This is a genomic window from Mycoplasma procyoni, assembly GCF_017052595.1.
GTDB classification, from domain to species: Bacteria; Bacillota_I; Bacilli_A; order Mycoplasmatales; family Metamycoplasmataceae; genus Mesomycoplasma_A; species Mesomycoplasma_A procyoni.
In genome coordinates this window covers 1-57,671 of record NZ_JAFIDB010000006.1, presented here as the reverse complement: position 1 = coordinate 57,671, position 57,671 = coordinate 1, and the positions used below count along the sequence as shown (strand labels likewise).

The 57,671-nt window shown below is 29.1% G+C and carries 39 protein-coding genes; 31 read left to right on the top strand and 8 right to left on the bottom strand.

The window, feature by feature from the left end; translation table 4 throughout:
* The first annotated feature begins 115 nt into the window (after window positions 1-115).
* The 7 genes from JV122_RS02925 (at window position 116) to JV122_RS02895 (ending at window position 20,062) form a co-directional block, all read left to right on the top strand.
* Window positions 116-4,990: an MGA_1079 family surface serine endopeptidase gene (locus JV122_RS02925; protein ID WP_205843022.1), complete on the top strand. Its 4,875-nt coding sequence runs from the start codon at window positions 116-118 to the stop codon at window positions 4,988-4,990.
* Window positions 4,991-4,997: 7 nt separating this feature from the next.
* Window positions 4,998-9,890 (top strand): MGA_1079 family surface serine endopeptidase, encoded by a 4,893-nt coding sequence (locus JV122_RS02920; protein WP_205843021.1) that lies wholly within the window; start codon window positions 4,998-5,000, stop codon window positions 9,888-9,890.
* Between the two features lie 8 nt (window positions 9,891-9,898).
* On the top strand, window positions 9,899-11,158 hold the full coding sequence (locus JV122_RS02915) for a discoidin domain-containing protein (protein ID WP_205843020.1): 1,260 nt from the start codon (window positions 9,899-9,901) through the stop codon (window positions 11,156-11,158).
* Window positions 11,159-11,160: 2 nt separating this feature from the next.
* The gene (locus JV122_RS05060; protein WP_205843019.1) at window positions 11,161-17,091 is read left to right on the top strand and encodes a beta-N-acetylglucosaminidase domain-containing protein; all 5,931 of its coding nucleotides are present in this window, start codon (window positions 11,161-11,163) and stop codon (window positions 17,089-17,091) included.
* Between the two features lie 280 nt (window positions 17,092-17,371).
* The gene (locus tag JV122_RS02905) at window positions 17,372-17,812 is read left to right on the top strand and encodes a hypothetical protein (protein ID WP_205843018.1); all 441 of its coding nucleotides are present in this window, start codon (window positions 17,372-17,374) and stop codon (window positions 17,810-17,812) included.
* Between the two features lie 66 nt (window positions 17,813-17,878).
* Window positions 17,879-18,343, top strand: a complete 465-nt coding sequence (locus JV122_RS02900; RefSeq protein ID WP_205843017.1) for a hypothetical protein — start codon at window positions 17,879-17,881, stop codon at window positions 18,341-18,343.
* A 105-nt stretch (window positions 18,344-18,448) separates the two neighbouring features.
* The gene (locus JV122_RS02895) at window positions 18,449-20,062 is read left to right on the top strand and encodes an LppA-related lipoprotein (protein ID WP_205843016.1); all 1,614 of its coding nucleotides are present in this window, start codon (window positions 18,449-18,451) and stop codon (window positions 20,060-20,062) included.
* Window positions 20,063-20,095: 33 nt separating this feature from the next.
* On the opposite strand, the gene JV122_RS02890 is transcribed toward JV122_RS02895, so the two are convergent.
* Entirely contained in the window at window positions 20,096-20,437 is a 342-nt protein-coding gene (locus JV122_RS02890) for an HNH endonuclease domain-containing protein (RefSeq protein ID WP_205843015.1), read from the bottom strand.
* Window positions 20,438-20,710: 273 nt separating this feature from the next.
* Between JV122_RS02890 and JV122_RS02885 the strand changes: the two genes are divergently transcribed.
* The 4 genes from JV122_RS02885 to JV122_RS02870 all read left to right on the top strand — a co-directional run bounded on the left by JV122_RS02885 (window position 20,711) and on the right by JV122_RS02870 (window position 24,970).
* Window positions 20,711-21,811, top strand: coding sequence for an AEC family transporter (locus JV122_RS02885; protein WP_205843014.1), 1,101 nt, complete (start codon window positions 20,711-20,713; stop codon window positions 21,809-21,811).
* A 3-nt stretch (window positions 21,812-21,814) separates the two neighbouring features.
* On the top strand, window positions 21,815-22,810 hold the full coding sequence (locus JV122_RS02880) for an NAD(P)-dependent oxidoreductase (protein ID WP_240463492.1): 996 nt from the start codon (window positions 21,815-21,817) through the stop codon (window positions 22,808-22,810).
* Between the two features lie 43 nt (window positions 22,811-22,853).
* Window positions 22,854-23,933, top strand: a complete 1,080-nt coding sequence (locus JV122_RS02875) for an AEC family transporter (RefSeq protein ID WP_205843013.1) — start codon at window positions 22,854-22,856, stop codon at window positions 23,931-23,933.
* Window positions 23,934-24,136: 203 nt separating this feature from the next.
* The gene (locus JV122_RS02870) at window positions 24,137-24,970 is read left to right on the top strand and encodes a hypothetical protein (RefSeq protein WP_205843012.1); all 834 of its coding nucleotides are present in this window, start codon (window positions 24,137-24,139) and stop codon (window positions 24,968-24,970) included.
* Window positions 24,971-25,017: 47 nt separating this feature from the next.
* Here JV122_RS02870 and JV122_RS02865 read toward each other — a convergent pair whose 3' ends face one another.
* The 3 genes from JV122_RS02865 to nrnA (JV122_RS02855) are packed head-to-tail and all read right to left on the bottom strand — an operon-like array spanning window position 25,018 to window position 27,786.
* Window positions 25,018-25,845, bottom strand: a complete 828-nt coding sequence (locus JV122_RS02865; RefSeq protein ID WP_205843011.1) for a DNA adenine methylase — start codon at window positions 25,843-25,845, stop codon at window positions 25,018-25,020.
* Window positions 25,846-25,853: 8 nt separating this feature from the next.
* A complete protein-coding gene (gene nrnA, locus JV122_RS02860; protein WP_205843010.1) occupies window positions 25,854-26,825 on the bottom strand; it encodes a bifunctional oligoribonuclease/PAP phosphatase NrnA in 972 nt (323 codons plus the stop codon).
* The gene (gene nrnA, locus JV122_RS02855) at window positions 26,812-27,786 is read right to left on the bottom strand and encodes a bifunctional oligoribonuclease/PAP phosphatase NrnA (protein WP_205843009.1); all 975 of its coding nucleotides are present in this window, start codon (window positions 27,784-27,786) and stop codon (window positions 26,812-26,814) included. Before nrnA (JV122_RS02855) ends, nrnA (JV122_RS02860) begins: the two co-directional genes overlap by 14 nt.
* 366 nt (window positions 27,787-28,152) lie before the next feature.
* On the opposite strand from nrnA (JV122_RS02855), the gene JV122_RS02850 reads away from it, so the two are divergent.
* The 13 genes from JV122_RS02850 (at window position 28,153) to JV122_RS02790 (ending at window position 46,209) form a co-directional block, all read left to right on the top strand.
* The gene (locus tag JV122_RS02850) at window positions 28,153-28,548 is read left to right on the top strand and encodes a hypothetical protein (RefSeq protein ID WP_205843008.1); all 396 of its coding nucleotides are present in this window, start codon (window positions 28,153-28,155) and stop codon (window positions 28,546-28,548) included.
* A gap of 7 nt (window positions 28,549-28,555) precedes the next feature.
* Window positions 28,556-30,895 carry a hypothetical protein gene (locus tag JV122_RS02845; protein ID WP_205843007.1) on the top strand — a complete coding sequence of 780 codons (2,340 nt, stop codon included), beginning with the start codon at window positions 28,556-28,558 and terminating at the stop codon, window positions 30,893-30,895.
* Window positions 30,896-30,902: 7 nt separating this feature from the next.
* On the top strand, window positions 30,903-31,406 hold the full coding sequence (locus tag JV122_RS02840) for a hypothetical protein (protein ID WP_205843006.1): 504 nt from the start codon (window positions 30,903-30,905) through the stop codon (window positions 31,404-31,406).
* Window positions 31,399-34,527 (top strand): ABC transporter permease subunit, encoded by a 3,129-nt coding sequence (locus tag JV122_RS05055; protein ID WP_205843005.1) that lies wholly within the window; start codon window positions 31,399-31,401, stop codon window positions 34,525-34,527. The genes JV122_RS02840 and JV122_RS05055 overlap by 8 nt, the downstream gene beginning before the upstream one ends.
* Window positions 34,527-35,480 carry a sugar ABC transporter permease gene (locus JV122_RS02830; protein WP_205843004.1) on the top strand — a complete coding sequence of 318 codons (954 nt, stop codon included), beginning with the start codon at window positions 34,527-34,529 and terminating at the stop codon, window positions 35,478-35,480. The genes JV122_RS05055 and JV122_RS02830 overlap by 1 nt, the downstream gene beginning before the upstream one ends.
* Window position 35,481: 1 nt before the next feature.
* On the top strand, window positions 35,482-36,678 hold the full coding sequence (locus JV122_RS04775) for an ABC transporter ATP-binding protein (protein WP_205843003.1): 1,197 nt from the start codon (window positions 35,482-35,484) through the stop codon (window positions 36,676-36,678).
* Window positions 36,678-37,301 carry a hypothetical protein gene (locus JV122_RS02820; protein WP_205843002.1) on the top strand — a complete coding sequence of 208 codons (624 nt, stop codon included), beginning with the start codon at window positions 36,678-36,680 and terminating at the stop codon, window positions 37,299-37,301. Before JV122_RS04775 ends, JV122_RS02820 begins: the two co-directional genes overlap by 1 nt.
* Entirely contained in the window at window positions 37,219-39,072 is a 1,854-nt protein-coding gene (locus JV122_RS05050) for an alpha-amylase family glycosyl hydrolase (RefSeq protein WP_205843001.1), read from the top strand. Before JV122_RS02820 ends, JV122_RS05050 begins: the two co-directional genes overlap by 83 nt.
* A 199-nt stretch (window positions 39,073-39,271) precedes the next feature.
* On the top strand, window positions 39,272-41,587 hold the full coding sequence (locus tag JV122_RS05045; RefSeq protein ID WP_205843000.1) for a P68 family surface lipoprotein: 2,316 nt from the start codon (window positions 39,272-39,274) through the stop codon (window positions 41,585-41,587).
* A 1-nt stretch (window position 41,588) separates the two neighbouring features.
* Complete coding sequence (locus JV122_RS02805) at window positions 41,589-42,359, top strand: thermonuclease family protein (protein WP_205842999.1); 771 nt, start codon at window positions 41,589-41,591, stop codon at window positions 42,357-42,359.
* Window positions 42,360-42,390: 31 nt separating this feature from the next.
* Window positions 42,391-44,166: an ABC transporter ATP-binding protein gene (locus JV122_RS02800; RefSeq protein ID WP_205842998.1), complete on the top strand. Its 1,776-nt coding sequence runs from the start codon at window positions 42,391-42,393 to the stop codon at window positions 44,164-44,166.
* 32 nt (window positions 44,167-44,198) lie between these two features.
* On the top strand, window positions 44,199-45,224 hold the full coding sequence (locus JV122_RS02795) for a carbohydrate ABC transporter permease (protein ID WP_240463491.1): 1,026 nt from the start codon (window positions 44,199-44,201) through the stop codon (window positions 45,222-45,224).
* Window positions 45,181-46,209: a carbohydrate ABC transporter permease gene (locus JV122_RS02790; protein WP_240463490.1), complete on the top strand. Its 1,029-nt coding sequence runs from the start codon at window positions 45,181-45,183 to the stop codon at window positions 46,207-46,209. The genes JV122_RS02795 and JV122_RS02790 overlap by 44 nt, the downstream gene beginning before the upstream one ends.
* 213 nt (window positions 46,210-46,422) lie before the next feature.
* Here JV122_RS02790 and JV122_RS02785 read toward each other — a convergent pair whose 3' ends face one another.
* The gene (locus JV122_RS02785; protein ID WP_205842997.1) at window positions 46,423-47,250 is read right to left on the bottom strand and encodes a hypothetical protein; all 828 of its coding nucleotides are present in this window, start codon (window positions 47,248-47,250) and stop codon (window positions 46,423-46,425) included.
* 331 nt (window positions 47,251-47,581) lie between these two features.
* On the opposite strand from JV122_RS02785, the gene JV122_RS02780 reads away from it, so the two are divergent.
* The 3 genes from JV122_RS02780 to JV122_RS02770 all read left to right on the top strand — a co-directional run bounded on the left by JV122_RS02780 (window position 47,582) and on the right by JV122_RS02770 (window position 50,037).
* Window positions 47,582-49,066, top strand: a complete 1,485-nt coding sequence (locus JV122_RS02780; protein ID WP_205842996.1) for a leucine-rich repeat domain-containing protein — start codon at window positions 47,582-47,584, stop codon at window positions 49,064-49,066.
* Between the two features lie 165 nt (window positions 49,067-49,231).
* Window positions 49,232-49,549, top strand: a complete 318-nt coding sequence (locus tag JV122_RS02775; protein WP_205842995.1) for a hypothetical protein — start codon at window positions 49,232-49,234, stop codon at window positions 49,547-49,549.
* A 173-nt stretch (window positions 49,550-49,722) separates the two neighbouring features.
* Window positions 49,723-50,037, top strand: coding sequence for a hypothetical protein (locus JV122_RS02770; RefSeq protein WP_205842994.1), 315 nt, complete (start codon window positions 49,723-49,725; stop codon window positions 50,035-50,037).
* Window positions 50,038-50,111: 74 nt separating this feature from the next.
* Here the strand turns inward: JV122_RS02770 and JV122_RS02765 are convergent, their stop codons facing one another.
* Window positions 50,112-51,638 (bottom strand): APC family permease, encoded by a 1,527-nt coding sequence (locus tag JV122_RS02765; protein ID WP_205842993.1) that lies wholly within the window; start codon window positions 51,636-51,638, stop codon window positions 50,112-50,114.
* Window positions 51,639-52,035: 397 nt separating this feature from the next.
* On the opposite strand from JV122_RS02765, the gene JV122_RS05040 reads away from it, so the two are divergent.
* From JV122_RS05040 to JV122_RS02745, 4 genes are all read left to right on the top strand, one after another.
* Entirely contained in the window at window positions 52,036-53,583 is a 1,548-nt protein-coding gene (locus tag JV122_RS05040) for an RNA-binding domain-containing protein (protein ID WP_205842992.1), read from the top strand.
* 277 nt (window positions 53,584-53,860) lie between these two features.
* A complete protein-coding gene (locus JV122_RS02755) occupies window positions 53,861-54,616 on the top strand; it encodes a nucleotidyl transferase AbiEii/AbiGii toxin family protein (RefSeq protein WP_205842991.1) in 756 nt (251 codons plus the stop codon).
* Window positions 54,617-54,630: 14 nt separating this feature from the next.
* On the top strand, window positions 54,631-55,179 hold the full coding sequence (locus JV122_RS02750; RefSeq protein WP_205842990.1) for a hypothetical protein: 549 nt from the start codon (window positions 54,631-54,633) through the stop codon (window positions 55,177-55,179).
* 162 nt (window positions 55,180-55,341) lie between these two features.
* On the top strand, window positions 55,342-55,551 hold the full coding sequence (locus tag JV122_RS02745; RefSeq protein ID WP_205842989.1) for a hypothetical protein: 210 nt from the start codon (window positions 55,342-55,344) through the stop codon (window positions 55,549-55,551).
* Window positions 55,552-55,766: 215 nt separating this feature from the next.
* Here JV122_RS02745 and JV122_RS02740 read toward each other — a convergent pair whose 3' ends face one another.
* Both JV122_RS02740 and rpmE read right to left on the bottom strand, forming a co-directional pair.
* On the bottom strand, window positions 55,767-57,038 hold the full coding sequence (locus JV122_RS02740; protein ID WP_205842988.1) for a hypothetical protein: 1,272 nt from the start codon (window positions 57,036-57,038) through the stop codon (window positions 55,767-55,769).
* A 174-nt stretch (window positions 57,039-57,212) separates the two neighbouring features.
* Window positions 57,213-57,431 carry a 50S ribosomal protein L31 gene (rpmE, locus tag JV122_RS02735; RefSeq protein ID WP_205842987.1) on the bottom strand — a complete coding sequence of 73 codons (219 nt, stop codon included), beginning with the start codon at window positions 57,429-57,431 and terminating at the stop codon, window positions 57,213-57,215.
* Between the last annotated feature and the right edge of the window lie 240 nt (window positions 57,432-57,671).

Sequence of the window (57,671 nt, the reverse complement as noted above, 5' to 3'; positions counted from 1 at the left end):
ACGCATAATATACACAAAAAACAGACCTTTTTTCATTTTTTAGATTTTATTTGTACCAAAACAGAACCAAAATGGAAAAAATTAGTATAATTTTTAAACTTAAAAGAGGGAAGAAATGAAAAAGAAAATTATAAAACAATTAAGTCCTGTTCTATTTGCTTCTGCAACAGCATTTTTAGCAGCTTCTTGTACAATAAACAAAAATACAAACACAAACACAGAAAAACAATACACAATGTCTGATGAGCAAAAACAAAACTATCAATCAGTTCAACAATTTTTTGACTCAAAGAAAGAAACATACTTTTCAGCACTTGAAAAAAATGTTTTAAACACTTACAAAAAACAAGAAATCAAAGCAAGTTTCAACAATGACTTGTTTAGTTTTGTTAATTCTTATGAAAAAATTCTTAAAACAGATATTGCAAAACCTTATTCAGGTGTTGTTTTGCCTGCGAACGAACTTAAAGATAACTTAATCAACAAAAATCTTAAAAAGTTTGATGATCTAGTGAGAGGTGAAACTTTCTCAGTAGATGCTTTTGATTCTAAACTTGTAGAAGAAATTCAGCAAACAGAAAAAACAATAGAAAACAGAAACAAATTAATTAATGATAAAAACAGAGAACTGGACAATTTCATAGCTTCCTTATCTGAACTTGAATTAAAAAATCCAAACATTTTAGTTGTTGCAAACAGAGATGTTATTAACTTATGACAAGCAAACGGAATTTTCAGTGTTGTTGAAACAGATAAAGCCTTAAGTGAATTAAACAACTTAATCACTTTATACGAAACAAAACAAAATGCAGAGGTTTCTAAAGTTGTTTCTAAAGCACATCAATTCCTTGATAACTACACAAATTACAAAACCATTTCTTCACTAAAACAAAAAATAGATGAATTAAATAAAGAATTCAATTCTGTGCTTGAAACACAGGATTTAGTTTCAGATTATCTAAAAAACAAAATAAATATTTTTAAAGAAGAACTTAAAAAAGACAAAGAACTAACTGAAGAACAAATCAACTCAATTCTAGCAAAAGTTGAAAGCGTTTCTTCTGAACTTCAGTTACAAAATTTACAAAACGAAGTTGACAATATCAAATCTGATTTTGAAAATCTTAAAAAAGAATTAGTTGCTGAAATCGAAGGTTTAGCAATTGTTTCAAAATTCAAAGATCGTCTAGTTTTTAAAACAATGTCTTTTGAGGATTTAACAAAGTTTAATGAGTTCAAACAGAGTTTTAGCGAACTCAAAAACTCCTTAATTTCTCTTATCAAACTTGACAAAAAACTAGACAAAAAAAGAGAAGATAAAGAACTGAAAGCTGCTGCAGAGTATGATTTATACAAAAAGAGAACAAGCTTTGCACCTATTTACAAAGCCTTTGAATTAGCTGAAGTTGATTTAATTAATTTAGCACAAACAAAAGCAAAATTAGAAGAATACAAAGCAGAATTACAAAAAGTTTTAGAACTAAATTCACAAAATATAGACAACCAAAAAACAGTTGTTGATCTCTTTAAAGAAGATACAGAAAAGCTTTGAAATGTTGATTTTTCTGAAAATGCTCAAGCATATGAAATTGATAAAACCAGTTATTCTGCATCTTATAATTTTAAAAATGCTAAATTAGTGTTTGATACTCATGATACAGATCTAGTTGATTTTGAAATTGTTGATCTTCAACTTCTTCCTGAAGATAGAAATACACTAAAAATTGTTACAAAAACAACTCTAAAAAACAATCCTGAAATTTTTTACACAATCGAAAAAACCAAAACATTTACAAAAGATGTTTCTGAATATCTTAAAAATCTAAGTTTCAATAATTTAGACCAAGTTTTTGTTGTTGATTATGAAGCTTTATCAGAAAACAAAATTTCAGAATTTTTAGCTCTTCCTCTTGATAAAAAACTTGAGTTTTTCAAAGCTAAAAACAGAGTTCTTAATAACTTCTTTACATTTAGATTAAATGATGATTTTGAAATAAAAAACAAAAGAGTTTATGCTACTTTTGATGTTTTATTCAACAAACAAGTGATTTCAAGTTCTAAAATCCCAGCAATAAAACAAATTAACTTTTTATCTGAAGATGCTGATAAAGAGAAATTTATGGACAGAATAAATGAAAACAAAGTTCTTGAAATAATTAACGGACCTGCTTCTTTATTCTTTTCGCATCTTAAATTTAAACCCGATGCTCCAGAAAGTCACATCGAGTATCTTCCTTCAGATGCAATCGAAGTAATTAATAAACTTTACGATTTACCAAAATTTGGTAAATATGAAATTTTCATAAAAGAAATTAAAGACAAAGAAGACTACAATGGGTGAGCTGATTTAGTTCTTTGATACAAAAAAGATGGAAAAGAAGCTGAAATTAAAGACTTAAATGACTTGAGAAATAAAGCAAAAAGAATGCATTCATTTAAGTTATTAAACTTTGATGATGTTAAACCTAAAAATGGTGAAAAATTTAGTGCAGAAGACTTTGTTGGTACAGAAGCAATTAACTCAAAATGATCAAATATTTTAGATCATATTAATGAATCTAATATCGCTTTAAGAAAAGTGATGGCTGATGGAGATCCTAATGTTAAAGTTCTAAGAGTTCACGATGTAAATGACATCATTGAGCAAAAAGCATACTTAAAAATGAACTATCTGTTTGATGTTATAAACGGTGTTGAAAACGGTAGAACTGACACAAATTATGATAACGAAACTTTTGTTCCTTTAGATGCTAAAACTTATTCTAAAAATGTAGAAAGATATACACTTCCAGATGGCGATTTAAGAGAATTTAAAAGCAACGTTTTCCTTTATTATTATGATGTTAAAAAAGTCGGAAAAAGGGGAATTTCCTTTAAATTAGGAATCATGAACAAGCGTAATTTAAACCAAAGATACACATCTGGAAAAGAAATTACACTGATCAATCTTGTAAATGATTACAAACAAATTCACTACCCAAACGTGCTTGTAAATAAATTAAGTTTAAGTAATTTAACAATAAATAAAACTGAGCTTGCAAAACACACTGCAGACTATTTTGTTTCACATTTAGATGAATTAAACAGACTAATCACAATTAATATTAACGGCTCAAATCCAAATCTTGAATACAAGCATTTTGAGATTCCAAAAACTGACTTTAAAATCAGTTCAATAAAGAGAATTTCAGGAAGTCAAGCTTATGTTCGTTATTCAGTAAGAAACAGTGAAAATCAAGAAATTTTTGCTGATAAATGAATCAAAATTGAGGGATTTGCCAAGTCAGAAACAATCAATCCAAATCAAACTTTAGATTTTAGAAACCAAGAATTAATCACAGTTCAAAACTCACAAACAGAAATAATTAGAGAAAGAGTTATTGAGCCATTCTGAAAAGATCTTTTCTGAAAATTAGACAAAGAAACAAATGTCGCTTCATGAACTCTTGACAAAAAATATTTACAAAAAACACTATTGCAACCTAATGCAAGAAATAGATCACTAAAGCTAAATATTCTTGCTAACATGCTTAAAAATGATGCTGATAAATCAAACAGAATCAGACACTTTGATAAAGCAATAAGTCTTGTTGTTAATTTTGAAGATCTGTTATTGACAAAAGAACAAGTCTTTAAAAAGACAATTGAAGATGGCGACATTAACTTTAATTACTTTATAAAGCTTGCTTGAAACGAGCAAAAAGGTCTTGAATTTGAGATTTCAATGGAAGATGATTCTTATAAAATTGTTGTTGATGAGCCTGAAGTTATGACTTACACTGAAGGTCAAACTTTTGACAAAAATAAAGCATTTATGGTACTTCCAGCAGCTGTAAAAACAGTTATTTCATACACAAATGATGTTGAAGAAGAAGATTTTGGACTTAAAAATCCAACAAACAGATTCCAATATGATGAAATGCAATATAACGAGTTTGGACAACCTTTATTATTCTCAAGTGATCTTGATTATTTAAGAGATAAAACACAATATAATCCAAACCAAAATGTTGTTTATAAGCTTCATGATGGATACAAAATGAACGTTGAGCAACTCAGAACAAAACTTCACAGAGGTTGAGAAGTTGTTGACACAGCATTATTAAGAAATGCTCTTTTAGATGGTGGTAGATACTTTGGAACCATTACTTTCTTAGGAAAAGTTAATGACGATCCAAATGATGCGACTTTCTATATTTCTACAAACAGACATGCTGAAAACTCTTGAGGAGTTACAGATGCATCTGATTATAAAGGTGAAAAATTCCTTTCTTCTGTTTATGGTAAGAAATATGCATTTGCTCCAAGTATGGTAGAAAACAATGTTGACAGAACTTACAGCTTAAGAACTCACTATGTTCACACGCTGCACAACACAGAAATTAAGTTAATGTGAAGTGGTGTTGATCAGATTTCAAACGATGGAAAAGATAGAGTTAAAAATAGAGACTGAACAGTTGTTGTCGCTGATTTAAATAAAGCTCTTGAAAAATACAGAGCAGATGGAAATATGCAAGTTGTTTGAAAACTAGAAAATCTAATGAAAAGACCAAATGTTAAGTTTGATCAGCCTTATTGAGTAGGTCAAATTGATGTTCCTAATACACGTGAAGCATCAACAGTAGGATGACCATTTACACAATATGCAGGAAATATTAACAGACGTCCAAGAAGTTCATCTCACTTAGATATTGTTAAAGGAGCTCAGCACAATCTTTCTTCTCCTTTTATAGGAGGAGGAGCTTCAGGAAGTGGAGTTTTTGTTGATGGTGATTCATACTATGGAATTTGAACTTCTGGAGTTGGTAAGGTTTGAGCAAACGACTTTAGATACGACATCAGAAACTTTAACTACTTTGGAGTTAACTGAAATGGAGAAAATCCACTTGAATTAAAAAATACAGAATCAACAGCAGCACACATAATTAAAGCTAACTTACTACACCCTGGTAAATATGACTTACCATGATTCTGAAAAGAAATTAAATAAGGAAAATATGAAAAAGAAAAAAATATTTAAAACCTTGAGTCCTGTATTATTTGGCTCTACAGTAGCTTTTTTAGCCGCTTCCTGTTCAACAAATGATAATACAAACACTCAAAAACAATACACAATGTCTGAAGAACAAAAACAAAGCTATCAAGCAGCACAACAGTTCTTTGATTCTAAAAAAGAAAACTACTTTTCAGCACTTGAAAAAAATGTTTTAAACAGCTACAAAACACAAGAATTACAAGCAAGTTTTAACAATGACTTGTTTAGTTTTGTTGATACTTATGAAAAGATTTTAAAAACAGATATTGCAAAACCTTACTCAGGAGTTGAAGTTTCATCAAGCGAGCTTAAAGATGATTTAATCAACAAAAATCTAAAGAAATTTGACGATTTAGTTAGAGGAGAAACCTTCTCTGTTGATGCCTTTAATTCATCTTTAGTTCAAGAAATTAAAGAAACAGAAAAAACAATCGAAAACAGAAATAAACTTGTAGAAAACAAAAATAGAGAACTTGACAACTTTATTGATTCTCTGTCTAAACTTGAACTAAAAAATCCTAATATTTTAGTTGTTGCAAACAATGATGTTATTAATCTTTGAAAAGCAAACGCTATTTTTAGTGTTGTAGAAGCAGATAAATCCTTAAGTGAATTAGTTAATTTAGTGGACTTATACGAACCAAAACAAAACGAAGAAATTTCAAAAGTAGTTTCTAAAGTAAAAGTCTTTTTAGCTAACTATACTACAGAAAAAAACGTTTCATCTTTAAAACAAAAAATAGATCAATTAATTCAAGAATTCAATTCTGTTATTAAAGCACAGGATTTAGTTTCTGATTATTTAAAAAACAAGATTAGTGCTTTTAAAGAACAAATACAAGCTGACAAAGAATTGACAGAAGAACAAATACAATCAATTCTTGCTGAAACTGAAAATGTTTCTTCTGAACTTCAGTTACAAAATCTGCAATCAAAAGTTGAAAACATTAAATCAGGTTTTGAAAATCTTAAAAAAGAACTTGTTGCTGAAATCGAAAACACAGCAATTATTTCAAAATTCAAAGATCGTTTAGTATTTAAAACAATGTCTTTTGATGATTTAACTAAATTCAATGAATTTAAACAAACTTTTAGCGACCTCAAAAACACACTAAATTCCCTTATTGAAGCCGATAAAGAGCTAGAACAAAAAAGAGAAGCTAAAGAACTAAAAGCGGCTGCAGAATATGATTTATATAAAAAGAGAATCGGTTTTAAGCCTATTTATAAAAACTTCGAATTAACAGAACTAGATTTAACTAATTTTGATTTTACAAAGGGAAAAATACAGGAATTCAAACAAAAACTTCAAGAAGTTTCTGACTTAAATTCTCAAAGTTCAAGTGATCAAAAAACAGTGGTTGATCTTTTTAAAGAAGAAACACAAGGACTTTGAAATGTTGACTTTTCTCAAAATGCACTTGCATATGATATTGACAAATTCAGTTATTCAGCATCATTTAATTTCAAAAATGCTAAAGTTATTTTTGATGTTCATGACACGGCAATTGTTGATTTTGAAATCATTGATCTGCAATTAGACAAAGAAAATTGAAATAAATTAAACATCACAACAAAAGCAACTCTCAAAAATAACCCTGAAGTTTTTTATATTATTAACAGCTCAAAAATCTTTACAAAAGATGTTTCTGAATACACAAAAAATCTAAATTTCAACAATTTAGACCAAATTTTTGATGTAGATTATAAAACTCTTGCAGAATACAAAGAAGAGGAATTTAATGCCCTTTCATATAAAGAAAAATTAAAATTCTTTAAAGCAAGAAATAAGGCTGTTAATAACTTCTTTAAATTTAAACTAGAAGATGATTTTGAAATAAGAACAAACAGGGTTTATGCTACTTTTAGTGTCTTTTTCAACAATCAAATGCTTTCAAGCGCAAAGATTCCGACAATTAGAAAAGTTGAGTTTGTGGAGGCAGGTGTTGACAAAGAAAAATTCATGGATCGCCTAAATGAAAACAAGGTTCTAGAAATCATTAACGGCGATTCTTCTAAATTCTTCTCTTTATTAAAATTTAAAGAAGGAGTTAAAGAAAGTCATGCGCAATATTTATCTTCTGATGCAATAGAGGTTGTTAATAAATTATACGAATGACCAAAATTTGGAAAATATGAAATCTTTATCAAAGAAATAACAAATAAAGATGTTTACAATGGTTGAGCTGATTTAGTTCTTTGATACAAAAAAGACGGAAAAGAAGCAGAAATTAAGGACTTAGCAGATTTAAGATCTAAAGCCAAAAGACTGCACTCATTTAAACTAACAAGCTTAGATGACATCAAACCAAAAAACGGAGAATTCTTTACAGCAGAAGATTTCCAAACTGCAACTCCAATCGATGCAAGATGATCAGGTATTTTAAACACAATTAATGAATCAAATATTATCTTAAGAAAAACAATGCCAGAAGGAAACGTTGATCAAAGAACTATTAGAGTTCATGATGTAGATGATATCATCGAGCAAAAAGCGTTTATCAAAATGAATTACCTTTTCCAAATTGTTAATGGAGTTGAAGACGGAAGAACTGATACAAATTATGACGATCAAGTTTATGTGCCTTCAGATGCCAAAATCTACTCAAAAAATGTAAACAGAAACGTTATTGCAAGCAATAATTTCAATGACATAATGAATAACTTTTTCTTCTATTTCTACGATGTTAAAAAAATCGGAAAAAGGGGAATTTCCTTTAAATTAGGAATTATTAACAAAAGAGATACAAGCATCAGATATGCTTCATCAAACGAAATTACTCTTATTAATTTAGTAAATGATTACAAACAAATTCACTACCCAAGAATCATGGTTAATAAGCTAAGTTTAAGCAATTTAACAATCAACAAAACAGAACTTGCTAAACATGATGCAAACTACTTCGCAACACATTTAGATGAACTTAATTCTCTAATTAACATCAATATAAATGGTGCTGATGCAAATTGAGAATATAAACATTTTAGTCTTCCAAAATCTTACTTCAAAGTTGCTTCAGTTAAAAGAGTTTCAGGAACTCAAGCCTTTGTGCGTTTCTCTGTTCAAAATAAAGATGGACAACAAACATTAGCTGATAAATGAATTAAAATTAATGGGTTTGCACCTGCTGAATCTGACTTCCCAAGACAGAGTCTAGATTTCGACACAAAAGAATTAATGGTAGTTCAAGAGTCTGAAACAGAAATCACAAGAGAAAGAGTTATTGAGCCTTACTGAAGAGATTTATTCTGAAGTCTTGACAAACAAACTAATGTTGCTTCATGAACCTTAGATAAAAAATACCTTGCAAGCACGCTCTTAAAACCTAATGCTAAAAACAGAACTTTAAAACTAAATATTCTAGCTAACGTTCTTAAAAACGATTCTCAAAAGAGTTCAAGAGTAAGAAATATAAACAATTCTATTTCTTTAGAAGTAAACTTTGAAGAACTAATATCTAAAAAAGAAAAAGTCTTTAAAAGAGAAATGGAAAATGGAGAAAACAGCTTTAATTACTTTATAAAACTTACGTGAAACGAGCAAAAAGGTCTTGAATTCGAGATTTCAATGGAAGATGATTCATACAAAATTGTTGTTGGAGAACCTGAAGTTCAAAAATATGAATCAAACCAAGAATTCGACAAACAAAGAGCATTTTTAGTTCTTCCAGCTGCTGTAAAAACCACTGTTGTTTACACAAACGATGAAGAACAAGAAGACTTTGGACTCAAAAATCCAACAAACAGATTCCAGTATAATGAAATGCTTTATAACGAATTTGAAATGCCTCTTTTATTCTCAAGTGACACAGAATATTTAGCGGATAAAGAACACTATAACCCGAACCAAAATGTTATATATAAATTGCATGATGGATACAAAATGAATATTGATCACATTAGAATAAAACAACAAAGAGACTGAGATATAGTTGACACAGCCTTTTCAAGAAATGTTTTAATAACAGGATATGGAACAACAGCAACAGCAACCTTTTTAGGAAAAGTTAATGATGATCCTGAAGATGCAACCTTCTATATTTCAACAAACTGACATACTCACGGAAGAGAAGATTTCTTTATTCTTAATAAACCTGAAGATTGAAAATTTAGTCAGTTTTTAAGTTCTGTATATGGAAGAAAATACGGATTTTCTCCTGAAACAGTAAGTAACAGTGTTGACAGAGGATACTTCAGTAGACAACACAGACAATATATGCTAGAAGGTGTTGAAATAAAACTAATTTGAAGTGGGGTTGACAGACGTCCTAATGCCCAAGGTCAAGTAGCTCGTACTGAACGTGATAGAGACTGATCAATCTTTAGTGCTGATGTAACTAAAATTATTCAACAATACAGATCAGAAGGAAATATGGAAGTAGTTTTAAGAATGGAAAATCTACTTAAAAAATCAAACATTAAGTTTGATCAACCTTACTGAGTAGGTCAAATTGATGTTCCTAACACACGTGAAGCATCAACTTTAGGATGAGCTTTAGCGAAATACACAGGACACATTAATAGACGTCCACAAACATCAGGACACGTTGCAATCGAGCAATGAAGACAACAAAACTTTTTATCTTCACCATTCCTTGGCCCTGGTTCATCGGGTAGTGGAGTGTTTGTTGACAATGATACATACTACGGAATCTGAACTTCAGGAGCTAAATACATTTTTGCAACTGATTACAGATATGACAACAGAGACTTTAACTACTTTGGAATTAACTGAAATGGTGAAAATCCACTTGAGCTTAAAAATACTGAATCTGCAGGAGCTTACATTACAAAAGCAAACTTATTACACCCTGAAAAATACGACTTACCATGATTCTGAAAGGAAATTAAATAAGGAGAGATATGAAAAAAAGATACTTAACAATACCACTATTATTGAGCCCACTAGCTGTACTTTCTTGCTCTAATAATACAGCAACTACAGAGCAAAAAGTAGAAATTGAAAAGAGTGATCCAAACACAAATTTTGTTAATAAAATTTCTTCAAATACAGGTTATAAACAGCTAGAAACATCATTTAGCCCTGTAAAAACAGAAAACGGACTCTTTTTAACTATTTCACCTGTTTTAAAAGTTCTTGCATCAACAAAAATAATGCCAAATGACTTACCTTCAGAAGTAACTATTCTTGAAATTTTAGATAACAAACAAAACTTTAAGTCAGCTTCTGTAACTTGAGAAGTTCCAGAAGAAGGAGTTGTAGCGATTGCAGATACAGAAATAAGTGGTACAGCAACTTTTAAAAACCAAAAAACTCCTGTAAAAGCAATTATTAAAACACAACTTTTAAGATTTGAGAAAAAGGGAGAATTTGTTGTAAAAGAAGAAGGATTGAGTGTTGATGAAGCTAAAAGTACAACTAACAGATCAACAAACCAACCTTTAAGAAACTTAATAGATAGAACAGGGGATTATGGGGCAACTGCTTCTCGGTGAGATAACTGAGGTACAGACACAAAAGAGCCTGATACAAAAATTGTTTTCCATTGAGACAAACCAACAGATCTAGCTTATGTTGAAACTCTATTTTGATCAGCTGCTACACTGAATAATTCTCAAGGAAAAATGCCAAAAGAAATCAGATGATGATACTCAAATGATGGTGATAACTGAATTCCTGTTAAAAACCAAGACAAAATTACAGATATCGATTTTGGAGCAATGGGGAGTCATCCGAGATGAGGAAACGTATCAGCACCTAAAGTTGTAACTTTTGACACAGTAAAAACACAGTGATTAAAAATGACTTGAACACCTGCTAAAGCTCCAAACAACACCAACTACATCATAGGAATCACTAACATGAGTTTTGGTGACATCATTCTAGAAAAAGAACCAATCCTTTACTCAAAAGCTAATGAAATCACTGAATTCAAAGTCGGTTCAACAACCCTTGAAACAACAAAAGACAACCTTGATTATGAAATGATGGTTGATGATCTAGACACTCCTTTATCAATAAAAACGAACGCAACACAAACAAAGAGATATTTAATTGATAAAGACGACAAAAAGACATTCAAAACATACAAAATTATTTCTTACAATGATTTAGGACAATTTAAAGTTTATAACTTAGTTTTAAGAAAGAAAGGTAACTAAATATGAAACACAAGAAAAAACTTAAAACTCTGCTAGCTTTATCACCAGTAGCACTAAGTGCTGTTGGTGTTTATGCTTTTATTTCGGCAGGCACAAATGCGGCGGACACTCAAAATACACAAAAATACAATCTTTCTTATGATCTTAAGTCAATAACTTATTCAAACAACCTAATCAATCTAAGTTCAGAAATTAATTTTGTATCTCAAAGCGATGTTGCTTCTTCTTTAGTTCAAAAAGCTAAAAATGTTCTTTCTAACAAAGGTGTTTCTGTAGCTGATTCAAAAAGAGTTTCAAGTGACAAAACAAACCTTTTAATCGGAATTAAATCAGACAACGATTCTCTAATAAAAAGCGAGCTTCAAAAAGCTCAAATCACTGTAGAAGAGGACTTTTTCACAAAAGATGATGCTTATTTAATAGCTATTAAAAATAACACAATTTATGCATATGCAAAAGATAATAGAGCATTAAGTTATGCTCTTAATGTGCTTGAAGAAATCTCAAAAGAAACATCATCAAAACTTGTTTATGAACTTGAAATTAAAGACTATGCTTCTTTATCAAATAGAGTTATTTTTGATAACACTATTTGATCACAAGAAAAAAGAAAAGACTTTATAACTTGAAGTGCTAAAAACAGAATCAACAACTACATTTACTATGCAAAAGACGATTCTTTCACAAGACAAGAATGACAAGAAAAATACAGCGATTCCGCTTTAAGTAAGATTCAAGAATTAGCAACTGTCTCAAAAGAAAATTTCATTAATTTTGTTTACACAATTAACCCATTACAGATAAACGGAATTGTAAATAATGACTTTTATGATGCTAATTTTAGTTCATTAAAAGAAAAATTAGAGCAACTAATTTCTGTAGGTGTTCACCACTTTGCTCTTTCTTCAATTGAATCACAAACAGATGCAGATTTACAAACAAAATTATTAGGTGATCTAAAAACCTGATTAGAAACTAAAAAAGCAGAAAATCCAGAAATTAGTGATACTATTTTCTATTTTGTAAATGAAAAAGCACCAACAACAATTCCACAATACTTCAATGATTTAGCTTCTAAAGTTAAAGTAGTTGCAATCAGCGGAAAAGAGTTTGGAGCTATTTCAAATGAATTTGTAAACAACTTTAACACAGCAACTTCTCAAAAAGCAAACATCCTTGTTAATTGACCAAATACTTCTGAAAACTTTGACACTCTTGTTTTAAGAGGATTTGATTCAATTTTAGTTTCTGATTTAGATGTTTCTAAAGTTGAAAGTTTAGTATTTGCTCCTTCAAACAACGAAGAAGTTTCTAAACTAAATCTTTCTGTAGGAGCTAACTATTCTTGAAATGTTTGAACTTCAACAACACAAAAAGATCAATTACTAAAAAGTGCCTTCAGAAAGCTATTTTCAGCAACAAATACAGCTTCAGAAGAATCAGAAGCACTTGATTTAATCTCATTCCACATTACAAATTATGGAATGACTGAAGCAAAATCAACAACTCTAAACGAATCAGAAAACATCAAAGATTCACTAAACGCTCTATTACCTAAAATTCAAAATAGAAGTTATACAAATGAAGAAATTAACTCCTTAAAAGATACCTTTAGTGCACTAAAAGATGCGTCAAACAGTCTTTTAAGCTCAACAAAGAACACAAACTTAATTAATGAATTAAGACCTTGACTATCAGCTTTTAAAGATTTAAGTGAGTCTTTAGCAGAAATAATGGATTCTTTAATTTATCTAAAAGCAGACAGTTTCAGTACTTTTAATACAAAATTTGCAAACGCAGAACAGTTATTTAAGAACTCACAATCAAATCACTCATTTAAAGTTAGTGAGCAAAGTTTAAGCTACAACCCACAAGTTGGAATTCAGCAACTCGTTCCTTTTACAAGAAAAATAATTACTTCTCTAAAAAATAGATGAGTAGAAAATGTTGTGTTTACAATTCAAGATGTTAAACAAAAATTCTTCAGTAGTAGAGGAGATACAGCGCACGATCCTTCTTTAGCTGCACCACATGAAGTTTTAAACAAAAACAACACAAACGAAGTTATTTATAAAAACCCTAACAGAGTTGATGCTAATGAGTTCTTTGGAGTTAGTCTTTCAAAACCTATTACTCTAAACAAAATTTACATCAAGCAAGGAGGGGGAAATGACCACTTCTTCCACTCACAACTTGAGTATAAATTAGATGGAGAAGATGAGTGAATTTCTTTAGGTACATACACAAGAAATTCTGGAGCAACAGATCCAATAACATACACAGGATTAAACATCAAAAATGTTGTAGCAGTAAGACTTAAAGCAACTCAATCAAACGGAAGAGATGCATGAATTAGAGTATCCAGTTTTGCACTTAATGACTATGTTCCACCAGTTTCAGAAAAGCAATGATACAGGGATTTACAGTATTCTGCAGCAGACTCAACAAACACAATAACAAATAAAAGTAACACCACGCCTGACAGGGTTTTAGATGATGCAACAAATACAGAATGATGACTTACATCAGATAGTAGAGATAACTTCCAAGCAAATTCTTATATAGGATTTAAATTACCTGCAAGAAGAGCTATTACAAGATTTTATATTGAGCAAGGTCACTCCAATTCAGGAGACGTTTTAGATAATTTTAAAGTTGAATACTTTGATTACACCGCAAATGCATGAAAACAATTTGGTTCAAAAAATTTAAATCGTTCTCAACACCAGTTACTTTCTGGATACGCAATGACTGATAAAATAAGAATTTACAACAATTCAAATAGACCTATTTGATGAAGACTTGCAACAGTAAAAGTTGGTGGACCACAACTTAACAACGATCCTCAATACGAAGCAACAAGTACTAACATAATGATTGCTAACAACTCAAGTGTTAATGACGCAAGTAAAAACAATAAATTCGAGTATGTAGTTGACAAAAACGACACTACAATGGGAACTTTCACACATTCTCCTTCAGGAACAATCACTACAAATGACCACCTAGACATCCTTTTTGACGACTATAAAGCAATTAAATCGTTTAGAATTCTACAAGATGGACACAATGGTGATTTCTTAAGAAAATTCAAACTTCAAAAAATAGTTAATGATACTTACACTGACATTTTCCCAGAAGTTGTTGTTGGAGATGAATTAGAAAAACTAATTGAAATTCCTAAAACAACAGGAAAAATGAATGGTATTAGACTTATTGCATTAGAAGATACTCAAAAATGATGAAGACTTAGAGGAATTGATGTTAATGAAGCTGCACAAGAAACAAGAGAGTACTTAATTGCTCCTTCTGGAGGTGGAGAAACTCTTGTTACAAAATTCGAAAATAACACATTTAGCCTTTATAACAGAGATAATCCAGACCAAAATCACGACTACACTTTAAACGCTAATTCAGAAATTGGATTCGATTTTAAAACTCTTTATAAACTAAAAAGAATTTCAGCAGATTACCAAACACAAGCTCACTTCAAAGTGTTTAGTTCAGAAAATGGATACATTTGACACGAGATTAGTGATCTAAATAATCTTTCTGATGTTGCAGCAGCTCAATATTTAGTTATAAGAAATACTTCAGATGCTCAACAAACAATTTCTCTAAAAAATCTTATTGTTGATGTTGATGAAAACACAGGTTTTGGTTCTTTAGACAGCAAAACAACACTTGAAACAGAAAACAAAGAAAACTTAATTACAAAACCTGAATTTGATGGTGATTTTGAAACAAGCAATGTTTACAGTGCACCTATTGAAGCTTCAAAAAGAATTGTTTATAACTTAGGTGAAGCTGTTGATCTTAATTCTTTAAGAATCTATACAAAAGATCAAAGTTCAGACTATCCAAGAGCTATTACAGTATCAGTTTCCACAAACAAAGAAACCTGAAATGATGTTTTTGAAATTAATGATCAAGGTGCATTAAATGACACAAAAGTTTTAAGTGACACAATTTATGGATTCTTTGATGAAAAACACGAGAACTTTAGATATTGAGGTGCTGATGATCTAAATCTTCAAGGAATCAAATATATTAGACTTTCAGTTAAAAGCAACTATCCTTCAGCTAAAAGACTTGAAATTAATGAAATAGTTATTAATGGTGGTTACAGAGGAAAAGAAAACACAGATCTAAGATTTTCAGGTGAAAATCTGGAATCTAACAACAAACTTTCAAGACCTGAAAACATTGCAGACAACGATTATTCAACAGTATTTGCACCTTCTTCAGCTTCAGGAACTCTTGTTTATAAAGTAACTGATGCTGATTTCAGAAACAAAGATTTAAGAATTATTTCAAAAGAAAATCCTGAAAACACAACACTAAAAATAACTGTTTATAACACAACAACAAATCAAGCAGAAGAAATAGTTTTAGGGAAACTTTCTCTAAATACTATTGACTTTAAATTACCAATTACAGAAGACACTAAAAAACTTCTTAACATTAGTTTAGTTTGAGAAAATAAAGCGCCTGTGATTGCTGAAGTTGCAAAAATTGATAAACCACAAAATGCTTCTGAAGTTAATAAAACAGAATTTAATAATTTATTAGATACAGAGCCAGCTAACTATGCAAACTGAACTCAAGAATCAAAAGATGAATTCGCAAAACTAAAAGAAAAATTAAGTCCAATTAAGACTTCAGAATATGTAAGACAAGAAAGTGTAAATGATGCTAAAACTCTGTTAGATGTCTTTATTCAAAATGCTAAATTAAAGGGAAATACAGAGACTTTAGAACAAAAATTAGCTAATAAAATTGTTAATAATGATCAAGGAATTTACACAAAAGATTCCTTTGATAACTATAAAAAACAAATAGAAGAAATTGAGAAAAAACTTCAAGATAAAGATAATTTAAGCCAAGTTCAAATCAATCAACTTGAAAGACAACTTGAAGCAGCTACAAACTCTCTTGTGATTTCTCAAGAACAAAAAGCACAAGCTAACGCTAATAAAAATAAATTTGATTCTCTAAATACTCAAGACTGAACACAAGAAAGTTACGCACCACTTCAGGCATCTGCTGAAAAACTAAAAACAGCACTTGAAGAACAAACAACAACAGAAGACAAATTTAAAGAATTAAATACAGAATTTAGTAATTTATTTAGTCAACTTAAAGCAACTGAAAAAGGTCAAAAAGTAAAAGAATACAACGCTTATAAAGACACTGTTATTTATGATTTAATTGACAACCAAGAAAACTCATGACCAAAACACATTTCTGATATTGCTACAGAATTAGAAAAACAAGATAAAGTTGTTGAAAATGCTGATGCAACAGAACAAGAAGTAGAAGCAGCTTTAGCTACTCTAAAAGAGCAAGTTGCTAAATTAGAAGCTTACAAACAATCTAAAATTAAAGAACTAGAAGAAGCTTCAAAATCAGAACTAAATAACATCGCAGCTTATTTAGATGACAACAGCTACAACAACTACAAAAAAGCTGTTGCTGAAGCTAAAAGCGCACTTGAAAATCCTTCAGTATTAAGTGAATCAAAAATTAATTCTTTAATTGAGCAAATTAAATTAACAAAAGAACAACTCAAGTTTAATAGACTAAAAATTGTTGATCAAATCAATAGAAGAGTTGCAAATAAAACAGAAAAAGATGCTTTATTAAACAAACTAGAAACTCTTCTAAGTTTAGAAGATTTCGATAAGTTTATTAAAGAATTTGAAGATAAATACAAAGACGTTATTGCTCCTGTTGAACCTGAAACACCAGCAGAAAAACCAGAAACAAAACCTGCTGAAGTAGATAATAAAGATACTAACTCATTAGCAGACTCAAGGTACAAAAATAAAGGTTCTCAAGGTGGAATAATTGCATCTGCAATTCTATTTACATTAACAGCACTTTCTTTAGTAGGATTTGCTTTATTAAAATTCTTTAAAAAGAAAAAATAATCAAAATTCAAATTAACTAAACAGAATTTCTGTTTAGTTTTTTTGTCAAAACTTTTAGCTTGCAAAAAGAAAATTAAAAATCAAGAAACTAACACGAAGATATCTTTCTTAATGAGAATATATTTACTAAATACCACCTTTAAAATAAGCGAAAAAGATACTAAAAACACTGTTTTTTGTGTGTTTTTGGTCTTTTTAAACTTTTTTGTAGTTAGTTAAGCAAATGCTTTTATACCAGTAGTATAATTTTAGTATATATATTAAGGCTAAAGGAGAAAATATGATTGAAAAATATAGTTACAAATACATCAGAAGTCTTACAACTTATAAAATAATATTTTTTGCAATGCAATTTACATTTTCCTTTTTAATTGCGTTTGTTGGTACAACGCTAAAATTAAATGCTATAGCACCTGAAATAGATGATTTTATAAGTTATAATGGTAGATTATGAATATTTGGAGTCCTGATTGCAGTTTTTGTTTTCACTTGAATAATCCATTTTATAAATTTTAAAAAGTTTAAAAAAATACAGCTAGTAATAGTAAATGACGAAGTGTCAGATATAACACAAACAGACCTAAAAGAAGATTTTAAGGGTTTTATTTTATTCAAAGCAACAAGTGATAAAAAACTTGAAAAACTTTCTGAACTTAGTGAACAACAAAAAAACCAAATAATACAAAAAGCCAAAAACTCTTCAATATTTTCTTTTAAATAAGTTATAACTAAAATGTTTTTTTAATTGATCACAAATTAATTTAGTAAAGACATATAAAGGAGAAGCATGATTGAAAAATATAGTTTTAAATACATAAGAAGTCTTAAAATTTATAGATTAAGTCTTATTTGGATTCATTCACTTTTGGCTATTCTTATTTTACTTCAAGGTTTATTTATAGGATGACGTTCAACATATAATTTTTTTGGTTGAAAAGTACCTTTTACAATTTGATTAATAGTATCAATAACAACATTTGTAATTGTTGCTTTACTTTTTATTGTACATGTAATAAACAATAGAAAATTTGCTAAAATCGCTCTTATGATTATAAACGATCAGGTATCATCTAAAACAGAACAAGACTTCAAAAAAGATTTCAAGGGATTTATTTTATTTAAAGCAGTAAGTGATGAAAAGATTAAAAAGTGAAAATCAACACTAAGTGAAGAACAAAAAGCCAAAGTACTTGAAGACGCAAAAGATCCATCTAAAGTTCCGGTTGTAAAGAAAATATGATGATTTAAATAAACCAAAAATACACAAATTCGTGTATTTTTCTTTTGCAAATCTAACTTTTGAACTATTTTTTGCATATGTTTGTTATAAAAAAGAAAAGGTATATAATTTAACGATATGAAAAGTAAAACAAACAAATTTAAATTAATGTTAAGTATGATAACCACAGCGGCTCTAGCAACAACTTTAGGGTTTTCTTGTACTCAAACTACAACAGAAAAAGAAGAACCTAAAAATAATCAAGACAACAATAATGATAATCAAAACAAAGATAAAAATCCACCCTCAACAACTGATGATTCTTCAAAACAAGATCCTAATACTCAATTAAAACCAACAGATCCAGCAGATGACGAAAATAAAGATAAAAATTCACCAAGCGAGCAAAACGATCAAAGTTCAAATACAGGAAATACGGAGAAAAAAGAGCCTGAAGTTAATCATTTTGAAGTTTTAGAAACACTTCCAAAAGATTTTGCAATTAAACACACATACACAGATCATGATGCAGCTGCAGCACTTGAAAAAATCAAAAATATTCCTCAAGAAAACATAGTAAGTTTAATAGGAATTGAACAAAAATACAGAGAAAACCTTTTATTAAGATTTAAAATTAATCCAAACACAAATGCACTCCAAGAACAAGGAATAATCGAAAATATTGAATTAATCTTCTCTAAAGATAACAAAACAGTTTCTAAGTTAGTCAATGTTTTTGGATTTGTTAAAAGAGTTACAGAAACCACAAGAGATGAAGAAGCATATAATTTTGTAAACCAAAAAGAAATGCGAGAAGATTTTAAAAAACTTTACCCTTCTTTATTAGCAATGACTATTCTAAATGCTTTTAATCCAGATGACTTCATCAACAGAAAAAGATATTCAGACGATTTAATCCCGGAAAGCGAAGATGCTAATAAAAACGAAGAAATAAAAGAAAAAAATAAAAATAGAAAGGTTTATATTGATCTAGATTCAATATCAACTAAAACAGCAAACACTGATTATTTCAAAAAAGGACTCCCTTTAAGTGCTGGACTTAAATCTGCTTTATTTGAATACAGCAACGAAAAGAATCCAAAATATGACTTTAAAATAGCAGGTGCAGCACCTGATGATCTTAATGGTAATTTAATTCTTAAACTCGAAATTTTTGAGGACACAGATACAAGCGACAGAGGACCAGTAACAAATAAAACAGTTACTTTTAGTGGAATGAAGTCGCTAAAAGATAACCTCAAAAATGAAAATGAGTTTATTAAGTTCACACTAAAAGATGAAGAAGCAAATTCAGTAATCAATAGACCACTTAAAACACAAATTAATAGTTCTATTGAACACCTAGAAGAAAATCAAGAAACAGAAATTAGCAATTCCATTACAATTGATGAAAGACTCAAAGAAACCTTATTTAAAAAACTTTTTGTTTCAATTAAAGATAGCGAAGAAGGAGTTTATAAAACAACTTCTAATGAAATAAGATTATATAGTTTAGCTTCATTAGATGACAGATACAGTGTTTTTCCTTTTGTAACCTTTTTAACTAACAGTGTAGTTGAAAATGTGAGAGTTTTTGCAACAAAGAAAAATAATCAAACAGAATTAAAATTAAAAATTGATTTTTCAATGTCAATCACTCAATCACAACATCCTTCTTTAATGAAAGATATTGATTTTGGATCAAAAAAACTTGAATGAACACAGGATATTGTGTTTAGTTATACAAAATAGTAAAAGAAAACTTAGCAATGATGCTAAGTTATTTTATTTCTCGAAAATGTCATAAACTACATTTCCGTCTTCACTTATACCTGATTTTCTTACTTCTCAATGTTTGCCATTAGCCTTAAAAACAGTTTTATCAGCCTTTTCATCGTTTGTGTTAACGTTTACCAAAATTAAGTTTTCAGGATAGTTAGCTTGAGAACCTTTAGCGAATTTTGATTGAGGATAAATGTGATCAAGATTGAAAGAATAAGGTCCTGGATTTTGATTTGAATTAGAATCTCAATAGTTAGCTCTATTCATTAGTCTTCCTGCAAAATCTTCACATCACTCTTCATCACCGCATTGTTCTAATCAAAGAGTTTTTATAAATTTTTTCATGCTGTTTATACCTCCTTTCATTTCTATTGTAAAAAAAAAAAAAAAAGTGAAGCCTTTGGCCAAAAATAAAGGAAAAATAGGCAAAAACGACAAAAAAGCACTCTAAAAAAACAGAAAAATCACTTTTTCACTTTTTGTGTGCTTATTTGTTATAAAACCAAAATAAAAATTATCATTTTTCTTGTAATATAGACAACTATAATTACACAAAAACAGGTGTAAAAGTGGTAAAATTATGCCGAGTTATTTGCTCGTTTAAATTTTAGGAGAAAAATGGATAATTTAATCAAAACACTACAAAACCAATCTCTTTGAGGTGCTATTATCACATCTCTTGGTGTTATCTTAATTGGTTATTTACTTGCTAAATTCAAAGTCCTAAAACAAGAAGGAAAAGGAGTTATTAACCAAATAGTTCTTTTAATTTCTCTTCCTGCGCTTGCTTTTAAAGGATTTATGAAAGACATCACAGTCGAAAGTCTTAAACAAGAAGGAATTATATTAGGAGTATCCCTAGCTTTCTATATAGTTCTTTCAGTTATCGCTATGGTTTGAGTTAAATTCTTTTCAAATGGATTTAACTTTAAAAAATCAAAAGTATCAAACGCCGTTCTCGGCCAATCTGCTACACAATCAAGAGCATTAGTAATGTGAATGTTACTAATCTTTGGTTCAACAACATTCTTTGGATTACCTATCATTAACTCAGTATATAAAGAAGCTGTTTTATCTGCTAACATCTGAAATATTTCATACAGAATTTTCTTATATTCATTCTGTTTTATGGTTATGGCAGGTCTTAAATTTAATAAACAAAACATTCTAAAATCAATGAAAACTGCTTTATTAAATCCAATCGTTATTGCAACTTTTTTAGGTTTAGTTCTATGACTATTACAACTAATTCCTGGAACAAGGGTTACAGTTACAACAACAAATGGTAAACAAGAAGTAGTAGGGTGATTCGAACTTGCTAAAACTTTACCAGCAATCGAAAAAATCTTCGCAACACTTTCAGCTACAGCTTCACCGCTAATCTGAATTACAATCGGAATGACACTTGCTTCAGTTTCATTAATGAATGCAGTTAAAGATAAATGAGTGTGAATTTTCACAGCTCTAAAACTTATTGCTATTCCTTTATTAGTGTTCTTTGTAATGTGACCACTATATGCAAACGGATTAGTGACTAAACAAACAGCAAGTGCAATGGTTGTTTTTGCAGCTGTTCCACCTGCAACTGTTGCTGTTGCTTATTCAATGAAGTATAAACTACATGAAACATTCTCTGCACAATGTTCTGCATTATCTACAGTAGCTGCTGTAATTATGATGCCTATTTGAATTATTATTTTAGGAGCTGTATTTGTTTAGAATATGAAAAAAATAAAAGTTATTTGCTTTGGTGTAAGAAAGGTTGAAGAACCTATCTTCCACAAATTTAATAAATACAACTACGAATTAGAATTAAGAAGCGATTCTTTAAATGAAGATACAATAGATTCACTTAAAGGATTTGATGCAGTTATCACTAGAGCTAGTGATAAAGTTAATGCTGCAGTATTAGAAAAAATTAAGTCATTTGGAATTAAATATGTTCTTGCAAGAATCGTAGGAACAGACCATATGGATCTTAACAAAATGAAGGAGCTAGGAATTAGTTCTGCTAGAGTTCCTTCATACTCTCCAACAGCTATTGCTGAGCTTGCTTTTTCAATGGGAGTAATGCTAAACAGAAAAGCTTTACACTTTGCAAATAAAGGGAAAAACAATGATTTTGTTGTCGATCCTTTTGGTTTTGCAAGAGAATTCAAAAACACAAAAGTTGGTATTATTGGTACAGGAAAAATCGGTTATTGAACAGCTCATTTCTTTAAATCAATGGGTGCTAAAGTTTATGGATATGACTTGTTCCAAAACGATAAAGCTAAAGAGGTTTTAGAATATGTTTCTTTAGATGAATTATTAAGCTTATCAGATATTATTTCATTCCACATTCCTTACATTAAAGGACAAAATGACAAAATGATTAATAAAGATTTCATTTCAAAAATGAAAGATGGAGCTATTTTAATTAATACAGCTAGAGGACAAATTCAAGACGAAGAAGCTCTTTTATGAGCTTTAGAAACAAATAAATTAAGTGCTGTTGCAACAGACGTTTTCAACAATGAAGGAGAAATCTTCTTCAAAAAACACGAAAAACTACCAAATGCTACAGTAGAAAAATTAATGAGTTTCTACCCAAGATTTATTGCAACACCTCACGTGGGTTCATATACAGATGAAGCGGTTGCTAACATGGTTGAAACATCATTTGACAACCTAAATGAATTCCTAACAACAGGAGATTGCAAAAACAAAGTTTGCTAATTTTAAAACAGCACATTTTTGTGCTGTTTTTTAGAAAGAAAACATGGAAAAATTAATAAAAGTTTTACAAAACCAAAGCATGTGAGGAGCAATAATTGCTTCTATTGGAATTATTGCCCTTGGTTATTTATTAACAAAATTTAAAGTCTTAAAACAAGAATCTAAAGGCTTTTTAAACAAAATAGTTTTAATAGTTTCTTTACCTGCGTTAGCTTTTTCAGGATTTATGAAAAGTGCTACATTTAATGATGTAAAAGAACAGATGTTTATATTGGGTTCTGGTTTCTTCTTTTACATTTTTTTAAGTGTAAGTGCTTTAGTTTGAATTAAGGTTACTGGAAAGGTTTATAACAAATCTAAAACCATTCAAGCAATTGCTGGAGAAAATGTTTCTAACTCAAGAGCGTTAGTTATTTGAATGTTGTTAATCTTTGGATCAACAACATTCTTTGGATTGCCAATCATAACTGCTGTGTATTCTAAAGCTGCTGTATTAGCTGCAAACATCTGAAACATTCCTTACAGAATTTTCATTTATTCACTGTGTTTTATGTTGATGTCTGGATTGAAGTTTAATAAAGCTAACTTCAAACAATCAATGAAAACAGCTCTTTTAAATCCAATTGTTATCGCAACTTTTTTAGGTTTAGTTTTATGACTAACACAACTAATTCCTGGAACTAAAGTTACAATATCACAAAAAGAGTATGGATGATTTGAGTTATCAGTAACACTTCCACTTCTTCACAAAATATTTAGCACGCTTTCATCTTTAGCATCACCATTAATCTGAATTACAATTGGAATGACACTTGCAACAGTTCCTTTATTAAGTGCACTCAAAAACCTTTGAGTTTGACTATTTGTTGCTCTTAAATTAGTTGCAATTCCAACATTTGTTTTATTAATAATGTTAATTTTAACAAAAACAAATAATGTTAGTGCAGATGTTGCTAGTGCGATGGTTATTTTTGCAGCTGTTCCGCCTTCAACAGTTGCTGTTGCTTATGCAATTCAGTTTAAAAAACATGATGTGTATGCAGCTCAATGTTCTGCGCTTTCAACATTGTGCGCAATTATAATGATGCCTATTTGAATAGTGGTTTTAAACTTCGTGTTTTAAAAGTGGTTTATGATATAATATTATAGATAGCAAAGGAGTTTTATGAACGAAAATAAAAACATTATCAAAATGAATAAACGTATCATTTCTAAAAATGTTTTTATTTGTCATAAAATTTCTTAGAGAAAATGTAATATTAGAATCGATAATCTAAACACCTTTTTTCTTTGAAAGAAGGTGTTTTTGCTATCTAGAAAGGAAATATGAAAAAAGCAAGATATATAAAATCTTTTGGAATTATTACGGCCGCAGTTATTTCATCTGTTCCTGTTATTTTTAGTTCTTGTTCTGCTCAACAACAAACAGGTAAAATAACAACTTCTCCTTCAACTCCTGTTGAACAAACGCATTATTTAAACGCAAAAATGTCTTTTGATAATTTAGAAAAAGACTGAAAAGAAGTTAATTTTAATCATAAAGATCTAACTAAATTTAGTTATATAAAGTGAAAAGTTGATTTTAAAAACGATGTTGATAATAATAGTGTTTTTTATGATACATTTGAAAACAACGAAGCCAGAGAATTAAAATATCAAAAAGAAAATGTGTTTCAGTTATTGAAAAATGACACACAAACAACATTTGTTCCTGTAGTTAATTGACATCAATTAAGATATTTTTATAGGGGATTGTGAGAAAATAACAAAAGTTTTATAAGAGAAAAATTTGATTGATCTAATTTTTCAAAAGAAGAAATAAAAAGAGAAAATACAACAATTGAAACAACCCTTAAAAAAGGAGATATTGATTATTGAACTAAAGAAATAATGTTTAAAGCTGAAAAAACACCAGATCAAGTAGGATGACACGAAGATAAAAATACAACTCCAAATCAGCAAGAAGCAGATGAATGAAATGCCTTCTTTTCAAAATATTTTATTCTATATACAATCAAAAGAAGTGATCAAAACATAACTATTCCTAATACAGAAATGGTCAATGTTGCAGACTTGGTGTTGAATAAAAAGACAGTAGTAGATAATGCTCTGGCAGATACAAAATTTGATGTTGAATTTCATATAGTTCCACGCAAATAAAAAGAAAAATCCCTTTATTGGGATTTTTTGTTTGTAAATTTAGTGTGCTAATAGTTTGTTATCAGAACCTCTTCTCCTGTTCTTTTGGAAGCATCTGAATTGATTAATCTTTTTACTGATACAACTTCTTTTTTGAAATCAGAATAAAGTTCGTTGATGAAGTCTGTGTTGTGATTTGTGAGCATTAAATAACAACCTCTGTTGTGTAATTCCTTAAATAAATTAGCTAATCTAATGTGATCTTCTTTTCCAAAACCATCTTTTGTATAAGACTCAAAAGAGGAGTTGTTTAAGGGAGCATAAGGGCTGTCTAAAAACACAAAATCCCCTTTTGACGCAGTTTTTAGAAAAGATTCAAAGTCATCATTTTGAATAGAAATATTTTTAATATAGGAACTAATATTTAAAATATTTTCTTCTGAAAAAGACTTAACAAAGTTTTTATTGTTAAAAGGTACATTAAACAACCCTTTGGAATTTACTCTATATAAACCATTAAAAGAACGTTTGTTTAAATAGATAAACAGACAAGCAGATTCTAAATCAAGTTCGTTATTTAGAATCTTTTGATTGTATCTGTTTCTCATTTCAAAATATTTTTCTTTAGTTGTTTCAATAGAGTCTCATTCATTAAGTGTTTTTATTAGTTCTTGCGGTTGGGTTTGGATTATTTTATAAACATTAACTAAATGAGGGTTGATATCGTTTATAAAGGCTTTTTGGGGCTGAAAAGCAAAAAGTACAGCTCCACCACCAGCAAAAGGTTCAAAGTAATTATTAAAGTTTTTAGGAAGTCTTTTCTCAATTTCTTTAAGTAATTGAGTTTTTCCTCCTACTCATTTTACAAATGGACTTATTGTTAGCTTATTGTTCATTTATTTATCTATTTCCCTTCTTTCTGTCATCTTAAGTATTCTTCTTGACAATCCTTAACTACATTTTCAATGTCTTTTTGATCAAAAATGATAGCACCTGAAGCTCTTTCATGTCCTCCACCATTTCATTTTAGAGCTACATTTCTAACAATAGGACCGTTTGAACGGAATTCAACTCTTCATTTGTTTGGTTCTTCTTGAGTGAATGAAAGTCAAATTCTGTAGTCATCAATATTAGCTAAAATGTTAGGTCTTGTAGCTGCGTTAGAATCTTTTTGAAGTTGTTGTTGTTCTTGAAGATCTAAAGAATAATAAATAACGTTTTCATATGTTTTTACTTTAGAAATTACATATGATTGAAACTTCATATCTTTTTCTGAGTTTCTTGTTAGGTTTTGGTGTACATTATCAACATCGAGTCCTGTTGATCAAAGTTTAGCAGATAATTCAAGAGTTCTCGGAGTTGTGTTTGAGTATAAAAATCTTCCAGAATCTGTGTAAATTCCTGTATAAATGTATTTTGCAGCTTTAGGAGATATTTTTCAATTTGAACTTACAGCAATGTCTGCAACCATTTCAGCAGCCGCTATATAACTAGAATCAACTCATCTGCAAGTTGCGTTTAGATCATCTTCATTTGGGTGGTGATCAATTCTAATTACTGACTTAAAAATGTTTTTGTCTAATAGTTCTCTGTTTTCAATTCTTTCTTTGAAGTTTGCATCAACAATGATGGCAAGTGAGTTTTTAAGAAAATCATCACTTAAGTCATTTTGAAAATCAAAATCCAGAAATTTTAGAATTCCTTTTGAGTCTCCAACGGCTTTAACTGTTTTGTTTGGAAAGTTTTCTTCGATTAGAGTTTTTAGTCCGAATTGAGAACCTAAACAGTCTCCATCTGGTCTAATGTGGTGAAAAATAACGATTTGATCGTGATTTTTAATTTCTTTTACTATAGATTCAATATTACCGATTTCCATTTTCATATTCCTTAACTAATTCAATAGCTTTTTCTACAATTTCTGAAATTTGAGCTTTGTCTTTAATAATAGCTCCTGAAGCATTATCGTGTCCACCACCTGAATATTGTCTTGCAATTGTATTAACTTTAGGTCCATTTGATCTAAGTCTTACTCTAATTTCATCTCCTTGGTCAATAAAGAAGATTCAAATTCTATTGTCTTCAATGTTTGAAAGAACATTAACTTGTGAAGCATCTTCGTAACTTAATTCAAGTCTGTCTTGAACTTCTTTTGTAACATGGAATCAAATCACTTTGTCTTTTGCTTCGAATTTTGAAAGAACTTCTCCTTGGAATTTAATTTCTTTCATAGTTCTACCAGCAAGTGCTTCGTGAATTCTGTGGATGTATAGTCCTTTTTTAATTAAGTGTGCTACAACTTCAAAAGTTCTTTTTGAAGTGTTTGAATAGAAGAATCTTCCTGAATCTGTGTAGATTCCTGTATAAATGTATTCAGCTGTTCTTGGTGAAAAGTCCATTTTTGATTTTCAAGCTAAATAACCAACCATTTCAGCTGCAGCTGCAAATGATGAATCGATTCAGTTGTATTTGTATTTAATATCTGCATCATTTGGGTGGTGATCAATTCTTGCCATAGCTGTAATTTTTCCAGAAAGAATTAATTCTGCGTTTTGCAGTCTATCTGAACTTGAAGCATCTACAACGATTCCTAATGAGTTTTCAAAATCAGAATCCCTTAGTCTGTCTATGTCGTAGTGTTTAAATTCTAAGAAAGAAAGAATTCCTGTTGAGTCTCCAATAAAGAAAACTTTTTTGTCTGGAAAGTTTTCTTTAATTAAGTATCCTAATCCAAATTGAGAACCTAAACAGTCTCCATCTGGTCTAATGTGGTGAAAAATAAAGATGTTATCATATTTTTCAATTGCGCTTAGTATTATTTTGTGTGTACCTTTTTTCATTTTTGCTCCTTAAATAATGAATAATATATTATTTAAATTATATACCTTTTGGAGCGATAAATTTTTAAAAAATAGTAATAATAAAATAATTGCAAAATATTCTTGTAATACTATTGATATAACCTTAATAAGAACAAAAATACCACTTTTTATTCTAAAACTTTTAAAAAAGTGCAAAAAAAGATGAAAAAAAGTGCAAATTTTTTTGGTCTGTTTTGTACACTAAAAACCCTACATTTAGGGAGTTTTTCACATTAATAATTGTTCATATATCAAAAATGTGGCATTTTAGTCGAAATTTATAAATTATAATATTAATGTGAGTAATCACTTTTAAATTTATATAAAAAAACAATTAAATTAAAAATGAAAAAATTATTATTAGGAAAACCTCCGTTAGAGCGTAAATATTTACCAAAAATAGAAGAACATTTATACGCATTTTTTAGTTCTATATTTTATACAATAGCACTAGTGATGTTTATTCTCTTGTTTGTATTTAATCAAGAGAAGACCTTTAGTGATAAGTTCTTTTCTTTATTGAATACAACCGAATTCAGAATAGTTATTTCTATGTTTGTATTCGTTTTATTAGTAAATATTATTTATACAATAAGACTTGTTAGAATTTTACCCAAGACTGAAGAGGGGATAATTCTTGTTTATTTAGAAATCTTTCTATTAACAACAGTCGTTCTTTCGTTTCTTAATTTAATTGTTTCATTAACATGTTTGAAATATAACGAAATAGTTTTCGAATAGGAGAAAAATGAAACACTGAAAAAAACTAGCAGGACTTTCAGTTCTTGCAACACCAATGTTAGGATTTATTTCTTGTGCTAAACAAGAAAATGAATTTAAAAACAGCAAAGAAATCGTTCTTTCAATCGAAGGAATTCAAAAAGAATTCTTTAATAAAGTTGAAGAAGCTTTTAGTAAAACAGAATATGCTAAAAAAGGATTCAAATTAAGAACTGTAGAAAAAGGAGTTTTTGACTCAATCGACTTTGCTACAACAACAGGTTTTACAGATAGAAATGCAGCTGATTTACTTTATTCACCAGCAGATAGAATTAACAACCTACTAGCAAACAACACAATTATGCCTTACCCAGAAGGACTAAAAGATGAGTTATTAACAATGCTAAATGCTTCTGATGCTGAGAAAAAACAAGTTGAAACATTTGGTAGCTTCAAGTTTGCAGGAAAAGGAGAAGTAAACAACTTCTATACATTCATGCACAACAAAGAAGGTATCGTTATGATGTCTTCACAAAGTTTAGATGAAGTTAAAGCTGAACTTGCAAAAGCAGAATCAGATTCAATGATCGAACTTGTAAAAGAAGGTAAAGCATTCTTCAGAATTCAAGATGCATGATACGGAAACGGAGTTCTAGCTTCAGCATTAAATGAAGAGGAAATGGGTAAATTACTTTACAGAAATAAAGACACAAATACATGATCATCAGGATTCTTATCATCAGATCCAAACTATGCAAACTTTAAGAAAGCTTTAGGATTTGCTGCAGAATTAATGTACCCAGTTTGACAAGCAGCATATGATATGGATGCTACAGAATTTGCTAAAACAGGATGACACACAAACGGAATTAAACAAGATGATTTAAGAACTCTACTTTCAAGTGATATGAATGCTGTTCAAAATAAAGTAACACAACTATTATCAGAGAAAAAACTAAAATATGGAATGGTTGGAACATGAGACATCCAAAACTCAATTAAACAAGGAATTCCTACATTCTTAAACTTCCCTAAAGTTCACGATGAAGAAGGAGATAAAAAATACCAATTCAAACAAGCTCCTGGAACATGATCATGAGCAATTAACGCAAGAAACAGAGGGGTTAGTGAAGACAGACTTAAAGCTATTGAAGCTGTTTTAAAAGCAATTTTCTCTGTAGAAGCATACTATGGATACTTTACACAAGATTCTAAAGTTTCATTCTTCCAAGATATGCAAACTAAAGTAAAAGATAAACAACAAGAAGCTAACAAATCAGCTAACGATGCATTTACAAAAGTAGCAAAAGAACTTGGATACGAAAACATAGATGAAACTGTTAAAGCTTACGAAGAGTTATTAAGCAAAACAAATACAGCTCTAAACAAAAGCTTTATGGGAGATAGCTGAAGCATAATGCAAAATGGTCAAAAAGATCCATTAGCAGAAGATAACAAAAAAGAACACAAATTACCAGAAGCAACAGAATTCTTTGGAATTACAGAAGAACTTAAAACAGAATTACAAACAAAATTAGCTAAAACAACAGGATTAAGAAATGCAGTTGCAACATTCTTAGGATTAACAGATCTAACAACTCTAAAAGGTGACAACGCTGAATGACAAGTAGGTTCTGATTTAATTAAAGCAGGTGTTGAATGACCAGCAGACTTAATTCAAGATAAAGATAAGAAAACAGCACACGTAAGAAAAATTGAAAAATTAGTCTTCGGAGTAAATGGTGATGATGAAGGGGAAAGAAACGCTCTATATGCTGAATTATCAACTCCAGAAAAAGTTGCAGCTAAAAAAGCAGAAGCTCTAGCTAAAGCAAAATCATTCTCTGAAACATACTCAAAAAACAAAGTAGAAGATGCAAAAATTAAAGAAGCTGTTGATTTATATGTAGACAACTATGCAAATGAAGCTGTTTGAATAAGATTTAAAGACAAATACAACAAAGTATTAGAAGCAGCTAAATTCAACAAAAAAGATGGCAAAGCTTCAACATACAGTGTAAGCGACATTAAAGCTAAAGTTGAAGAATACAGAAAAGGAAACGCTTCAGAAATTATTCTTGATGTTCTAACTTCAACAAAATCTCTAGCAGATGGTGGAAGAAACGTTCTTGAAACACAAGCAAACAGATTAGACAGAAACAACCCACAATTTACATCATTCTGACCAGAATGAAATGACTTAACATTTGGAAACCAAGCAAAATACAGTGAAGCCGCATTCATTAATGCTGTAAGTTCATTAGAAACTTTCAAAGCAGAAATGGAAAAACAAATTCAAGCAAGACTACAACACACTGTTAACACTCTAAATAGCTCAAGTGCTCCAGATTACATTAAACGTAAATAATAATTAAATGCATTACAAATCAAGATACCAAATAGAAAGAAGAACTTTTTATACAATAATAGTTCTTCTTTCTATTTCTTGTATTATCTTTTTATTATGATTCCTAGAAGGTATTTTTATAGGAACTAATGAATTTGATCACTTACAAGAAACAGAAAAAGAACAGCAGATTAATTTCTTCATTGCTTCAAAATATGTGGGTTATATAACCAACTCGTTAATTCTAATAGGATATATTGTTAATCTAGTACTTTCAAAAAGAAACGGAATAGGTTATCTATTCCCTATCATTTGAGGAATCTTCTTTTTAGCAATACTAATTTCTCCCTTTTTCATCAGCGGAAAAATAAACGAAAACGGAATAAGAACTACCCTTGTAGTTCTTTGGGTAATAACTTTTAGTTTAGTGCTATTAGTTAATATATACTTTATATATAAAATTAAACAAAAAAGACACATGGATTACTTAGAAAAAATTAAAATACACAAAGGAGGGTCAAGACGTGGATAAGATCAAGATGTGAAACTGATATGGCGAGTCTTTTGAAAAAAAAGTCAACGATTCAAAAATCTCATACAAAAACTTTGTTGATCAAGCACAAAATGTTTTTGATCGTAAAAAACGTGATCTTGATCTTAAGAAAAAGGTTGATAAAGACCTTTTCTTAAGAGCTAAAACAAAGCTGCAAGATGAACAAAAAAGAGCACTCAAAACTCTAAAGATTTCACACACTAACGAGACTCTTGTTATTAAAGAAACAATTAAACAACTAAAAATTGCACAAAGTCTTTCTAATTTAATTATTTTTGAAATCAAAAAGATTGATAAAAAATTAAAAGAGAGTGCAATTTATGTAGCTAATTACTACAAAATGATTCAAACAACAGCTGATGATGTAGAAGTAAAAGAAGCAAACATGACTTCTATTATTGACAAAGCAAAAGCTGAAGAAAAAATAGAATTATTCAAAAAATCTCTACTTACAATTATTTATAAATACAACAAACAATTTAAAAGTGAAGAACTAAACTTAGAGAACTTAACTTCAGACGGGTTCTCTTCAAAACTTGTTGCTCAAGAAAAAGAAGTTCTTAATTCACAAGAAAACATTTCTTTAGTTAAAGAACTATTTAGATCTTTAGTTGACAAGAAAAACAGATTATTAATTCAAAGAGAAAAGAGCAAAGAAAAATTTGCTTTGACCAAAAAAGAATCAAAAATTGCTTACAAACAAAGCAAAAAACAGCTTAAAAAAGATTATGCTCAAAGAATTTTAGATGCTGAATATTCTTATAATAAAGAATATGCTCAAAATTTAGATCTTCTTAAAGCAGAACTAAAAGAAAGAAAAGCTAAAATTGTTGAAAAGAAAGCCGATTTAGTTTCAGCTGCTAAAAATAAACAAGAAGCACTAAAAGACTATAACAAACAAAATAAAGCAATTGAAAAATCAATTAAAAAAGCATATAAACAAGAAAAAATTCTTGCCAAAAAACTTTTTAAATTACACACACAATACACAAAGTTATTAGCAACTGTAAACTTCTTAGGATTATCAGAAAAACACATCCAAAGAATTTATTTTGCTATCAAAAATCTTTTAATTGATAAATACCAAAACGGCGCAAAAAACGACCAACAAATCAAAGAAGAATACAAACACTTCTCACTTGTTGCTCAAAAATATGAAGCAGCTGCTAAAAACCTAAAACCAGAGCAAAAAGAAAAATTAGCAATCCACAAAAACGCTAATTTACCTTTATTGCTTCAACTAAAATACAGAAAAAACGCTGTAGATTATGCAAAAGTTAACTACTACAGAAAACTTTCAGCAGCTAAAAAAGAATACAGCTATGACAGTGAATTCTTAGCTAAAAAAGCAGATGCTCTTGAAGAGTACATTAATGACACAAACAAAATCTTTAATGCTTCAAAAAGAGAAATCAAAAAATCAAAATTAGAGCTTAACTTCCTTAAACACCACGCAGATCCTAAAAAAGAACAAGCATCTGCTCAAAAAAGAGAACTTCTCAAAAAAGAGTTAGAAGACAAAAAAGCTGCTCTTGCTCAAAAGCTTAAAGCAAAAGAAATTACCAAAAAAGCTTATGAGTTTAAAATCAGAGAAGCAAAAATCATTTATAAAGAAAAAATCAATGAATTCAAACTTCATGATGACAAACTAAAAAACAAAATTTTAGTTAAAACACAATTTTCAAGAACAAATGCTAAAGTTAAAATTACAAAGAAAATTTATGAATCTAAAGTAGTTGAAGCGATTAAGCAAGTTCCAACAGAAAACAAAAAACTTGCAAGATGAAAAGGGTTTTTACTAAACCTTCTTTTCCCAGGACTTGCTCAAATATTCTTGTTTAAAGAATATAAAAAAGGAGCTATTTTATTAGCATTTTCAGCACTAATTTACTTCCTTTTCATTCCTTTCTCATTCGGTCTAGTGTGAACTAAAATGGGAGGGATTCAAGGTCTTGTTGATCTTGGGGCATCACAACACGACTCTTCATTAGGAATTCTTCCTGATGCAAGATTCTGAATGTTCGGTGGAGCTGCATCGATTGTACTTCTTGCAATTTCAGCAGGATTTATAATAGCCAGTGCAATTTCAGCTTACAGAAGAGGGAAATTCCTTGAAGAAGGAATGAGACCTCAAAACTGAACACAGACTAAAAACTGATTAAGCAACCAAGGTTTCCCTTGATTAATCTCTATTCCAGGGTGATTCTTAATTGCTTTTATCATTATCATTCCTTTAATGACATCTCTGTTTATTTCTTTATCAAACATCGGATTCCAACATACACCTCCAGGTCAAACAGTTGATTGAGTAGGATTTGGACAATTTGGTAAATGATGAATCTTCAGAAATAACGGACTAATTAGTTCATTATTTAAAGTATTTACATGAACTATTATCTGAACCTTTGGTGCAGGATTTTCAGTTATTGTAGTCGGAACACTGTTTGCGATTTTAGTTAACAGTGAAAAAGTTAAATTTAAAAAATTCTTTAGATTAGTTTACATCATTCCTTGAGCTATTCCAGCTTTCGTTACAATCATCTTCTTAAAATCTATTTTCCAAGCAGATGGTGAATCATTAGTAAACTACATCTTAATTAAAATCGGATTGATTGACCAGGGTATTAACTACTTTGCAAGTGCAAACACAATTAGATTCCTATTAATTGTGATCCAAACTTGATTAGGTCACTCATACATTTTCCTATTAATTACAGGAAACCTACAATCTATTCCAAAAGATATTTATGAAGCTGGAGAGATTGATGGAGCTAAAAAAGTAAGTTTATTTAGACACTTAACATTACCAATTTTAGTAAGCTCACTAGCACCTCTATTAATTGGTCAATTTACATTTATGTTTAATAACTTTACAATTATTTCTCTGTTCTCTGGAGGAGGTCCTCAATACCTTGATGCCTCTGTGTTCAAAGAAGGAGCAACAGATATCTTAATTTCATGAATCTATAAGCTAACTGGAAGTATAGCATTAGAAGGAAACGTAGCGTTTGCGTCTGCTCTTGTTATTGTTTCTTCATTAATGTCAGTTTCAATAGCAGCTTATGGATTTGCTAAAAACGCAGCAAGAAGGGAGCAATAATGAGTGTATTTTCTTTAAAAAGTAAGCTTAATTTAAATAAAATTAAAGTTAATTCTTTTAAGCAAAAAAGAATTAAAATACACGAAACAGATGCTAAACCTTTAACTGTTTCAGAAGGAATTTTCCTGTTCTTTAATTACATTCTGTTAATTATTTGAACATTCATAATTCTTTTCCCTGTTGTTACAATGATACTTTCATCATTTAACACATTCAACCCAAGATATATTTCACTATCACCATCTACATTTAAGTTTGGTTTTGATAACTTCTTATATTTATTCCAAAGCGAACGTAGTTTATATGGTTGATGATACCTTAATACACTGATAATTGCTTTAGCAACAATGCTAATTACAGTTGTCTTTGTAGCATTCAATGGATATGCATATTCAAGATTTAAATTTGCAGGTTCAAAACACTCACTATCACTAATCATGCTTCTACAAATGATTCCTTCAACAGCTTCCTTAATTTCTCTGTATATTATTGTTAAATTAGGGCAAGACGGTTTAGGAATTGACCCAAGAATCATGCTGGTGATTATTTATGCAGGAGGAGCAGTTGCTGGAAATACCTTTGTTTTCAAAAGTTATTTAGACTCTGTTTCGAGAGAGCTAGATGACTCAGCGAAAATCGATGGTTGTGGTAACTGAACACTCTTTACAAAAATTCTTGTGCCAATTGCAAGACCGATGATTGCAATTATCGCTCTATGATCATTCTTAATTCCTTTTGGAGATGTTATTCTACCAAAATTCGTTATTATCGATAGAGCACAAACAACTTTAGCTGTTGGACTCGATTCCTTTATTACAGCAGAACCAAAACATATAAACGCGGGAGCATATTCAGCGGGTGCGCTATTAGCATCAATCCCTCCATTTGTTTTATTCATGTTCTCACAAAGACACATTGTCGGTGGACTATCTGATGGAGCGGTGAAAGGATAAAATGAAAGACACATTACAAAACAAACAAATCGAATTAGATGATATTAACAGCTACGATTTAGAATTTGATAAATTCTTAAGCGAAATCGGAGAAGTTTCTCAAGCATCAGCTGGAGGAAAAATCGAACTTGTTAATCTTTCTAAAAAATATGAAGGAAACGACAAGTGAACACTAAAAGACATTAATTTAACAATTGAAGCCGGAAAATTCTGTATTTTCCTTGGTCCATCAGGTTGTGGTAAAACTACTTTATTAAGAATGATTGCAGGTCTTAACTCAATCACAAAAGGAGATTTACTATTCAACGGAAAAAGATTCAACAACCTTTCTCCTTCAGAAAGAAACATTGCAATGGTTTTCCAATCTTATGCTCTTTATCCGCACATGAATGTTTATGACAACATGAGTTTCGGACTTAAAATAGCTAAAGAAAGAAAAGACGTTATCGACAGACGTGTTAAAGACGTAGCAAAAATGCTAAAAATCGATAACTATCTATACAACAAACCTCGTGATCTATCTGGAGGTCAAAGACAAAGGGTTGCTATTGGTCGTGCTATTGTTAGAAAACCATCTATTTTCTTAATGGACGAACCTTTATCAAACCTAGATGCTAAACTTCGTGAAACAATGAGACGTGAAATTGTTGCAATCCACAGACTCCTAAACACAACATCAATCTATGTAACACATGATCAACTAGAAGCAATGACAATGGGAGATCAAATCGTTGTTTTAAACGAAGGAAAAATTCAACAAAACGGTACATCAAAAGAGTTATATTTCAAACCAGCAAACATCTTTGTTGCTAAATTTATCGGTTCACCTACAATTAACCTTCTTGAAGGTAAAAATGAAAACAACACCTTTGTTTCAAGCGACTTTAAATGAAGCTTACCTTTTGCCAAAGAGTTAGAAACAAAAACTAAAGGACACAAAGATGTTGTAATCGGTTTCAGAACTGAAGATGTTTTAGTTCATGAAAGCCCAGTTGAAAATGCTATAAAAGGGAAAATCTTCAACATTGAGTCTCTTGGAAAAGAGTTATCAATTGTTATTAAAATCTCTGACAAAGTCGAAATTGTTTCAACAGTCCTAAACAACAGAGACTTCCAACTTTACCAAGAAGTTTGAGTGTCTTTCAACGAAGAAAGAATTCACATCTTTGATAAAGAAACAGAAGAAAGAATTAACTAATGTTTTCTAAATTAAGTAATTTCTTTAGTGTATATAAATACAGAAAACTCTTTTATATTTTTTCAATTATTATAGCAATTATTGGTTTCGGTTTATTCTTTGCCTTTTATGACAAAATAGCCAACTACATTGTAGACGAAAAAGTTTTTTATAAATTTGACACATTAAGCATTGAAAAGCAAGCAGAGTTTTATTCTAAAACTTCTGAAAGCTACATTCAGTCAAAAATCTTTATCGGTTTTTGAGTTATTTGCTCTTTAATTTGAGTCACAATCATCACTTTATCTATTTATTCTTTAATACTGTTAGCGCAACAAAAAAGCAACGGCTACAAAATCCAAAAAATTACAACTCTTTTATGAATTGTAATCGTTATTCTGATCTCAATTCTGTTATCCTTTATACCTCCATACAAAGAAGAATATAATACAAAAACACAAGAATTTAATGAACTAAATCCACCTAACTACGTTTCTGGATGATTCATTTTTGGACTATCTGTTTTTGTTGGTTTATGAGGATTAATTTCTCGTAAAAACTATGGATTTTTGGACAGCACTAAAGCTAAACAACAAAAAGAAACAAAAGATGCTAAAAAACAAAATAAAAAAGTTGCAGCTTAAAAACTTTCTTAAATTTAGTCCAGTAGTTTTAAGTCCTTTAGCCCTCTTCTCTTGCAATCAAAAAGACAGCTCACAATGAGGAGATACTAAATTTCAAAAAATCTACACTAAATTATCATACAAAGAAGATGATCAAGGAGCAACGTTTGTTGCTCCTTTTTCAAACAATGACTCAAAACAAAAATCCTCTGTAATTTATCAATTATTAGTCTATGCATTCGCTGATGGAAATAACGATGGAATTGGTGATTTTATTGGTCTAAAAAACAACCTAGATTACTTTGTTAATCTTGGAATCGATCAATTATATCTTTCTCCAATTCATCCAGCGAGCTCATATCACGGATACGATGTGATCGATTATACAGATGTAGCAGCTGAATTAGGTGGTAAAGAAGCCTTTATTGATTTTCTCAAAGAAGCTCACAAAAAAGGAATAAAGGTCTATTTAGACATGGTTTTCAACCATACTTCATATGAACACCCTTGATTCCAAAAAGCTCTTGAAGGTGATGCTAAATACAAAAACTTCTACCATTTTTATGATAAAGAAAAACAAGACACTCACCAAGATGATCAAAATTTAAGAAACATCTTCTTAAATATTGATCAAAATAAAGGTGCAACAAATCAATACTATACCTCTAAGTTTTGAGCAGGTATGCCAGATCTAAACTTAGACAATCCAGAAGTTATCGAAGAACTAAAACACATCCAAAGTTATTGAACAAAACTTGGAGTCGATGGTTTTAGATATGATGCTATAGTAGAGTTTTTTTCAAGCTATGGTGAAACCAAAAACAACTATAATGAATCTAAAATTCTTTATGAACTCAGACAAGCATCACTTGATGCTCTTAAATCAACAAACAGAGAGCAAGATTTATTTACAATGGGAGAGTGATGAGAAGCAACTCCAAACGCTCGCTCTTGATTTAGTTACAATAATGAGCAAGCACTCAAAACAGTTTATGATGGTGCTCACTGAAAGCTAAAACCATCAGTTTCACAAAGCTTTTCAGAAACAATTGATTACCTAAAATCACTTAACATTGATAACAGAGAAATTCCTTGAGTTCCCTTTTTAACAAACCATGATGTCACACGTTGAATCAATATTTTCAGAAGCGGTGTTTACATTGATGATCTTCAACTAACTGCCGAAGAACTCAAAAAAGATCCTTTAAGAAAAGAAGATAAGCTTGCAGTTGCTAATGCTCATTTCTTTTTATTATCAATGCCAGCAACTCCAATTATTTACCATGGAGATGAATTGTATCTCCATGGTGTCAAAGCAGGTGGTGATGCTGCTATGAGAGAACCATTTAATTGACAAAACAAAAATAATGTTGTTGATTTCTATGAAAAGCGTTCTAGAGACCACATTTCACTAAATATTTCTAAAGATACAAATTATGTTGAAAAAGAAATTAGCAATCCTAACTCAACTTATAGTATAATTAAGCAAATTAATAATTTCAGAAAACAACATCCATTTATGTTTTCTCAAAACATAAATACAATCGAAGACCCAAGTCTTTATTTAGAACAAGAGCAAGAAAATGCTGTGATTCGAACTTCTGAAGATAAAAAAGAAAAATATCTATTTATTAGTTCTTCCGGAGTATCGCACCAAAGAACTATAAAACTTAAAGATGGTGTTGACTATGAAATTATTTATTCCTTTAGATCAAAACCAAAAAACTCACATGAAATAGATGTTGAGCCATATGGAATGTTTATAGCAAAAATTGCACAAAAAACCAAGTAAATTTTAAAAAATATGAATTTTTGCAAGAAATTTAATAAAAAATTGGATTATTCATAATATAACATCCAAATATTTTAAAAAATGTATTATAATTATTTTATGAAAAACAAAAAACCATTGAAGAATTGTTAACAGCAATGAAAGAACATTCTTTCTGTGGTTTTTTATTATTAAAAAATAGAAAAGGAACTTATTTTAAATGACTAAGAATAAAAAATTATTATGAAGTTTAGCAGGTGCTACTACATCAGTAGCAGGATTAGCTACATTTGTATCTTGTGGTCAAACAAAATTTGATCAAAAAGAAGATGGAAAACTAAAGATTGCTAACACATTCGGTGCAACAGGGCCACAAACTAAAGCTCTTAACTCTATAGTAAGTACTTGAAACTCACTAGCTGATGATAAAAAACCAGCAAACTGAATGCCAATTGAATTAGTTTCAATTAACGGTGGATACTCTGGACTAACAGATGATCTTAACCAAAAACTAAAAGCTAAAGCTGCAGATAACCTATACAACCTAGCATTCAACTACCCAACAATCGTAGGGGTTATTGCTAAATACAACATGCAACTAGACTTTAATGGTACAACAGAAGAAGAAAAAGCTGTAGGACTAAGAGATATTGTTACAAAAACATTCTCAGAAAAATTCCTACAAGCAGGTAAAAACATTGCTGGACTTGGAGATAAAGATAAAACAGATTCTCTATGAACAGTTCCATATGCAAAATCTTCTCAATTATTAACAATTGACAAACCAGTTATGGGGTATGTAATTAAAAAAGCTAAAGCAGATGGAATGACAATTAAAGCTGAAGATGCTGAATTCTTTAAACAATTTGAAAAACAAGTTGTAGAAACAAAAGATAAAGATACACAGGCTGTAACAAAAACAGAAAAAGAATGAGATGATGAAGAATTTGTAGCAAAAGTATGAAAAGACTACGCAAGTTTTTCTAAAGAAGATGGCGGATTAAAAGGATATGAACTTTCAAAAGATATCTTTGATTCATATGAAAAACTATTCGACTTTGCAAAAAGAGTTAAAAAATCATTCCCTAAAGCTCCTGAAGGTGAATTAAGTACAAGTGCTAAAAACGTTATTGGTATTGACTCAATAGCAGGTGCACTATATAACATAGCATTCTCTAAAGTAAATGGTGATTATGCAAAATTCTTATTTGGACCAAATGAAAAAAGAACAGCTATTGACTTTAAAACAGCTCTAACAAAAGGAACTGACAAAAACAAACTATTTGAAGAAGTATTCAATGTTATTGCAGATCTAATTAACACAGATACACTATTTATTAAATCAGCATCAGATTACTCTTCAAACAGACTAAAAACACACAGATTACTGTTTGCTATTGCTTCAACATCAGGATACACACACAACTTCTCTAAAAAAGGAACTTCTACTTTCTACTTCCACACAAACGGAAAAGATGAAACAGCAAACGCTCAATACTCAAAAGATATTTATAAAGCATCAGAAGAAGATAAAGCTAAAGGTTTAGAATACGTAATTGTAGATAGAGGGGAAAACATAGAAACAGCAAAATACAAAAATTATCTATACGATATTACTTCAGATAAAGTAGAAGATAAAATTAAAAAAAGCGGTTTCAATTACCCACTTTGACCAGAAATGAAAGCAGCATTAGAAGCTTCTTTTAAATTTGCTACAGCAGATACAAAAACAAAATTAGGAACAATGGCTACAGATTCATCAGTTGGTCAACTATATGAAAAAGATGGAAAACTTCTACCATCATCAAAATTTATTAAAAAAACAGGAAAAACCGGAAGATTTGATGCTACAGTTCACCCTTCACAATATGATTCATACTTTATAGATGCTAAATGAGATACAACAGAAAAAAATAAAGAAGGGGTTTATGTTTTAGTTCAAACAACTAAAGAAACACTTCAAGCAAATGAACTTGGAGCAGTTCCAACACCATTCCATTTAGAAGCACCAAAAACAAATGATGCTAAAAACATTGTTATTGCTCAAGGACCTTCAATTATTGGATTACATGCTAATGCAAAAGAAAACGTAGCTACATTAAGTTTCCTAAAATGATTCGTTGAAAATAAACAAGATTGAGCAATTCCTCAAGATGCAAACGATCCAGATTCTAAAAAAGATGAATACAAAAACATGTCAGCTCTAGAAGTGTTTGGATTAACAAGTGGATACATTGTTGCTACAAATTCAGTTCTTTCAGGAGAACCTTCAACAAAATATGATGCATTTAACAAAATTGCGTTTGATTTATTTAAAAAATCAACACAAAGTGCAGATAAAGATAAATATGCAATTTATGAAGATCCATCAGATTCTAGATCATCAGCCTTTAGAGACGGAATTGATACAGCTCTAATTGACTACAAATCAAGAGCAGAAAAAGATAAAGTTGCTCAAGGTGGAAGACAACCAGAATCATTTGAAAAATTCTTAAAAGAACTTAATATTACACTTGGAGTATCTTTCAAAAGATAATATGAAATTTAAATTAAAAACAACCTTATTACCTTTGGTTGTTTTTCCAATTGCGACAGTATCTCTTTATTCTTGCAATAAATATGAAAAAGCAGAGGAAACAGCCTACGAAATACCTACAGCAGATGGTGTAATTAAATCTAAAGATGCAACAATTGTTAGATGAGTTGATGGCGATACTCCTGTAATACAATTTGATGATCAATCATTCTTTAAAGGAAATAAAAATATAAGAATAGAACTTATTGATACCCCTGAAAAGGGAGTTCCAAAAGATGGTACATATGAAAAAACTGAAGGTTTAGAACATGAATGAGCTGAAAAAGCAACAAAATTCGGAGAAACAACTTTACCTGCAGGTTCTAAAGTTAAATATGTTTATTCAGGTTCAGAACCATCACAAAGTTATGACAGAATTGTCGGTTCTTTATATTATCAAAAACCAAACGATAGTAAATGATACAACTATGGAATAGAAATGATTAGAGCGGGATTAACTCTGCCAAATGTCATTGATAAAGCCTACTTCAAATCAAGCTCTAGAATAGAATTCTATGAAGGCGGAAAAATTTGAAATGCCTTTCATTATGCATGAGCAAATGGTGTAGGATTTTATAAAGGTGTCCCATATGACGAAAAAAGATTAAGCGAAGAAATGGATAAAATTTACGGAAAACGTGGAACTCCAAAATTCCAAGCTTTCTTAAGTTCTACAGAAGAAAACGTACTAGAAATTATTAAATATACAAAAGAATTATTAGCAGAAAAATAGTCATTTAAACAAATTAGAAAGATTTAAAATTATGAATACAAACTCAAAAATGCAAAAAGAAGACTTAAAACGTCTTATTCAAGAAATTAAAAGCAAATCAGATGAAAGACATCGTATAAAGGATACTCTTCCAGCCATTGAAATTAAAGATTTAGTAATTGATTATAGAGAAACTTTAGCTGTTGATAACGCAAACTTTACAATTAAAAAAGGAGAATTAGTTACTTTACTAGGGCCTTCTGGTTGTGGTAAAACTACAACACTAAATGCAATAGCTGGTCTGTTAACACCTACAAGTGGACAAATTATTTTTGGTGGTTTAGATGTTACTAAAGCTACACCACAAGACAGAAAAATCGGTTTAGTTTTCCAAAACTACGCTCTTTATCCACACTTAAATGTTTATGACAACATTGCATTCCCTTTAACTAACGACAAAGCATGAAAAACTAAAGTAACAGAAAAATCAATTCACGCAAATCACATGGCAAATTCAGTTGTATTCAAAGCAAATGGTGCGTCTGATGAAGAACTCAAAGAATACGATCAACATCTATACAACTTCTTTGATGTTTACAAAGAAATCCAATTAAATATTTCTAACCTAAAATCAAATCTATATAAAAATCTTAATGATTTAGTCGCTAAGTACAACTTAGTTCCTTTACATAAACAAAGCGAAATCAAAAAAGAAAGTGTTGCTTCTTTAAAAGCAATTAATGAAGAAAAGAAACAACTAAAAGATACAGCTCAAAAAAGTGAATACCAAGAAAACTTAAGAGCTACTTACAAAGATTACAAACAAAGAATTTCAGAAATCAAAGCTAAATTCAAAAAAGAAAAAGAAGATCTTAAAAAACAAATTCAAGACGAAAAAGCAAGAATTAAAAGCTCAGAAGAACTTAAAGAATTACAAAATTCAGAAAAACAACTAAAAGTTCTTTCTAAATACACAAAACAAGAATACTATGCTTTCCAAAAAAGTTTAGTTGCTAAATACACATTAGATCTTTCTAAACTAACAGACGAGCAAAAAGAACAATACGAAAACTACAAAGCTCAAAACTTAAAACTAAAAGAACACATTGAAAAAAGAGTTCTTGAAGTTGCTGAAAAAGTGGATATTGTTAAAAACCTACACAAAAGACCAACTAAATTATCAGGAGGTCAACAACAAAGGGTTGCCATTGCTCGTGGTATTTCCAGAGAACCAAAAATTATTCTAATGGACGAACCATTATCAAACCTTGATGCTAAATTAAGAGTACAAACAAGACAATGAATTAGAAAAATTCAAAGTGAATTAGGAATTACAACTGTGTTTGTTACTCACGATCAAGAAGAAGCGATGTCAATTTCTGACAAAGTTGTATGTATGTCAGTTGGTAAAATCCAACAAGTTGGTTCACCAACAGAACTATACAACAAACCAGCAAACGAATTCGTTGCTAAATTCCTAGGAATTCCTGAAATGACAATTGTTGATGCTGAAGTTAGAGAACACAGTTTATATTTAAACAATGTGTTATTATCATCATTACACTACAACAAAGAAACAATCAGATTAGGAATTAGACCTGAACATCTAAAAGAAGATGAACACGGAAAATTCAGTGGAAAAATCATTTCTGTAGAATATTTAGGAAAAGAAATCTTCGCTAAATTAGATGTTGAAAATATTGGAGTATTCAATATTTTCCTAAAAAGAAAAGATAAATACGAAATGGGTGAAGAAGTTAAATTTAACATTCCTGTTACAAAAGCACACTTCTTTGACTCAGAAACAAAAGTGAGAGTGGAATTCTAATGAACTTTATCAAAGACAAATTTTGTAGAACAATGAAGTCTATTAAAAGAGGAGTCTTTCAGTTCTTTTTAAAAAAGAAAACTAAGGTACAAAGAAATGAAATTGGTATTTTAGAAAAACCAGAACCTTACTGAAAACCATTTCTATTATTAATTCCTTCAATATTAATAATTATTCTTTTCACACTCTTCCCTTTTATTTATTCTTCAATTCAAGCTGTTTCATATACACCAGATCCTAATGACGTAACCATCAGAGAATTCTCTTTCCAATTCTTTGCTGAAGTATTATCAGATCAGATTTTTGCAGTTGGTGTTAGAAACTCATTAATTTATTCTCTGTTATCATTACCTTTAACATTAGTAATTGCAATAATTGTTTCAAGTGCAATTTCATCACTTTACAGAAAGTGAGCTAAAGGATTTTGACAAACAGTATTCTTTTTACCATATATCACAAGTGCTATTGCTGTTTCTTTAGCATTTGCTTATATGTTTGATCACGAAATCGGTATTATTAACAAAGTATTTGGAATTGACACAAGATGACTAGATTCTGGAGAATATGGATCATACAACGCCATATTCGTTATTACTTCATACGGGGTTTGAAAAAACCTTGCATTCCAAATCTTAATTATTACAACAGCTATGTTAGGAGTTGACAAAACTCTTTACAAAGCAGCTTCAATTGATGGAGCTTCAGGAATTAAACAATTTTTCAGAATTACTCTTCCATCAATTACTAAAACACTAAACTTCCTTGTAACAATTGGTATTTTAGGAGGAATCAAAGTATTCCCAATTGCTCTATTTGACAACCAATTAGCAAAAGCACAATCAAACGGTGGTTCAACAATTATGCTCTACATCTATAAACAAGTAAAAGATGGAGAATATGGACTTGCCGGAGTTGCAACTATTTATCTATTCTTAATTGGTATTGCATTTTCAGTTATTTTAAAACGTGGAATAGCTCTTGTAGTTCTTGTTTCACAAAAGATAGGAGAAAGAAATGTCCTCAAAACAATCAAAAATTCAAAAGTTCGTATCAGATAGTAAACTATCTATTAAAAACTTTGGATCAAATAGCGCACTGAAAATCAAAAACATTAGAGCAAATAAATACCTAAAAAAACGTTCACAAGAAATTTCATCTCAAATCAAAGATACAACACTACTTAAATCATTTTTATCTTTAAGTTGAAAACTAATCGTTTTATTCTTCTTTGGTTTATTAATTATATTCCCTTTCTATTTCATGATTGTCTTTGCATTAGCACCAGACAAACAAGCCAACGAAAGCTTCGGAGAGTTAGTTCTCTATCCAAAAGAAATTCGTTGAGATAACTTTACAAGAGCGCTTCAAGAAGGATATTGACAAGCTCTTGGTTGAACAGCACTAATCACCTTTGTATCTGTTGTCTTAAAATTATTTTTCTCAGCTACATTTGGTTATGCTTTCAGTCTTAAAAAATGAAGATTTAAAAAAGCTTCATGATTAATCTTTTTATCAATCTTGATTCTTCCTGAAGTTGCTTTATTAATTGGTCAATACAGGGTTGTAATCATTCTTGAGTGAACCTCAAAACCAATTCCACTAGCAATTTCATTATTAATGCCATTTGCTGCTTCTGTTTTCTCAGGATTTATGTTCAGAAACGCCTTTGAAGCAATTCCTGATAGAATCAAAGAAGCATCAATGGTGGATGGATGTTCAGGTACTAAATACTTCTTTAAAGTTGCACTACCAATGGTAACACCAACAATTTGAACAGTAGGTATTCTAACAGCGTTTGCTGCTTGAAATTCACTACTATGACCACTATTATTATTAGGAAAAGACTCTCCAGTTGTATTAATTAACATTTACTTACTTGACATTGGTGTTAACCCAGACGAAAACTCACCAATCAAAGTGTTTAAAAACGTTAAAATGGCAGGAGCAATTCTTGCTATTCTACCAATGTTTATTGCATACTTCTTATTTAGAAAAAGAATTCTTAATGCTATTTCTAGACAAGGATCAACAATTAAAGGATAAAAATGAAAAAACTAATTGCCAAAATCAAAAAGAAATCATTATCCATTACTCAAATCTTCCTAGTAAGCTTCACAACTTTACTTGGAATAGCATTTGTTGGTTTATCTATTTATGCAATAGCAAACGTATTAATCACAATTTTCGACGGTAAGTTCCTATAGTCACAAGCACAAAGCAAAACAAAAATCGCCTCGAGCGATTTTTTTTATTACATTAAGCTTGTGGTTGGTCTACTGAATTTGAGTCGCCTTCTGAACTTTGGTTGTTTGTTTCAGAACCACCATTATTAACTGTTGTATTTTCTACATTTGAATTAGGTGTGTTGTTTTCTGAGTTTTCTGCAGTATCTTTTGTTGCATCTTTATTTTCTTCAGTTACTGTATTAGTTTCAGTTCCTGATTTATTTTCTTCAGTTCCAGTTGTTTCTGGAGCTTTTTTATCATAAGAAAGTTCTTGGATAGCTTCTACACCATTTTTATCTTTAACAAACACTTTTAAAGTTTTTGTTTGATCATCATATTGAGCTTTAAGGAATAGTTGTCCTTCTTTTGGTGGAAATTTAGCACTTAATTTAGCTGTATGATCTAAATTTTCAATTTTAATTTCAGGATTTAAAGTAAATAATCTATTGTTATCATCTGTATTTTTACCTTTAATACCGAACATTGCAGCTCTTCTATATCATTGTAGTTGTAATCCGTATTTAAATCCTTCTTCTTTAAATACTAAAAACTTATCTTCTCATCCTTCAACAGGAACAAGGAAGTTTTTAAGTTGATCTATTGTGTAATTAAAGGTTTTTTCTTTATCTTTGCTTGGATCTGCGACTTTGTTTTCTCCATCACCTGTTTGGTTTTTAGTGTCGGTTGTATCTGTACCACCTGTTGTAGAACCACCAGTTGTAGAACCACCTGGTTGGTCTTTGTTGTCCCCACTATTAGCATTTGCTTCTTGTTTTTGACAAGATGCAAATGCTAATGTTGTAAGAATAGATGTACTAGATAATCCTAGTAATAAGTTTTTGATTGCTTTTTTAGTCATCAATCATGCCTCCTTAAAAATTTTGTGTTTTAACATTATAATAAATAATTCTTAATTTCAAAATTTTTATTAATTAAATTTTTTAGTAAATAAATACGGATTTATTTCCTAAATTAGATTCTATTAATTAATAATTAGCACCTAAATACTATAAATTATTAATTAATAGTAGTTGATGATGCAAAATTACAAATAATAGATGTAAAAATAGTAATTTTATAGTTGTTTTTTATAGTATATAACAAGAAAATTACACCAATGTCTTCTCTCTCTCTCTCTCTCTCAATCTATATAATTCATTTATATTATAAAAATTTAAAAAGGAGTATTTATGAAAAGAAAACTAATTAAATATTTATCAATTGGAACAATTAGCACTATGTCTTTATTGAGTGTTGTTTCATGTGATGAAGAAAACTTTAAAAAGTTTTTAAAAGGTGGAAAGGAAGAAAAAAGTGAAGAAGAAAAGAAAAAAGAGGAAGAAAAAAAATTATATTCATCAAATAAATGATTAATAGAGAATTTTGTGTTTCAAACAGTGGAAAACCCAGAAAAATATTATAGTGTAGATTGATCACTTGATGCACAGCAGGACACAATCAGTTTGTTCCCTCCTGAAGATATAAAAGAATCTACAATAGATTTTAGTTACAATAAAAATAAATTTCAAAGTTATATAAAAGATGGAATTCTTGATTTGTCTTCTACAAACATAGAAAAAATAAATATTAATTTTATGTATTCTATTTTAAAGCTTATTGGAAACGAAAAGACTCTCTTAAATGAAATTAAAGAAGTGAAATTTCCTAATAAATTAAAAATAATTGCCGCAGACTTCGCAAAACATTTAAAAAATTTAACATCTATAGTTATCCCTGATTCTGTAAAGTATATTGGGGAAAATGCATTCGCCAACAATAAATTAACATCAGTATCTATAGGAAATTCAGTAGAAGAAATTGCTAAAAATGCATTTAAAAACAATATGATATCAGCGCTCACAATTTCAAATTCAGTAAAAGAAATAAAATCGAGTGCATTTGAAAATAATTCACTAACTTCAATTTCAATTCCCGATTCGGTTAAATTAATAGATTCGTTTGCATTTAAAAATAACAAATTAACATCAGTATCTATAGGAAATTCCGTAACTTTAATATCAAGTGGAGCATTTGAAACAAATAGTATAAATTCAATTGTAATTCCTGATTCTGTTAAAACAATAGGAAATAGTGCTTTTAAAAATAATAAATTAGTATCTGTAACATTAGGTAGTGGATTAGGCAAAGGAGCAGAATACATTGAGATTAGAGAATTTGATAGATTTGGTACACACAACGATTATAACTATGAAAAAAATAACTCAGCTATTCAGGATAGTGCATTTGAAAACAATTTATTAACATCCGTAATTATTCCTAATTCTGTAAAAGTTATTGGAGAAAAGGCTTTTAAAAACAATATGATATCATCACTAACAATTTCAAATTCGGTAAAAGAAATAAGATCAAATGCCTTTGAAAATAATTTTTTAAATACTATTGATATTCCCGATTCTGTTAAATACATCGATACAGAAGCGTTTCAAAATAATAAAATAACTTCAATTGTTTTTCCAAATTCTTTAATTTATATTAAAAATAAAGCCTTTAAAAATAATGAATTAACCTCAGTTTCTATTCCAGATTCTGTAAAAAAAATAGATGAAAATGCTTTCTCAAATAACAAACTAACAACAGTAGAAATTCATAAAAATACAGTAAATACTAATAATAGAGCTTTTGACTCCACAGTAAAAGTATTAAGAAGAGGTTAACGAATAATAAATTTGAATAAAATAACTCATTAAAAATATTGAGTTATTTTTATTATTTATAAATGTTTATTTTTTATAAACAAAAATCGATTTTTTCACCCTTTCTCCTTTTAAATTCTTTATTTTCATATAGAATATAAAGGATTTTAAAGAAAGGGGTAATGCATGAATTATAGAATAGCTGGTTTTTGAAAAAGACTAGCAGCAGACCTAGTTACTTCATTATTAACTGTTGTAACTTTAGGTGTTTACAGTGTATTTAATCTAATTGCTTACATTCAAGGTAAACCTAATTTTGCCATGAAAGCAATGAGATTAAGTTATAGTCATGGTTCAGGTAGAATGTTAAAACTTTTTGCATGTAGAGTTGTATGAAACATATTTATCATTACAATATTCATTGATATTGTAATGATCATCATGAAAAAAGGAACGTTCCCTGAAATATGATCACAAAACTTCGTTATTGAAGAAATGGAATAACAAAACAAATTTCAATTAATCCAACACTACAGGAAACTGTGGTGTTTTTTGTTTGTTTTAAGAGGTATAAACTCCAAATTCCTTTATACCTATATCAAGATTTTTAACCAAAAGACCCCCCAATATACTAAATGATATAATGTAGTCTAAATTGAAGAAAGGAGTTATTTATTATGGAATTTAGAATCGCTGGTTTTTGAAGAAGATTTGCTGCTGGATGACTAACAGGATTATTATCTGCTGTTACATGTGGAATCTACGCTATCTTCTCATTAATCGCTTATATTCAAGGGAAACCAAACTTAGGAATGAGAGCTATGGGATTAACTTATAGCTATGGATCAGGAAGAATGTTTAGATTATGAATCTTCTCATTTTTATGAAACATGTTAATTATTACATGATTTATTAACCTTATCATGATCGTTATGAAAAAAGGAACATTCCCTGAAATCTGATCACAAAACTACATCATCAGACAAGACTAAAAATAAATAACTAAAAAAGAACCTTTTGCTTAAGGTTCTTTTTGATTCATTTTTTGTTTGTGATTGAGTGAGTCCTAGTTTAGATTTCTTTCGTATTCAGCTTGAGCTCTTTGTTGGATAACTTCTAGATCACTAATAATATTTCTTTTGAATACTAGTTTTTCTAAGTAGAAGTTTGCTATTGGGAAAGAAATACAGAAAACAAGACTTAGAATTCATAGTGTTAGAGGTAGATATGAATGAATTGTTTTTGAAGGAACTCCAGCATCATAGAATAATCCTCATGTAGTACTGAAATTAGGATTAATTAGATCTTGAATTATAGCTACAAAGTAAGCTACTTCAACAACAGCTATACTTACAACACTAATTCCTGCTGCTACATAGAAAACTCATTTGTTTAATTTTTTAGTTTCTGTGTTTTTGTGTCTGTTTAGTGCATAAGAACCAATAACAAAGGCATATACACCAAAGAATAGAACTGTAGGGAAGTTAGTTGCTCCATCCAGTAGTGAATCGTGGTTTAGAACTGATGAAGGAACTAAGAATAATAATCCTCAAAATACAAAGAAGATTGCTGAATAAATGTATTCTACAATACTTGATTTAAATCTCTTTTTAAGAGCATTTGAACCAAAGAAAACGTCTGTTTCAATTGCGTTGTGTAATTCTTGTGCAAAGGCTGCAGAAATACCATTAACAACTCCCATCGCAGAAATCATTATAAAGAATGTAACAATTGGAACAATGTATTTTGCAGATTCTTTTGGTAAAGAATCTAGTAATAGACTTCATACAAAACCTTGGTTATGTAATATAGAAGAAACAGCAATTAGTGAATATAACACAACTACTGCAACCATTCCTATTAAGATAACTCAGAATAGATTTTTTCTTGGGTTTTTGATTTTATTTCCTAAACTACCTGTTACTAAAAAGGCATCATAAGCAAATAAAACAGATGGAAGAGCAACAATAATACCTTTAATAGTGAAACCATTTGGAGAAACAATAAAGGCATTTGTCCCTTGATTATTATGTGTTCCAACTGCAATAATTCCTGCAAAAATTGCAACAATTAAAGGAAGGAATTTAATTACACTAACAACTGTTTGTAATCATGCAACAGCTTTAATAGAAATGTGGTTTAGTACTAAGAAAAATATACTAAATAAAATTCCTACTAAAATAATTGCATATAAAGGGATTTCGCTAAATTCTAGCAATTTTACTTGTGCTAAAAAGAAGAATAGAATTTCTGCAAAGAAAGAGCCTAATACAGTAAATAATAGACCTCAATAGAATAGTGTATAAGTAACAGAAATAGCATAACCTGCTGCTGATCCTGTTGTTTTGTAAGTTCAGTGACTTAGTCCAGATAACTTACCTGGTTTAAACGTCCCGATTTCTGAAAAGTTAATAGCTGCTGCAACTGAAATAATTCCACCAGCTACTCATGCTAATAATCATGAAAGACCGTCTCCGCCTGTTGCTTTTGAAATCGAAGCATTCTTAAAGAAGATTCCAATTCCAACAACAGAACCGATTAACATCATTAAAGCAAGAAAGAAACCGATTTTTTTAGCTTGATGTTTTGACATTTCGCCTCCTATTTATTTAATATTAAAGTTGTTATATATTATAAATAAAAAACTTTCTTCCTATAAAAGAAAGAAAGCCTTAAATTATTTGTTTAATTAATGCAAAAATTCTTTCTTTTATGACTAAAACTTAACTGTCATGTCAATGGCAGCCATAGTTCAAATCATAAAATGAGAATTTATTCTTTGCATTTGTCTCCTTAAAAAATATATAACTGCACTCATTATAACACAATAATTATTAATTAAGAAAAATTTTTAAATTTTTATTAACAAATAAGAACAATTAAGGAGCTGTATTTATGTTGTTAAAGTATTTTAAGCCTTAATAAAGGGAAACAGTGTGCTTTAAGTGTTATAATTTAATTAATTGAATAATGAATTAAGAGGTGTTTATATGAATATTTTAGAAATAAAAAGAATTGCAAGAGAGATATTAGAAAACAAAAGAGCTGAAAACAGTTTTATTGAATACAAGAAATCAATAACTTTTAAAGACAAGATTCTTAAAACTGTTTGTGCTTTTGGGAATAATTATATGAATAATGAAATGGGTCTATTATTTATTGGTATAGAAGAAATTAATGACAAAGAAACAAAAGAAAAGGCAATTCCAAAAAGACCTATTTTTGGAATTGAAGAATCTAAGCTAGAAACAACAGAGAATGAACTAAAAGCATTACTATCCAATATTTATCCCAAAATTAAATATCATCTTATTAGCGATAAAATGGATGATCAAAATTATATTGTAGTTGCAGTTGAATCAAATCAAGCTGGCCCTTTTGTTACAACAGAAAAAGCTGAAGAAAATAAAGAAATTAAGCTAAAATCAGGAAAATATATTAGAACTTCTTCTGAAACAAGATTAGCTACTTTTACAGAAGAATTCGAGTTACTCAAGAAGTTTGCTAACTTCAATTTTAGTTCAAGCTTAAACGAAACAGCCACATTAAATGATCTTGATTATGAATATATGAAAGAATATTTAGTTAAAATAAACGCTAAACAAGATATTAGAGAAATGTCTAAATTAGAAATGGCTAAAGCATTAGGTTTAATGAGTTCAAATGATGCCACAGAAACAAGAGTTAAAAACTTTGCTGTTTTAATGTTTGCTGAAAATCCTGCTAAATTTATACCTGGAGCTTATGTTCAAGTTATAAGAGAGGTTTCTGAAACTGATGTAATGGAATCTCAAAAATTTGAAGGTCCAATTTGAATTCAACTTAAAAGAGTTATTGATTATTTTAAATATACAATAATGACTTCAAATACAATTAGATTCAGCGACAAAATTGAACATGAAATAATTTATAATTATCCGCTCATGGCGTTTGAAGAATTAATAACAAATGCTATTTTGCATAAAGATTATGAAGTTAATGAATATGTTGGTGTTTATGTTTATAAGGATGAAATATCTTTTGTAAACCATAATAAACCACTTCCTCCTGTTACTATTGAGGATATGAACACAAAAACAAGTTTTGATAACAGAAAATATCTTAATAGAGAAATTAAGGATATGTTTTTTAACTTAAATCTAATTGAATCTTATGGTTCAGGAATAAGAAGAGCAAAACAAGCACTTAAAAACAATAACTCACCAGAACTCGAGTTTTTACCTAAAAATAACACAGACAATTACACTAACGCTAAAATGAAAATTAATAAATTCTTTTTGAAAAATGATAAAAAGGATATAAACAATAAAAACAAAAAAGAAGTTATAACATCTAAAGTTAGTGATAAACAAAAACAAATAATTAAAATGATAAATAAATATCAAAATATATCAGCAAAAGATATGGCTCATAAATTAGATCTAACAATCCATGGCATTAATTATCATTTAAATAAAATGAAAAAAGAAAATATAATTAGATTTGAAGGCTCAAGAAAAATCGGAAGATGAGTAGTAATAAGAGCTAATAATATTTAGATTTAATAACAATATAAAGATAATTCCGAAATAAAAAACATTCTAAAAAGATTATAAAAAACACAATTTTAAATTTAACAAAAACTACTATAAAAACTACTATAAAAAAATAGTAATTTTTGTTCTAAAATAACACTATAATGCTTATTTTAGAAAATTATTTTCTTTTAAAAAAATTAATTTTAAAATTAAAAAACTACTATAAAAACTACTATATAAAAAAGAAGACTCCTTTTCTCGATTTATAGATATTTTCAGAAAGTATTATAATTTAAATATGAATAAAAAAATGATTGAGCACTTAAATCAAAGTAACTTTAATGACTTTATAATTTTTATGATTTTCAGATCAAAGTATTGAAAAAAATTTACAATAGATTGTTCAACTGGTTTGGAGTTTTATAACAAACAACAAAAACTCGAGTTGAGAATTCCAAATGACATAGATATAAATATTAAAAATAAAGATAATGTTGAAAAATTGATTTTAGAAATTTTTTTTGAATATAAACAAAATTTACATATAGAATTTGGTGAAACAAGAGAGCCAGTTAATAATAAAAACACACTAACACAAAAAATAAAGATAACTTTTCAAACAGAAAAAGAAAAACTAAAAGCTGAAATAGATTTAAGTTATGAGCAGAAAAAATTTAAAAAGGTTCAGCTCAGAACAAAACTTTTTGACGAAGATTTAGTTGTACAAATTTATACAATAGAAAAATATTTAGCAAATAAACTTTTAGCTTCTTGAAAGAAAGGAAATAAAACAAAAAAGGAAAAGAGTTTATTTGATATCTGATTCATTTTAAATAACTATCAAATAAACAAAAACACCTTAAATGATAATTTTAATTTAATGAATAACATTGATATAAATATTGACGATGTTTTAAAAAATTTAATTAAAGAAATAAAAGAACAACACCAAAACTATATAAATCTATTTACAGAATTTTTCGAACAACACAAAGTTAATTATGAAGCAGGTGAATTCATCTCTATGTTGTTAGAAAAATTAATTAATTTTTAGAAAAGGAGTACTTTATGAACCTTTATAACTTAAAAGAACCTTTAAAGATTAAAGAAGATTTTCAAAAAATTCACCCTGAATCCTTAAGATATATAAGATCTATGAGATACAATGAGGAAGTAAATCCTTATAACGATATTGACACTACAATTTTTATTTCAGAAAACAGAAATTGTTTATTTTTCATAACAACTCAACCAAAATTTGAAAAATTAGGATACTATGATAATTTTTTAGAAGAAGTTAATAATGTTTATATCTTTTATATTCCATATCTTTATAAAGCTGCTGCGCATCTTGATAAATATGATTGATTCTATATTTATCACATAGTATTAGAAAAAGCAAAAGAGCACCAAATAGAAGACTATTGAAATATGGATCACTATAAGATTTTAAAATCTTATACAAAAGAGGAAATAGAAATTGTAAAAAGAAGATATTCTAATTTTGTTGATAAACTTTCAGAAAAACAATATTTTATTAATTGATTAGAACAAACAGGAAGCGATATTGAAGCAACGCTTAAAAAACACTACAAAGACAAAAAATGATTGTGATAGGTAAATGTTTTGAGTTAAAATTCCGAAATAAAGGGAAAAACAGGTGTTTTAGTTAAAATAATATATTATAAAAAGCAGAGAGAGTTGAAAAATCTGTCTGCTTTTTAATTTTCAAAAACAATTTTCTTTAAATAAAACTAAAAAAGCTGTATTATATTTAGTATGAAAACAAGAAATAGAAAAAGAAAAATTGTAAATACAAGAGCAAGAGAACAAAAGCAAAGAGAAGATGATCAATGAATGATTAATCAAATAATTAAAGAATTAAGAAGAAGATACAATATAACAGATGAAATCATTGATGAAATATATCAAGAGAAATTAGAAGAAATAAATGAAACAAAATTCAAAAATCAAAAAAATAAAGCTTAACAATATTTGTTAAGCTTTTGTTTATTAAATTTATAAAATGAAACATTATTTTGATTGATTAAAATTTCTTTTGCTTTTGCTTATTTATAAGGTTTAACATCTGAAATATTAAACACATTTTTAGAAGAAAAATTTCGAAATAAAGGGAAAAACAGGCATTTTAGGAAAACAAAAACTTAACAGCGAAGTTAAGTTTTTTTGTAATAAAAGTAAAATTATTTATTTTGGAATGGTTCTAACAAACTGAAAATTTCTTTTTTAGAGAGTTCTTTCTTGAATTCTGTTCTTAAATTTTTAGTTATTTTAGCTACTTGTAATACATCTGAACTGAATACAAAATTTTGTTGATTTGAATAAGAAAACTTAAGATCAATTTGTGAAGGTTTTAAGTAGCTAAAAACGATCTTATCATTTTCTTTTTTATTAACTACTAATCTTTCTTTGTAATTATCATTGTCATAAAACTTATTAAATGAACTTTGAAATAATACTAAATCATGTTCTCTTAATTCATCTTCTAATTTTTTATTAGATAGAAATTTGGTTTCAAATTCGTTAATTATGTCTTCTCTAGATAGTTTCTCTTCTTGTTTTCCAGTTGTTACTTCTTCATATCTTTTAAGAATTTGGTTTTCAAAATCTTCTTTTGTTTTTATAATTACAAAATTATCTTTTAGAAATAAATTATTTGTTTCTGTTGTGTTTTTGGAATTTGAAATAAGGAATTTAGCTGAATCGTGAATGATTCCATCCTGTTTTTGAAGTTTATCTAAAAGATTTACAGATTTATTTAAAAATAAATCAAGTGGTTTTAAATCTTTAAATTTAGTTTTTAAGTCTTTGTAAAGTATTTTACTATCTTGAACTGAAGTTGCTTTAACATCGAAGTGTTTTTCTTTAGGAATAACAATTACTGTAAGTGTAGCTGTTTCTGTTTCTATTAGTTTATTTCTTACTGGAAATTCTGAAAAAATAGTTGGTAAAACAAAATTATAAACTAATTTTTCGTCTGTTGACTTATTAAGGTTTTTTACAATGAATCCTTGAGCTTCATAGTCTTTTTCATCATAATTAACAAAAATAGCAATCTTATTGCTTGCAAGAACTTCTGATAAATTCTTATTTTTTAGAAATGACTTTTGGAATTCTTTTTTAGCTTCGTTGACAAAATTATCATTTTTTTGTTCTTCATTAATGAATTTAAATAGAAAGTCATTCTTAAAATCTTCTTCAGTTTCGATGATAAAATCCGAATTATCGTTATTGAATTTTTCATGAGAAATATTATCAAGAATGAAAAAAGGTTGTTTGACAATTTCTTGTTCTTCTTGTTGTAGTTCAAGCAAATTAGCAAATTCTATTGATGATTCTTTTTCTTTTTGAACCGCTTTACTTTGAGGTTGACCACAAGAAAAAGCAATAAAAGGCACTGAACTTAATGTTAAAGCAAAAAGCATTTTTTTCATTTTAGATTTTTTAATTTTCATTTTATCTCCTCTACTATATTTATTTTGTATATAGCAAATAAATTATAAAATCAAAAAAAAAAAAAAAAAAACAACTTAAAAAATCAAAAATGAGAAAAAAACTCAAAATAAAGGGAAAAACAGGCTTTTTTGGAAATTAAAAACTTAACATTGCTGTTAAGTTTTTGTTTGGATTTACTTTTTGTTTTTTTGAGCAAAAGCAGCCATTCTGTTGAATCTTTCGATTCTTCCTGTTGCTTTTGTTTTTGATTTGTCACCTGTATAGAATGAGTGACAACCTGAACAAACATCAACAGAAACTTTAGAAACAGTTGTACCAAAACTAAATTGTGATGAACATGTTGAACATGTTGCTGTTATAGTTTGGTATTCTGGATGAATATCTTTTTTCATAACTTCCTTTCACATGGAATAATTTATATTTCCATATTTTTCTTTTTTGTATTAAAATAATAACATAAAAAATAATTTTTTACTAATTATTAAAGAGGAGATATGCAAGATTATATAGAATACCATGAATTTTGTCGCATAGAATTAGATAGTAATTTTCGAGAACTTGTATCATAATTTATAATGATATTAGGAGGAAAAATGTCATACAAAATTCAAGAAAGAAATAGCTTTAATGAT